Source organism: Rhodoferax sp. GW821-FHT07F03, from assembly GCF_059418745.1.
Window position 1 is genome coordinate 222640 of record NZ_JBWKQM010000009.1, and the last position, 54329, is coordinate 276968.

General features: G+C 63.6%; 56 protein-coding genes (2 of these 56 only partly in view). 23 read left to right on the forward strand and 33 right to left on the reverse strand.

Translation table 11 applies throughout. The features are described from left to right. Nucleotides 1-112, reverse strand: the start of a protein-coding gene (locus AC07R0_RS15675; RefSeq protein WP_495105538.1) for an MBL fold metallo-hydrolase. Its footprint begins 923 nt before the window's first position; 112 of the gene's 1035 nt are visible here — the first part of the coding sequence; the start codon lies at nucleotides 110-112; its stop codon lies beyond the left edge, outside the window. Nucleotides 113-217: 105 nt separating this feature from the next. Between AC07R0_RS15675 and AC07R0_RS15680 the strand changes: the two genes are divergently transcribed. Beyond that, a complete protein-coding gene (locus tag AC07R0_RS15680; RefSeq protein ID WP_495105539.1) occupies nucleotides 218-847 on the forward strand; it encodes a TetR/AcrR family transcriptional regulator in 630 nt (209 codons plus the stop codon). Between the two features lie 63 nt (nucleotides 848-910). On the opposite strand, the gene AC07R0_RS15685 is transcribed toward AC07R0_RS15680, so the two are convergent. Continuing rightward, nucleotides 911-1408 (reverse strand): hypothetical protein, encoded by a 498-nt coding sequence (locus AC07R0_RS15685; RefSeq protein ID WP_495105540.1) that lies wholly within the window; start codon nucleotides 1406-1408, stop codon nucleotides 911-913. 141 nt (nucleotides 1409-1549) lie between these two features. Then, nucleotides 1550-2473 carry a LysR family transcriptional regulator gene (locus AC07R0_RS15690; RefSeq protein WP_495105541.1) on the reverse strand — a complete coding sequence of 308 codons (924 nt, stop codon included), beginning with the start codon at nucleotides 2471-2473 and terminating at the stop codon, nucleotides 1550-1552. Between the two features lie 240 nt (nucleotides 2474-2713). Between AC07R0_RS15690 and AC07R0_RS15695 the strand changes: the two genes are divergently transcribed. Both AC07R0_RS15695 and AC07R0_RS15700 read left to right on the forward strand, forming a co-directional pair. Further along, nucleotides 2714-3922: an MFS transporter gene (locus AC07R0_RS15695; RefSeq protein ID WP_495105542.1), complete on the forward strand. Its 1209-nt coding sequence runs from the start codon at nucleotides 2714-2716 to the stop codon at nucleotides 3920-3922. Nucleotides 3923-4059: 137 nt separating this feature from the next. Further along, nucleotides 4060-4731, forward strand: a complete 672-nt coding sequence (locus AC07R0_RS15700; RefSeq protein ID WP_495105543.1) for a TetR/AcrR family transcriptional regulator — start codon at nucleotides 4060-4062, stop codon at nucleotides 4729-4731. Between the two features lie 14 nt (nucleotides 4732-4745). Here AC07R0_RS15700 and AC07R0_RS15705 read toward each other — a convergent pair whose 3' ends face one another. Further along, a complete protein-coding gene (locus AC07R0_RS15705; protein ID WP_495105544.1) occupies nucleotides 4746-5699 on the reverse strand; it encodes a DUF2145 domain-containing protein in 954 nt (317 codons plus the stop codon). Beyond that, a complete protein-coding gene (locus tag AC07R0_RS15710; RefSeq protein WP_495105545.1) occupies nucleotides 5696-6181 on the reverse strand; it encodes a hypothetical protein in 486 nt (161 codons plus the stop codon). Before AC07R0_RS15710 ends, AC07R0_RS15705 begins: the two co-directional genes overlap by 4 nt. 84 nt (nucleotides 6182-6265) lie before the next feature. On the opposite strand from AC07R0_RS15710, the gene AC07R0_RS15715 reads away from it, so the two are divergent. The 3 genes from AC07R0_RS15715 (at nucleotide 6266) to AC07R0_RS15725 (ending at nucleotide 8826) form a co-directional block, all read left to right on the forward strand. Continuing rightward, nucleotides 6266-6943: a DUF3313 domain-containing protein gene (locus tag AC07R0_RS15715; RefSeq protein ID WP_495105546.1), complete on the forward strand. Its 678-nt coding sequence runs from the start codon at nucleotides 6266-6268 to the stop codon at nucleotides 6941-6943. Between the two features lie 61 nt (nucleotides 6944-7004). Then, nucleotides 7005-7598 carry a helix-turn-helix domain-containing protein gene (locus tag AC07R0_RS15720; RefSeq protein WP_495105547.1) on the forward strand — a complete coding sequence of 198 codons (594 nt, stop codon included), beginning with the start codon at nucleotides 7005-7007 and terminating at the stop codon, nucleotides 7596-7598. A gap of 58 nt (nucleotides 7599-7656) precedes the next feature. Further along, nucleotides 7657-8826, forward strand: coding sequence for an MFS transporter (locus tag AC07R0_RS15725; protein ID WP_495105548.1), 1170 nt, complete (start codon nucleotides 7657-7659; stop codon nucleotides 8824-8826). Here the strand turns inward: AC07R0_RS15725 and AC07R0_RS15730 are convergent. Both AC07R0_RS15730 and AC07R0_RS15735 read right to left on the reverse strand, forming a co-directional pair. After that, nucleotides 8818-10761 carry a GGDEF domain-containing protein gene (locus AC07R0_RS15730; RefSeq protein ID WP_495105549.1) on the reverse strand — a complete coding sequence of 648 codons (1944 nt, stop codon included), beginning with the start codon at nucleotides 10759-10761 and terminating at the stop codon, nucleotides 8818-8820. The genes AC07R0_RS15725 and AC07R0_RS15730 overlap by 9 nt on opposite strands. 36 nt (nucleotides 10762-10797) lie before the next feature. Further along, entirely contained in the window at nucleotides 10798-12963 is a 2166-nt protein-coding gene (locus AC07R0_RS15735; protein WP_495105550.1) for an EAL domain-containing protein, read from the reverse strand. Nucleotides 12964-13184: 221 nt separating this feature from the next. Here AC07R0_RS15735 and radA point away from each other — a divergent pair, with 221 nt between their 5' ends. Next, entirely contained in the window at nucleotides 13185-14555 is a 1371-nt protein-coding gene (gene radA / locus AC07R0_RS15740) for a DNA repair protein RadA (RefSeq protein WP_495099773.1), read from the forward strand. Then, nucleotides 14555-15325, forward strand: a complete 771-nt coding sequence (locus AC07R0_RS15745) for a metallophosphoesterase family protein (protein ID WP_495105551.1) — start codon at nucleotides 14555-14557, stop codon at nucleotides 15323-15325. The genes radA and AC07R0_RS15745 overlap by 1 nt, the downstream gene beginning before the upstream one ends. Here AC07R0_RS15745 and AC07R0_RS15750 read toward each other — a convergent pair. Next, nucleotides 15322-16566 carry an MFS transporter gene (locus AC07R0_RS15750; RefSeq protein ID WP_495105552.1) on the reverse strand — a complete coding sequence of 415 codons (1245 nt, stop codon included), beginning with the start codon at nucleotides 16564-16566 and terminating at the stop codon, nucleotides 15322-15324. The two genes, AC07R0_RS15745 and AC07R0_RS15750, sit on opposite strands and share 4 nt — an antisense overlap. A 180-nt stretch (nucleotides 16567-16746) precedes the next feature. Between AC07R0_RS15750 and AC07R0_RS15755 the strand changes: the two genes are divergently transcribed. From AC07R0_RS15755 to AC07R0_RS15775, 5 genes are all read left to right on the forward strand, one after another. Next, entirely contained in the window at nucleotides 16747-17691 is a 945-nt protein-coding gene (locus AC07R0_RS15755) for a branched-chain amino acid transaminase (protein ID WP_495099776.1), read from the forward strand. Then, a complete protein-coding gene (locus AC07R0_RS15760; protein ID WP_116607525.1) occupies nucleotides 17688-17894 on the forward strand; it encodes a zinc-finger domain-containing protein in 207 nt (68 codons plus the stop codon). The genes AC07R0_RS15755 and AC07R0_RS15760 overlap by 4 nt, the downstream gene beginning before the upstream one ends. After that, entirely contained in the window at nucleotides 17884-18891 is a 1008-nt protein-coding gene (waaF, locus tag AC07R0_RS15765) for a lipopolysaccharide heptosyltransferase II (protein WP_495105553.1), read from the forward strand. The genes AC07R0_RS15760 and waaF overlap by 11 nt, the downstream gene beginning before the upstream one ends. Nucleotides 18892-19055: 164 nt before the next feature. Further along, nucleotides 19056-20087, forward strand: a complete 1032-nt coding sequence (locus tag AC07R0_RS15770) for a GGDEF domain-containing protein (protein WP_495105554.1) — start codon at nucleotides 19056-19058, stop codon at nucleotides 20085-20087. Between the two features lie 88 nt (nucleotides 20088-20175). Continuing rightward, nucleotides 20176-21675, forward strand: a complete 1500-nt coding sequence (locus tag AC07R0_RS15775) for a protein adenylyltransferase SelO (protein ID WP_495105555.1) — start codon at nucleotides 20176-20178, stop codon at nucleotides 21673-21675. Nucleotides 21676-21769: 94 nt separating this feature from the next. Here AC07R0_RS15775 and AC07R0_RS15780 read toward each other — a convergent pair whose 3' ends face one another. Together AC07R0_RS15780 and AC07R0_RS15785 are read right to left on the reverse strand one after the other, a co-directional pair. Then, a complete protein-coding gene (locus AC07R0_RS15780) occupies nucleotides 21770-22078 on the reverse strand; it encodes a BON domain-containing protein (protein ID WP_495105556.1) in 309 nt (102 codons plus the stop codon). Between the two features lie 276 nt (nucleotides 22079-22354). After that, a complete protein-coding gene (locus tag AC07R0_RS15785) occupies nucleotides 22355-22633 on the reverse strand; it encodes a hypothetical protein (protein ID WP_495105557.1) in 279 nt (92 codons plus the stop codon). Between the two features lie 156 nt (nucleotides 22634-22789). Between AC07R0_RS15785 and AC07R0_RS15790 the strand changes: the two genes are divergently transcribed. Next, nucleotides 22790-23332 (forward strand): NUDIX domain-containing protein, encoded by a 543-nt coding sequence (locus tag AC07R0_RS15790; protein ID WP_495105558.1) that lies wholly within the window; start codon nucleotides 22790-22792, stop codon nucleotides 23330-23332. Nucleotides 23333-23453: 121 nt separating this feature from the next. On the opposite strand, the gene AC07R0_RS15795 is transcribed toward AC07R0_RS15790, so the two are convergent. Next, nucleotides 23454-23891, reverse strand: a complete 438-nt coding sequence (locus AC07R0_RS15795) for an EamA family transporter (RefSeq protein ID WP_495105559.1) — start codon at nucleotides 23889-23891, stop codon at nucleotides 23454-23456. Between the two features lie 161 nt (nucleotides 23892-24052). Then, nucleotides 24053-24952 (reverse strand): LysR family transcriptional regulator, encoded by a 900-nt coding sequence (locus AC07R0_RS15800; RefSeq protein WP_495105560.1) that lies wholly within the window; start codon nucleotides 24950-24952, stop codon nucleotides 24053-24055. 128 nt (nucleotides 24953-25080) lie between these two features. Between AC07R0_RS15800 and AC07R0_RS15805 the strand changes: the two genes are divergently transcribed. Continuing rightward, entirely contained in the window at nucleotides 25081-25563 is a 483-nt protein-coding gene (locus AC07R0_RS15805; protein WP_495105561.1) for a nuclear transport factor 2 family protein, read from the forward strand. Between the two features lie 108 nt (nucleotides 25564-25671). Beyond that, nucleotides 25672-26079: an SRPBCC family protein gene (locus AC07R0_RS15810; protein WP_495105562.1), complete on the forward strand. Its 408-nt coding sequence runs from the start codon at nucleotides 25672-25674 to the stop codon at nucleotides 26077-26079. A gap of 10 nt (nucleotides 26080-26089) precedes the next feature. Here the strand turns inward: AC07R0_RS15810 and AC07R0_RS15815 are convergent, their stop codons facing one another. The 12 genes from AC07R0_RS15815 to AC07R0_RS15870 all read right to left on the reverse strand — a co-directional run bounded on the left by AC07R0_RS15815 (nucleotide 26090) and on the right by AC07R0_RS15870 (nucleotide 38706). Further along, the gene (locus tag AC07R0_RS15815) at nucleotides 26090-27667 is read right to left on the reverse strand and encodes an EAL domain-containing protein (RefSeq protein WP_495105563.1); all 1578 of its coding nucleotides are present in this window, start codon (nucleotides 27665-27667) and stop codon (nucleotides 26090-26092) included. Between the two features lie 234 nt (nucleotides 27668-27901). Next, complete coding sequence (locus tag AC07R0_RS15820) at nucleotides 27902-28375, reverse strand: VOC family protein (RefSeq protein ID WP_495099718.1); 474 nt, start codon at nucleotides 28373-28375, stop codon at nucleotides 27902-27904. A 157-nt stretch (nucleotides 28376-28532) separates the two neighbouring features. Continuing rightward, on the reverse strand, nucleotides 28533-29717 hold the full coding sequence (locus AC07R0_RS15825) for a GGDEF domain-containing protein (RefSeq protein ID WP_495105564.1): 1185 nt from the start codon (nucleotides 29715-29717) through the stop codon (nucleotides 28533-28535). A gap of 3 nt (nucleotides 29718-29720) precedes the next feature. After that, complete coding sequence (locus tag AC07R0_RS15830; protein WP_495105565.1) at nucleotides 29721-30881, reverse strand: GGDEF domain-containing protein; 1161 nt, start codon at nucleotides 30879-30881, stop codon at nucleotides 29721-29723. A gap of 295 nt (nucleotides 30882-31176) precedes the next feature. Beyond that, complete coding sequence (gene mgrA, locus AC07R0_RS15835) at nucleotides 31177-32226, reverse strand: L-glyceraldehyde 3-phosphate reductase (protein ID WP_495105566.1); 1050 nt, start codon at nucleotides 32224-32226, stop codon at nucleotides 31177-31179. Nucleotides 32227-32334: 108 nt separating this feature from the next. Next, complete coding sequence (locus AC07R0_RS15840) at nucleotides 32335-33039, reverse strand: site-2 protease family protein (protein WP_495105567.1); 705 nt, start codon at nucleotides 33037-33039, stop codon at nucleotides 32335-32337. Continuing rightward, nucleotides 33036-33350, reverse strand: coding sequence for a J domain-containing protein (locus AC07R0_RS15845; RefSeq protein WP_495105568.1), 315 nt, complete (start codon nucleotides 33348-33350; stop codon nucleotides 33036-33038). Before AC07R0_RS15845 ends, AC07R0_RS15840 begins: the two co-directional genes overlap by 4 nt. Continuing rightward, nucleotides 33347-34069 (reverse strand): hypothetical protein, encoded by a 723-nt coding sequence (locus AC07R0_RS15850; RefSeq protein WP_495105569.1) that lies wholly within the window; start codon nucleotides 34067-34069, stop codon nucleotides 33347-33349. Before AC07R0_RS15850 ends, AC07R0_RS15845 begins: the two co-directional genes overlap by 4 nt. A gap of 2 nt (nucleotides 34070-34071) precedes the next feature. Continuing rightward, complete coding sequence (locus AC07R0_RS15855) at nucleotides 34072-34863, reverse strand: DUF2167 domain-containing protein (RefSeq protein ID WP_495105570.1); 792 nt, start codon at nucleotides 34861-34863, stop codon at nucleotides 34072-34074. A 260-nt stretch (nucleotides 34864-35123) separates the two neighbouring features. Then, nucleotides 35124-36440, reverse strand: coding sequence for a sensor histidine kinase (locus tag AC07R0_RS15860; RefSeq protein WP_495105571.1), 1317 nt, complete (start codon nucleotides 36438-36440; stop codon nucleotides 35124-35126). Nucleotides 36441-36521: 81 nt separating this feature from the next. After that, nucleotides 36522-37238, reverse strand: coding sequence for a response regulator (locus AC07R0_RS15865; protein WP_495099709.1), 717 nt, complete (start codon nucleotides 37236-37238; stop codon nucleotides 36522-36524). Nucleotides 37239-37419: 181 nt separating this feature from the next. Next, nucleotides 37420-38706: an AmpG family muropeptide MFS transporter gene (locus AC07R0_RS15870; RefSeq protein WP_495105572.1), complete on the reverse strand. Its 1287-nt coding sequence runs from the start codon at nucleotides 38704-38706 to the stop codon at nucleotides 37420-37422. A 137-nt stretch (nucleotides 38707-38843) separates the two neighbouring features. Here AC07R0_RS15870 and AC07R0_RS15875 point away from each other — a divergent pair, with 137 nt between their 5' ends. Then, nucleotides 38844-39656, forward strand: coding sequence for a M48 family metallopeptidase (locus tag AC07R0_RS15875; RefSeq protein ID WP_495105573.1), 813 nt, complete (start codon nucleotides 38844-38846; stop codon nucleotides 39654-39656). 21 nt (nucleotides 39657-39677) lie between these two features. Beyond that, nucleotides 39678-39983: an NIPSNAP family protein gene (locus tag AC07R0_RS15880; protein ID WP_495099706.1), complete on the forward strand. Its 306-nt coding sequence runs from the start codon at nucleotides 39678-39680 to the stop codon at nucleotides 39981-39983. Between the two features lie 87 nt (nucleotides 39984-40070). Here AC07R0_RS15880 and AC07R0_RS15885 read toward each other — a convergent pair whose 3' ends face one another. The 6 genes from AC07R0_RS15885 to AC07R0_RS15910 all read right to left on the reverse strand — a co-directional run bounded on the left by AC07R0_RS15885 (nucleotide 40071) and on the right by AC07R0_RS15910 (nucleotide 47138). Then, nucleotides 40071-40868 carry an inositol monophosphatase family protein gene (locus AC07R0_RS15885; protein ID WP_495105574.1) on the reverse strand — a complete coding sequence of 266 codons (798 nt, stop codon included), beginning with the start codon at nucleotides 40866-40868 and terminating at the stop codon, nucleotides 40071-40073. Then, complete coding sequence (locus AC07R0_RS15890) at nucleotides 40865-41941, reverse strand: ABC transporter ATP-binding protein (RefSeq protein ID WP_495105575.1); 1077 nt, start codon at nucleotides 41939-41941, stop codon at nucleotides 40865-40867. Before AC07R0_RS15890 ends, AC07R0_RS15885 begins: the two co-directional genes overlap by 4 nt. Further along, nucleotides 41938-44106, reverse strand: coding sequence for an ABC transporter permease (locus AC07R0_RS15895; RefSeq protein WP_495105576.1), 2169 nt, complete (start codon nucleotides 44104-44106; stop codon nucleotides 41938-41940). The genes AC07R0_RS15890 and AC07R0_RS15895 overlap by 4 nt, the downstream gene beginning before the upstream one ends. Before the next feature lie 25 nt (nucleotides 44107-44131). Next, nucleotides 44132-45157, reverse strand: a complete 1026-nt coding sequence (locus AC07R0_RS15900) for an ABC transporter substrate-binding protein (protein ID WP_495105577.1) — start codon at nucleotides 45155-45157, stop codon at nucleotides 44132-44134. Nucleotides 45158-45273: 116 nt separating this feature from the next. Next, nucleotides 45274-46302 carry a LacI family DNA-binding transcriptional regulator gene (locus AC07R0_RS15905; RefSeq protein WP_495105578.1) on the reverse strand — a complete coding sequence of 343 codons (1029 nt, stop codon included), beginning with the start codon at nucleotides 46300-46302 and terminating at the stop codon, nucleotides 45274-45276. A gap of 14 nt (nucleotides 46303-46316) precedes the next feature. Next, nucleotides 46317-47138, reverse strand: a complete 822-nt coding sequence (locus AC07R0_RS15910) for an exodeoxyribonuclease III (protein ID WP_495105579.1) — start codon at nucleotides 47136-47138, stop codon at nucleotides 46317-46319. A gap of 11 nt (nucleotides 47139-47149) precedes the next feature. Here AC07R0_RS15910 and pyrE point away from each other — a divergent pair, with 11 nt between their 5' ends. After that, the gene (gene pyrE, locus AC07R0_RS15915) at nucleotides 47150-47842 is read left to right on the forward strand and encodes an orotate phosphoribosyltransferase (protein WP_495099697.1); all 693 of its coding nucleotides are present in this window, start codon (nucleotides 47150-47152) and stop codon (nucleotides 47840-47842) included. Between the two features lie 23 nt (nucleotides 47843-47865). Continuing rightward, nucleotides 47866-48462 carry a DUF4124 domain-containing protein gene (locus tag AC07R0_RS15920; RefSeq protein WP_495105580.1) on the forward strand — a complete coding sequence of 199 codons (597 nt, stop codon included), beginning with the start codon at nucleotides 47866-47868 and terminating at the stop codon, nucleotides 48460-48462. Between the two features lie 12 nt (nucleotides 48463-48474). Here the strand turns inward: AC07R0_RS15920 and gatB are convergent, their stop codons facing one another. Genes gatB through gatC form a run of 3 tightly spaced genes read right to left on the reverse strand, consistent with a single transcriptional unit; the run spans nucleotide 48475 to nucleotide 51712 of the window. Then, a complete protein-coding gene (gatB, locus tag AC07R0_RS15925; RefSeq protein WP_495105581.1) occupies nucleotides 48475-49932 on the reverse strand; it encodes an Asp-tRNA(Asn)/Glu-tRNA(Gln) amidotransferase subunit GatB in 1458 nt (485 codons plus the stop codon). Between the two features lies 1 nt (nucleotide 49933). Then, the gene (gatA, locus tag AC07R0_RS15930; protein ID WP_495105582.1) at nucleotides 49934-51406 is read right to left on the reverse strand and encodes an Asp-tRNA(Asn)/Glu-tRNA(Gln) amidotransferase subunit GatA; all 1473 of its coding nucleotides are present in this window, start codon (nucleotides 51404-51406) and stop codon (nucleotides 49934-49936) included. Between the two features lie 6 nt (nucleotides 51407-51412). Beyond that, nucleotides 51413-51712 carry an Asp-tRNA(Asn)/Glu-tRNA(Gln) amidotransferase subunit GatC gene (gene gatC / locus AC07R0_RS15935; RefSeq protein WP_495099693.1) on the reverse strand — a complete coding sequence of 100 codons (300 nt, stop codon included), beginning with the start codon at nucleotides 51710-51712 and terminating at the stop codon, nucleotides 51413-51415. Nucleotides 51713-51911: 199 nt separating this feature from the next. On the opposite strand from gatC, the gene AC07R0_RS15940 reads away from it, so the two are divergent. The 3 genes in view from AC07R0_RS15940 to mreD are tightly spaced (at most 35 nt apart) and all read left to right on the forward strand, a layout consistent with a single transcriptional unit that may run on beyond the window. Further along, complete coding sequence (locus AC07R0_RS15940) at nucleotides 51912-52955, forward strand: rod shape-determining protein (protein ID WP_295952839.1); 1044 nt, start codon at nucleotides 51912-51914, stop codon at nucleotides 52953-52955. A 35-nt stretch (nucleotides 52956-52990) separates the two neighbouring features. Next, nucleotides 52991-53905, forward strand: coding sequence for a rod shape-determining protein MreC (mreC, locus tag AC07R0_RS15945; RefSeq protein ID WP_495099692.1), 915 nt, complete (start codon nucleotides 52991-52993; stop codon nucleotides 53903-53905). Between the two features lie 25 nt (nucleotides 53906-53930). Next, a protein-coding gene (gene mreD / locus AC07R0_RS15950) for a rod shape-determining protein MreD (protein WP_495099691.1) crosses the window boundary here: on the forward strand, nucleotides 53931-54329 show its 5' portion. The gene runs 129 nt beyond the window's last position; the window shows 399 of its 528 coding nt (coding positions 1-399); it begins with the start codon at nucleotides 53931-53933; the stop codon falls past the right edge of the window.

A 54329-nucleotide genomic window follows, 5' to 3' on the forward strand; every position in this document is an offset into this window, starting at 1 on the left:
AGGTGCTGATGGCGTGGCGTGGCACCGGGTTGCGGAATTTACCGTCGCTGAATTGCGGCGATGCGGTGTAGGTGGCGGTAGGCAGGGCGGGGGAGCAGAGGGTGTAGGCCATGGTGGTCAAGCAGATAAGGGCAATTTACGGGAGTGAAGTAAAAAGTACACTGTACAGTGTAGTGCAATTGGCAAAAAAGTACACTACGCGGTGTAAAATTTAGCCATGCTGTCTGAACCGTCTTTACCCACCCTGCTCACGCACCGCAAGCGCGAGGCCATCCTGCAGGCCGCCATCAGCGAATTCCGCGCCCATGGCTTTGCCGGCACCAGCATGGACCGCGTGGCTGCGGTGGCCGAGGTGTCCAAGCGCACGGTCTACAACCATTTCCCCAGCAAGGACGAGCTGTTCGCCGCCATCCTTACGCAGCTGTGGCAGCGTGCCCAGGGCCTGTCGGCCGTGGCCTATGAGCCGCAGCAGCCCCTGCGCACGCAGTTGATGGGCTGCCTGGAGCAGAAGATGCGGCTGCTCAACGACAGCAGTTTTCTGGACCTGTCGCGCGTCGCCATCGCGGAAATGATGCAGTCGCCCCAGCGCGCCCAGGCCATGGTGGCCCGCCTGGCCGAGAAGGAAGAAGGCCTGGTCACCTGGATACGCGCCGCCCAGCTCGACCAGCGGCTGCGCGCCGGCGTAGACCCGCAGTACGCGGCCGACCAGCTGCAAGGCATGGTCAAGTCCTTCGCCTTCTGGCCGCAACTGGCCTTGGGCCAACCGCCGCTGGAGGCTGCGCAGCAGCAGCGCGTGCTGGCGGATTGCGTGGATATGTTTTTGGGGTTCTACGCGGCCCGGGCGTAGGCTGCGTTTTCTCGGATGAATTAAGGAATCAAGGGCCCTCTAAAGCCCGCGCGTCAGGCGTATTCACACAGCTTTGGCCTGAAGCGGCCGGTCGCGAGGGAGTTGCCGCTTCTCGTAAATGTCAATCAAAGAATACATGCGCTGTAACTCGTCATGGGCGCCTGGACGCCCTTCGAGTAAATCTACCTCGTGGCGTATGCGATAGAACTCGGCCTCAGTCCGAATTTTTCCGCGCTCAAGCACCTTTTGCAGGCGCTGCTGTTCGGTGGTTAAGAACTCGGGATAGGCCAGCAATGTTGCGTCGTGCCATGCTGTGGCAACCGTGGCCTGCCATTCTTGCGCAACACGTTGAATTGACTGCGGCGTTTCGCGCCATCCTTGTTCTAGGCCTGCCGCGACCTGTGACGGGGTCGGTTTCGGGGTCCCCTCACGCGACCCTGAAACGAACTCTCGCACACCCACGCACATACGAGACAGCGCCTTCGACTCGTCATCTGGAATAGTAGCGATTGCTTGGCCAAATTTCTCGTATGCGTTGCACAGCTTTTCGATTTTCGACATGATTTCGGTGTCCGTTTATCGCCTACCAGGTGCGCACGGATTCAGTGAACTGCATGGAACGACCTTTGGATGGACAAGGGGCCGAGGTTAGTGGGCTTCGGTGGCCGGCTGGTCCGCTCCATCCCCCATTTGCGGTAAATCCTAGGCCGCCTCAGCCACCCGGTCCAGCCCCTGCAGCAGATCGGCGCGCAGCACCTCGGCAAAGCGGCGCAGCTTGGCCGGGTAGAACTGGGCATACGGGTATAGCAGGTACATGGGCAGCGGGGCGGCATGCCATTCGGGCAGCAGGTGCAGCAGCCGGCCGGCGCGTACGTCGTCGGCCACCGCCCAGGCCGAGGCCACGCAGACGCCCAGGCCCATCAGCGCCGCGTTGCGCATGGCAAACAAACTATCTGTACTGATGCGCGGCTGCAGTGGCAGGCGCAGCTGCTCGCCGCCGCTGTGCTGCAGCGTGATGTCGTTGCGGTAGAAGGTGCGCAGGGCCAGCCAGGGCAGGGCGGCCAGCTGGGACGCGTGGCGAGGCAGTGGGCCATCGCCCAGCAGCGCGGGTGCGGCCACCACGATGCGCGGGATCTCGGCCATCTTCACCGCCACCACAGCCGGGTCTTCCACCGTGCCGACGTGGATCGCGCAGTCGATGCCGTCGGAGATGAAGTTGGGTGTGCCGTCGTGCAGCAGCCACTCCACCGCCACGCGCGGGTACTGGCGCAGGTACTGGGCCAGCGGCGCGATCAGCTGCTGTTGGCCAAACGCATGCGGCGCCATCACGCGCAGCGTGCCCTCGGGCAGGTCGTGGCTGCCGCGCAGGTCGGACTCGAAGGCCTCCCAGCGGCCCAGCAGTTCTTTGGCGCGGTCAAAGCAGCGTGCGCCGTCTTCGGTCAGTTGCATGGCGTGGGTGGAGCGCTGCAGCAGCTTGATGCCCAGTGAACGCTCCAGCGTCTGCAGCCGGCGGCTCACCGTGGGCTGGGTGGCTCCCATTTGCGCGGCGGCGGCAGACAGGCTGCCGGCCTCCACGATGCGCACAAAGGTTTGCATGAGCTCAATGCGGTCAGGAGCAGTCTTCATACGGCACTTCTGTAAATCCATTTTTCAGGCGAATTGCGTCGTTGCGCGGTTCTCGCCATCCTCATGCACGGAAGTGCATTCCGGTGGCTGCGATCCGGGCGCCTAGCACTTCATCCTGAAATTCTGAATTTTCAGAAGTGCCTATACGCCAAGCGTATAACAATTCTGCCCAGCACGGGCGTTCCCAGGCACGGTGCATTCCTGGACACTTGCGGCATCCGAAAAACAAGGGTTTTCACCATGTCCTCTACCGTTTTAACGCATAACCAACCGGCTGCCATGCCCGGCGCGCTGGTGCTGCTGTTGGCCGCCGGTGCCGGCCTGGCCGCCGCCGCGCTGTACTACAGCCAGCCCATGCTGGGCGTGCTGGCCGGCGAGTTCAACGCCAGCCCCGGTGCCATCGGCCTGGTGCCCACGTTGACCCAACTGGGCTATGCCCTGGGCCTGCTGCTGCTGGCGCCGCTGGGCGACCGCTTCGACCGCCGCCGCATCATCTTGGGCAAGGCGGCGGTACTGACCCTGGCCCTGCTGCTGGCCGCCGCCGCGCCCAACATCCAGGTGCTGCTGGTCGCCAGCCTGGTGATCGGCCTGTCGGCCACCCTGGCGCAGGACATCGTGCCCGCCGCCGCCACGCTGGCACCCGAGGCGCACCGGGGCAAAACCGTGGGCACGGTGATGACCGGGCTGCTGATGGGCATTTTGCTGTCGCGCGTGGTGTCCGGCTTTGTGGCCGAGCATGCGGGCTGGCGTGGCATGTTCGTGGTGGCGGCCACCAGCGTTGCGCTGCTGGGCGTGGCGGTGTGGCGCAGGTTGCCGCGCTTCAAGGCGACCACGCAGATGTCTTACCTGTCGCTGATGGCCAGCCTGTTCACCTTGTTGAAGCGTTACACACCGCTGCGCCGGGCCGCTCTGGCCCAGGGCCTGTTGAGTGTGGCCTTCAGCGCCTTCTGGTCCACGCTGGCGGTGATGCTGCATGCCGCGCCCTTCCATCTGGGCAGCGCTGCCGCCGGTGCTTTCGGTTTGGCTGGTGCCGCCGGTGCCGTGGCCGCACCCTTGGCCGGCCGGGTAGCCGATCGCAAGGGCCCCGAGGTGGTGACGCGTTTGGGTGCGGCCCTGGTGGTGGCGTCCTTCCTGGCCATGGCCGTTGGCGAAATCGGTGGCAATGGCCCGCTGTGGCTGATTGCCGTGGGGGCGGTGGTGTTCGACCTGGGCGTGCAAGCTAGCCTGATTGCCCACCAGACCATCGTCTACAGCCTGGAGCCCGCCGCCCGCAGCCGCCTGAATGCGGTGCTGATGAGCAGCATGTTCATCGGCATGGCCAGCGGCGCCTGGCTGGGCAGCCTGGCCCTGGGCCAGTACGGCTGGCAGGGTGTGTGCGGTTTGGCGGCCATGGCGGCTAGCGCGGCGTTGGTGGTCCGCCTGTGGCCAGGCATGAAAAAGGCGGTTTGAGCAGATATATTCTGCGCTGACAGCTCTTTATTTAATAGCAAAATGGCCCGTCTCTCGGGCCCATCATCTGGCAAATGTTACAGTGCTACTGATAGATCGGTCATTAGCAGGCCGCATCTGACCAGGAACCAGAACGGATGACCCAGAGACAAGCCCCCGATCTGCCGCCCACCGCCGCGGCAGACCTGCCCACCAAGGCCAAGCGTGTACGCCTGATGCCCGAGGTGCGCCGCCAGCAGATACTGGATGCGGCGTTGATCGAGTTCGGTGCGCTGGGCTTCACGGCGGCCAGCATTTCCAAGATTGCTGCACGCGCCGGCACGTCCAAGGCCAATCTGTACGTGCACTTTGCCAATAAGGACGAAATCTTCGAATCCCTGCTCAAGGTCCTGCTGGTGCCCACCAACAGTATCTGGAAGCCCATGCAGCCGGGCCAGGACATGCAGGCCTTGATAGACACCTATGTGGACGAGTTGTTCAGCGGGCTGACGCCGCAGTCCATGGCCATCATGCGCCTGCTGATTGCCGAGAGCCACCGCATTCCGGCCCTGGCCAACCGCTGGTACGAGCAGACTATCGTTCCTACCAAGGTCGAGCAGCAGCAGCATATTGACGCGTATGTGGCCGCAGGCCAGCTGCGCAAGACGCCGCTGAGCGACTACTTCGGCTTCGCCATGGCGCCGGTGCTGTATGCCGCCATCATGCAGATGGTGTTCGGCGGGCAGATTGCCGAGAGCGAGTCGCACAAGGCCAAGGAAACCCTGCGCAAGCTGCTGCACATGATGCTGCCGCCGGTGGCCGCCAGCTAGTCCTGCATGGGCCGCTATGGCCGTAGCGGCACGATGCGGTCGCCTGGCATGGCCACGCAGTCTGGCGCGGCGGCTGTCCAGCCGCGGTGCACCACGGCGTTCTGGCCGTCGTGGCAAATCTCCACGCGCTGGCTGTCTGGCAGGCGTTGGTGCACAAAGTTCTCCACCGATGCGGGCAGGCTGATCTGCAGCGCCAGCGCGTAGCGGTCGTCTGCCGGGTGGTCGTCCACATGCAGCAGGGGTATGAAGTTGGCTGCAAACATTTGCCAGTGTGTGACGCGTACCGGTTCCGGCGCGTAATGCGCCTCGGCCAGCCAACGCTGGGCGCGGCCGCGCAGCTTGTCGCCCTGGGGCAGATCGCCCCAAGCGGCGGCCAGCAGCTCCACCAGCCACTGGTTGCAGTTCTGGTAGCGCAGCCCGTAGGCATAGGCGCTGGCGCTGTAGTGGCTGGCCAGCAGGCTCAGCGCCCGGCCGTCGTCCAGCGCGGCCTGTTTGAGCTGGGCGGCGGCCGCCGGCGGTAGCGTCACCATCGAGATATAGCCGCGCGCCGGGTTGTCCGTGCCCACCACAAAGCCGGCCAGACCCTGGTCGTAGATACGGGGGCGGCTTTCGTCGCAGGCGTAGTAGAGCTGCCGCACTGTCCAGCTACCGCCCTGGCCCTTCCAGGCCACCGCGGCATGCGAATAGCGGATCTGGAATTGCGACAGGTCCAGCCCCGAGCGGCTGATCAGCACGGCGCCAGCATCGTCGCCCATGCCGCTGCCACCACTGCCCACACCCAGGTTAGACAGCGCATCGCGCACCACGGCGCTGAAGCGCAGCAGCCGGTCCTGCTCTGCGGCGGTGAGCGCGGCGGTGCGGTCGCAGAACCGCGATGCCGTGGAAGCGCCGGAGGCCGCCTGTGCAGCGGGCATCCACAGCCCTGCAGCGGCGGCCAGTGCAATGGCCGCCCAAGCGGATGGCGTCACAGCTGCGTCACGGGGCGCGCAGCCAGCTCGCCGTGCCAGTCGTCGGCCAGCACCAGGTAGAACGGCTCGTGCGCGTCGGCGCGGGCGAACGCAAAGCCATAGGCTGGGCGTTCCACGCGCACCACATCGCCGACCTGCAGCGCCTGCGCCTGGAAGATGGCCTCTGGCAGGTTCAGTGCCAGTGTCTGTTCCGATGTGTCGGTGCGCATCTTTATCCGCAGCAGGCCGTCGCCGTCTGGGGCCTGTGCCACCTCGGTGATGCGGTAGTCGCCAGCGGCGGTTTTCTCCTTGTGCGACGAGCTATCGCTGGAGCCGTCCAGCGAGTTCGAGATGCTGGCGCTAGAGGTGGATGCCGCGCTGGACGCGGAGGAGGTAAAGCTTTCCGCATAGACCGTGCCGGCCAGGCCCCAGCCCAGGCCTATACCCAGTGCCAGGATGGCGCCGGTCAGCGGGAGCGGGGCGGGCTGTTGATGGATTTTCATAGCATGTTCCTTGGTTAGTGAACGATTGGTCGTTAGTAATGTACCATTGATACCGATCGATCGTTCATTAACCAAGGAATCACTATGCAAGCACCACGCACTCTGGCTTCATCCCTGGCCACCCCGGCCCTTGTTCTGGTCGGCGTTCTGCTGACCACGGGCTGTGCCGTTACCCGGACGCCGGCCTACACCGGCCTGGCCTCTGCCCCGCAGATGCAGCCCAATGCGCAAGATGACGCCGAGCAAAGGCCGTATGTCTACCGCTCCGCCGTCAACTGGAATGACTACAAGGCGGTACTGGTAGAGCCGGTGTCGGTCTATGACGGCACCGACAACCAGTTCGGCGACCTGCCCCAGGCCGACAGGCGCGAACTTGCCCAGTACATGTCGACCGAGTTCAACAAGCAGCTGGCCAAGCGCTTCAGCCTCAGCCGCACGGCGGCGCCGGGCGCTTTGCGCTTGAAGCTGACGCTGACCGGCGCCACGACGAACACTCCCGTGGTGTCCACCTTCACCCGCTTTGATCTGTTTGGCCTGCCCTATAACGCCGTGCAGTCCGCACGCGGCAAAGAGGGCATCTTCATGGGCTCGGTCAGCTATTCCGTAGAAATTTACGACGCCATGAGCAACCGCCTGGTCCAGGCTTTTGTGGCCAAGCAGCACCCCAACGCCATGAATGTGGCCGCCACGGTAGGCGCCCTTAGCGCGGCCAAGACCGGCATCGAGATAGGCGCCGAGCAACTGCTGCGCGATTTGCAATAAAAAGGCCTCTGGCGCAGGTAGACCGTGCGCAGGCAGCTACTATTTCGATAGTATGTCGGGCATGACGGATTGCGCTTTCTCCCTTCTGGCCAGCCACGCAGACGCGGCTGGTCTGCCATCCTTCGGCCAACGGCTCAGGCGCCTGCGCCGCAGCAAGGCCCTGAAGCAGGACGCCGTGGCCCGGCTGGCCGGCGTGAACCAGGCCACGGTATCGCGCTGGGAGGCTGGCACGCTGCAGCCGTCCGCGCGGGCCATGCGGGCCGTGTTGCAGCTGCTGGCCAGCCTGCCCACGCAGGACGCCGCCTTGCAGCGCCTGGTGCAGCACTGCAGCCAGCCCGCGCATCTGGTTACCGATGTGGACCACCGGCTGCTGGCCGCGTCCTTGCCGCGCCAGCAGATCTGGGGCGTCTCAGCGCATAGCTTGCTGCACACCTCGCTGTGGCGCTTTGCCACCGATGACATCGCTGCCGCCGAGGCCAGCCTGGCCGCCAGCGGCTGGTGGGAGCAGGAGGCACCCGCGCCCGTCACCGTGCAGGTGCGCACGGCCCGTACCGAGGGCCTGCAGATACGCCCCAGCACCATGCTGTGGGAGCGGGTGTGGCTGGCCAACGGCGTGCCTGCGCGGCTGTGCACCACGCTGACTTGCCACGCATAACTTATGCGTTGACGCCCCGGGCGGGCGCCGCCAACATCGGGCGATGTTGAATCCCCCCATGCTTTCCACCCCCTGGCCCCGCGTCATCACCCTCTGGCTGTGTGGCGTGTTGGCGGCCATGCAGTTTTCCAAGGTCTCGTTTGCCTTCCAGGCCCTGCAGGCGGCCTACGGCGCCACGCCGGCGGCCATGGGCTGGATCTTGTCCACCGTGGGCATGGTCGGCCTGGTGTTTGGTGTCACCGTGGGCCTGCAGGCGCCGGCCCTGGGCTACCGGCGCCTGCTGCTGCTGGGCATGGGTCTGGGTGCGGCCCTGGCCGGCCTGCAATCCCTGGCGCCGCCGTTTGCCCTGCTGTGGTTGACGCGGCTGTTGGAAGGCGTGTCGCAGCTGGCGGTGGTGGTGGCCGCGCCCACGCTGATCATGCAGCACAGCGCGCCCCGGCACCGCGCCATTGCCATGGGGCTGTGGAGCACTTTTGTGGGCGTGGCGTTTGCGCTGACGGCGGCCGGCGGTGGCTGGGTGCTGGCGCAGTTCCAGCTCAGCGGGTTGCTGCTGACCCATGCCATCGGTATGGCCGTGATGTTTGTCGCCGTGCTGTGCATGCTGCCGCCGGACGGCCCGGCACAGCCCTGGCCACGCCTGGCCGACTTGCCGCAGCTGCACGCGCGCATTTACAGCCAGTGGGCTACGGCGTTGCCGGGCTGCTGTTTCTTTTTCTACACCGTTACTGCACTGGCTCTGTTGACTTTCATTCCGCAGCAGGCCGGGGCGGACCGGTCTTGGTTGGCCGTAGTGCTGCCCTTGGTGAGCATTGCCGGCACGTTTTCGGCGGGCTGGCTGGCGCAGTCGGTGCTGGCGCCGGCCTGGTTGGTGCGTGCCGCGTTTGCCGGTGTGGCCTTGGCCGGGTTGGCCCTGGGTGGCTGCCTGGGCATGGCCTGGCCCATCGCGCCGATGGCCCTGCTGCTGGTGTACGTGGTGGGCCTGGCGGGTGGGGCCTCGTTCGCGCTGATTCCGAGCCTGAGCCAGGTGCCAGCGGTGCAGGCCCGCGCCACCGGCGCTGTGGCCCAGATGGGCAACCTGGGCTCTACCCTGGGCCCGCCGGTGTTTGCCTACGCCATTGCCAATTTAGGCGGCGTGGGCCTGGTGTTGCCGGTGCTGGTGTTTGCGCTGCTGGGATTGTGTTTGGCCACAGTAGGTGTGCACCGCTACCAACGGTCGATTTCAATCTGAAGCCGGGGACGATGGTGGCGACATATCTGCCAGCACAGCCCTATTGCGACCCTGGGCTTTGGCTCGGTAGAGAGCCTGGTCGGCTTGCTTCAACAAGTCTTCTGGTGACAGCCCCTCCGCAGGGGCCATGACTGCCACGCCGATGCTCGCCGTAACGTAGCCGAAGGGCGATTCAGCATGTGGCAGCGCCATTTTCTCAAGCGCGTGGCATAGGGCTTGGGCATGCTGCAGTGCTTTGTCAGGATGGACTGTGGTGGCGATCAGCACAAACTCTTCCCCTCCGTAGCGGGCCACCATATCGCCCGCCCGCAGGGCGTGGGCTTCCAGTATTTGGGCAACGCTGCGCAGGCAATCGTCACCTGTCTGGTGTCCGTAGTGGTCGTTGTATTTTTTGAACCAGTCCACATCGATCATCGCCAGCGACAAAAGTGCCCCCGAACGCTGGGCTCGCCGCCATTCGCTGTCCAAAGCTTCATCGAAATGGCGGCGGTTGGCGATACCGGTCAGGCCATCGGTGGAACTCAGTGCGATCAACTTGCGATTGGCTTCCTCCAGCGCGGCGGTGCGGTCCTGCACCTTGATTTCCAGCTGTTCATGCGCGTCCTGGATGCGTTCTGCCATGCTTGCAAAGTCCCTGGCTAGTTCGCCGATCTCGTCGTTGAACTGGATCGGCAGGACGTCCCGGTCCAAGCGCTCTTTGGATACACCGACCCGTCGCGTTGCATGCATCAGGCGAGACAGTGGAATAGCTACCTGCTTTTGCAAAATGGAGCGAAGGACAAAAATTTCAACCAGCAGTGTGAGCAGTCCGAGGGCGATCACGATGACCAGGTTGTCAAGAATGGCCGCGCTCATCAGCGCCCTTGGATAGTGGACGGCGAGCACCCAGGGCGTTCCTGGGATGATGCCCATCGCAATGATGTCGTCATGCTCTTGCACGATCGTTGCCTTGCCAGGGAGCAACGATGGAATGGCGCTCAACAGCGGGTAGTCGTGGGCCATTTTGAGCGACTGGATGGACGCTTTGCCCTCGCTGCTTTTGACTTGCTCCATGACGCTGGGGTGGTAGAGCAGTGTGCCTTCGCGATCTGCCATCAGGATGGTGCTGTAGGCGCCCTGCATGACGGGCTTGGCAGTGCGTTTCATGAGTTCGTCCAACAGCACATCGACGCAGGCCAGGATGTGGTGCTTGCCGGAAGCATCGGCTACGTCGGGCGTGGCGATGGTGGTCATCCAGGCATTGTTGGAGGGGTCCCAGTAAATGCGGGTAAACAATGTGCTGTTGCTCGGTGAACCAAAGCCACGCTCGTAGAACTCAAAGGTTTCAAGCTTGAGAGCATCCGGGCCTGAGTAGGTAAACACCTTGGAGATGTCAGCGTCCTGGTAGATGGGAAAGCCTTTTTCAGGCACCACGCCGTAAAAATTGAACAGCCGGCCCTTGGTGCTGGAGCCGTATTTGTGAGACAGCATGTATGACAGCGTAAACCGTGCTTTGGTGTCGTCGTTGGGCGGTGTGTCGGGTGCATAGGTTGCCGACATGCCGGCGAAGCGGCGACCATCGGCAAGCGCTTGACCTTCGAACAGCATCGGACGCTGCGTATAGGAGCCGTCCTCATGGCGGTAGAAAATTTGGTCGAAGTCACGCGCCAAAGTGGCATTCATGCCCGGCCGGTCACGGATAAGCTTGAATTCATCCAGAAAATTTTGTTGCAAATTCTGGATTTCTTGAAACGGCAATGACTCTCTTTGCAATGTTTGCTCGGTGGACAAAAACAGCTGTCTGGTAACAGACTGCTCAATCGAGGACAGGTTGACAAAATAGGAAATCGCGCCAGCGCAGAGTGAGACCAGGCCGATACGCAATAAAGCCAGCCGGAGGGCACGCGAGGCGAGCGAGCCCCGACGGGATACGAAACCAGGGTCTTGTTGTGTCATCTATCGATTTCCTGTCTAAGCAGTTTGTGGGTCATTTCAAACTATGAGGGGCGGTGTTGCCGGCCGTGCGGCGTTGTTGCGATGGGTGCTGTGCGCCAGCAGGTATTCGACGCAGGCCGCGGCAGGCAGCGGCGGGCTGTACAGATAGCCTTGGAAAACGTTGCAACCCAATGTCTCCAACACATCGCGCTGTTCCATGGTTTCCACGAACTCTGCCACCACTTCGACCTGCCGCGAACGCCCCAGCGCGCCAATTGAGCGAATGATGTCGCAGCTTGTGGGATTGGTCAGCACATCGCGGGTCAGCGATCCATCGATCTTGATGGCATGGATGTGGAAGCGCCGCATGTGCAGTAGCGATGAATAGCCCATGCCGAAGTCGTCCATGGCGAGAGAAACGCCGGTGGAGACGATCTGAGCCAGGTTCTGGTCCACTACCTTGTGAACCGGGATGGATTGGCTCTCGGTGATCTCTAGCTCAATTTCGTTCGGGGCCAACCGGTACCGCTTTAGGCAGTGGGCGATCAACTCCGGTAGCTGGGGGTCGTTGAGCTGGAACGGCGAAACATTGATTGCCATCGTGATGTGCGACAGGCCGACCGTATTCCAATGCGCTTTTCGTGCGCAAGCCTCTTCCAGTACCCAGGCGCCGAGGCGCCGGATGAGTCCCCCGTCTTCGGCCAGCGTCACGGCTACATCGGCGCGGATCGGCCCATGGCGTCCATGTGTCCAGCGCAGCAATGCTTCCATGCTGACCGCCGCGCCGCTGCAATCATGCTTGGGCTGGAATGCCAGCGTAACGGCTGGAGTGCCCAGGTCGCGCGTCAGGGTAAGAAATAGGCCCCGGGCAATCAGACCCACCTGGTCGTTGCGTTGTACCGAGCGCAAATATTGCCTGCTTTGGGAAACGATGACTTGGGTGGCTGTGTCGAAAGTTTCCGCCTGGTCGCGCACCCTGCGTGCGTCGGCTTGGCGCACGAAGGGCAGATATATCAGCGTGCTCACCAGCAGGCCTACCGCCTGCAAAGCCGCGCCGCGCCAGGAGTCGGTGAGCAGGTAGCCCGACAGCAGCGGCGGTGTTGTCCAGGGTATGGCGATGTTGTGCATTTGCACGAGACCGGTGTGTACCGCCGTCAGCGCCAGTCCGGTCAGTGCCAGTGGTGCCAGCAAAAAAGGTCGCAGGAATATCGGGTTGAGCGCAATCGGCAGTCCAAAAATCAGCAGTTCGTTGATGTTGAAGAGTGACGGCAGCAGAGACACCAAGCCCAGCCGCTGGAACGGACTCTTACGTCGGGACACCAGCAGGGCCAGAATGAGGCCCAATGTGGCACCGGATCCGCCCAAATGTACGAATATGTCGATAAGTGGGCGCCAGGCTAGCGCTGGTGTGTATGCGGAACCTGCTACGCCGAAGAGTGCCTGCGCCTGCTGGTCCAATACTTTGCCGCCATGGATGCCAAAAAACCAAAGGAGCTGGTTGAATAGCACTGCGCCGCTGTTAAGCAGCCAATCCGCATCCATCCAGGCGTTGATCGCCGGAGGCAGTACGGCCAACCAGTGCATTCCCAGGGGCGGCAAGGCTGCTTGCACCTCAGCCGCCAGTACCACGGTGAGGCTGACGATCATCAATGGTGGCGTCATGCGCACGGCATAGTAGAAGGTTGGATCGCTGTCATAGGCAGGAGATATCCGGCGCAATGCAGGCAGGGCGGCCAGTAGGCGCAACAATTCGGGCGTCACCAGTCCGATCACGATGCCCAGTAGCATTGAGTCATGCCCCAGCACGGCAAGAGTCGGTGTGCTGCTGAGCATCACATACAGCATGAAGTTCATCAGCGTGGCAACGCCCGTCCAGGTTTGCGGCAGTGCTTCCTCCCCTTCGCGTACGGGCAGTCGGCGTGCCAGCTGCATGCTGAGCACCACCGCTAGCGCGAGACCGAAGACGCCGCTGGTGGCATTGACCACGCTTTGGGTAGCCGCCTGCCATCCCGGACCGAGGACCGGGTCTATCAGGCGATGTATGGCAGGGAAGGGGAGGTTGCCCAGCAGGGTTGCGGCAACCCCGAAAAATGTGAGTGGCAGCAGCACTACAAAACTGTCCCGTACCGCGACCGTCCAGAGCGTCAAGCGGGAGCGCAGCTTCCGCGGCAATGCGGATATTGCAGCCACCACGCTACCCAGCAGGGAAGCAGATGTCTGCATTGAGAGCAGGGATCGCCATGGTGGTGGTTGGAGGTGCATGACGTCTTGTATTCGCAACTTGCGTTACTGGCGGAAGTGTCTGACGCCAAACACAAATTGATACATGGTATGCCATGTGGTAACGATGTGGCGAGCTGCTGCGTCCTAACAAAACGGGTTGCGTGAAATTTGTCAAATCTGTGATACTGTGTTTTTGAACAGCCTTCGGCTATAGTCCCGGCATGGCCAAAGAAAAAACCATCTACACCTGCAACGAGTGCGGCGGCACCACGCCCAAATGGCTGGGCAAGTGCCCGCACTGCCAGGCCTGGAACACGCTGATCGAGTCCATCGCCGAGCCGGCTGGCGCCAGCAAGAACAACCGTTTCGCCGCCCTGGCCAAAACCGCCGAGGTGATGACCCTGGCCGACATCGACGCCACCGACTTCGCGCGCACGCCCACCGGCTTGGACGAGCTGGACCGCGTGCTGGGCGGTGGCATTGTCGAAGGCGGCGTGGTGCTTATCGGTGGCGACCCAGGCATCGGCAAATCCACCCTGCTGCTGCAGGCGCTGGACGCGCTGCAACGTGCTGGCCAAAAGACGCTGTACGTCACCGGCGAAGAGAGCGGAGCCCAGGTGGCGCTGCGCTCGCGCCGCCTGGGCATCGTCAACAGCCAGGTGCAGGTGCTGGCCGAGATCCAGCTGGAGAAAATATTGCACACCCTGCAGGCCCACAAGCCGGCGATTGCGGTGATCGACTCCATCCAGACTGTCTATTCCGACCAGCTCACCTCCGCCCCCGGTTCGGTAGCCCAGGTGCGCGAATGTGCGGCGCATCTGACGCGCGCCGCCAAGTCCAGCGGCGTGGCCATCGTGCTGGTCGGCCATGTGACCAAAGAGGGCGCTCTCGCCGGTCCGCGCGTGCTGGAGCACATGGTGGACACGGTGCTGTACTTCGAGGGCGACACGCACAGCAGCTTCCGCCTGGTGCGCGCCATCAAGAACCGCTTTGGTGCGGTCAACGAGATCGGCGTCTTCGCCATGACCGAGAGCGGCCTGAAGGGCGTGAGCAACCCCAGCGCCATCTTCCTCAGCCAGCATGCCGAGCCAGTGCCCGGCAGCTGTGTGATGGTGACGCTGGAAGGCACGCGCCCGCTGCTGGTTGAAATCCAGGCGCTGGTGGACAGCGGTGGCCCCAGCCCACGCCGTCTGAGCGTGGGCCTGGACAAAGATCGCCTGGCCATGCTGCTGGCCGTGCTGCACCGCCACGCCGGCGTGGCCTGCATGGACCAGGATGTGTTCGTCAACGCCGTGGGCGGCGTGCGCATCAACGAACCTGCCGCCGACCTGGCCGTGCTGCTGGCCATTACCTCCAGCCTGCGCGGCAAGGCGCTGCCCAAGGGCTTTATTGCTTTCGGCGAGATCGGCCTGGCCGGCGAGGTACGCCCCGCGCCGCGCGGCCAGGAGCGCCTGAAAGAAGCCGCCAAGCTGGGCTTCAGCGTGGCCATCGTGCCCAAGGCGAATGCGCCGAAGAAACCCATCGAGGGCCTGACCATCCACGCAGTGGAGCGGGTCGAGCAGGCAATGGAAGTGGTGCGGAGCCTGACCTGATGAAACTGGCCGTGCTCTCCGACATCCACGGCAATCTGCTGGCGTTACAGGCCGTGCTGGCCGATGTGGCGCGCCAGGGCGTCGACCAGACCGTGTATCTGGGCGACCTGCTCAGCGGCCCGCTGCAGCCGGCCGAGACCGCCGACCTGCTGATGGCGCAGAACCTACCCATCATCCGTGGCAACCACGAGCGCCAGGTGCTGGCGCTGCTGGATCAAGGTCTGCCGCTGGACCCATTGGATACCGACGGCTATACCGCCGCCCAGCTACGGCCCGAGCACATCCGCTGGCTGCGCACATTGCCGGCGAGCCTGGCGTTGACGCCGGATGTGCTGTTATGCCACGGCACACCCCACAGTGACCTGGACTACTGGCTGGAGACCACCGAGCCCGGTTTCGGCCAAGGCCATGCCACCGGCCTGCGTGCTGCCACGCAGCTGGAGGTGGCGGCCCGTTTGGGTGGTGTGCCGGCTTCGCTGGTACTGTGCGGCCACACGCATGTGCCGCGTGCGGTGCAGGTCGGCGATACGCTGGTCGTCAACCCTGGCAGCGTAGGTCTGCAGGCTTACGACGACGTGCACCCGCACCCGCATGTGGTGGAGGTCGGCACGCCGCATGCGCGTTATGCCGTGGTGCAGCGTTGTGCGGCGGGCTGGCAGGTGGATCTGCGCGCTGTGCCTTATGACCACGGGGCCCAGGCCGATCTGGCCGACAGCCGAGGCCGGCCCGACTGGGCTTATGCGTTGCGCACGGGCTGGGCCATGCGTTAGGCCGCTGCTACGGCTTTGCCAGCGTGGCGGGCCACCACCGCCCCCAGGAGCATCAGAGCGCTGGTCGCCAGGAACACCGCGCGCATGCCGATGTGTCCGCCCACCAGGCCGCCCAGCAGCGGCCCCGCTACCTGCCCGGCGTACTGTGAGGAGGTGGAATAACCCAGTACACCACCAGCCACCGCCGCTGGCACGCTGCGTCGGATCACGCTGGCAATGCAGGGCAGCAGGCCGGCCAGCGCCGCGCCCATCAGCAAGCGCAGCACAAGCAGCTGCCAGACATTCGTCACAAAGGCCTGCGGCAGCAGCAACGCGGCCGCCACCAGCAGGCAGCCCACGATGACGCGGTGGTAGCCCACGCGGTCGGCCAGTTTGCCCAGGCGGGGCGCGGTCAGGATGTTTCCCAGTGCGCCGGCTGACATCGCCAGGCCGGCATACCAGGTGACCGCGCCACCGGGGGGCAGCAGCTGCGCCACATATACGGTGATGATGGGTTCCACCGACATATGCGCCAGCGTCAGCAGCAGGCCGGTGAGCAGCATGGCGTAGACCGGGCGGCGATCCGGGATCTGCGCCCACAGGCCCTGGCGCGGCGGGGAAGCTGCTGTGCGCGGCGCGCGCACCGGGCGCTTTTCGTGGACCAGCAAGCAGGTCGCCAAAAAGGCAATGAAGATCACTCCGCCGGCCAGGAAGAAGGTGGCACGTATGCCGATCAGCGGCGGCAGGCTGCCGCCCACCAGGGGGCCCAGCAGATTGCCCGCCATGAAGCCGGAGGACAGCGTGCCCAGCGCCCAGCCGGTGCGTTCCTTGGGCGTCTGTGTGGCCACCAGCACCGTGGAGCCGGACGCGTAGCCGCCCACCAGTCCGGCCAGTAGGCGCAGGCCGACCAGTTGCCAGGCGGTATCGACCACGCCGATCAGCGCCATGGTGATGGCCATGCCCAGGCTGGCGCGTACCAGCATCAGCTTGCGGCCATAGCGGTCGGCCATGCGGCCCCATAACGGCGCCACCAGGCCGGCGCTGAGAAAGGTGGCGGCAAAGGCCAGGCCCGACCACTGGGCCAACGCCGCATGGCCTTGCACGCCCAGTTGCTCCAGGTACAGCGGCAGAAATGGCAGCAGCAAGGTCATCGCCACACCGGTGGTGAAAGAACCAAACAGGCAGACGTAGAGATTGCGCTGCCAGTGCGGAAAGTCCGCCTCGGCGGGCGCGGTGGCAAGGGATGCAGTGGGCTGGGGCATCCGGCAAATTCTAGGTAGCGCAGGCCTTATGTGGGCTGCCGAATGGGGATGGCCGACCCCGTGGTTTGCGGGGACGGCGAGGCAGGGTGGAAATTGCATGCAAGCCATGTTGTGCCTGCCGTATGCCTGCGCAGGCCCTAAAATCGCCTGCTTTCCCCCACGCATTTCTGAGGAACCGCTATGTCCCCGCTTCCCCCTTCAATGGCTGACCGCGACGGCAAAATCTGGATGGACGGCCAGATGGTCGAGTGGCGCGACGCCAAGATCCACGTGCTGACGCACACCTTGCACTATGGCTGTGGTGCTTTCGAAGGCGTGCGGGCCTACAACACGGTCAACGGCCCGGCGATCTTCCGGTTGCAGGAGCACACCGAGCGCCTTTTCAACAGCGCCAAGATCCTGCGCATGAAGATCCCGTTCACCCAGGAACAGGTGAACGAAGCGCAATGCGCGGTGATCCGTGAGAACAAGCTGGAATCTGGCTACCTGCGTCCGTTGACCTGGATCGGTGACAAGAAGCTGGGCGTTAGCCCCAAGGGCAACACCATCCACCTGATGGTTGCCGCCTGGCCCTGGGGCGCCTACCTGGGTGAAGAAGGCATGAAGCGCGGTATCCGCGTGAAGATCAGCAGCTACACTCGCCACCACGTCAACATCACCATGACGCAGGCCAAGGCGGTGAGCAACTACACCAACTCCATCCTGGCCAATATGGAAGCCACCGACGATGGCTACGACGAAGCCATGCTGCTGGACGCCAACGGTTTTGTCAGTGAAGGCGCGGGCGAAAACCTGTTCGTGGTCAAGGGCGGCGTGGTCTACACCCCCGACCTGTCGGCTGGTGCGCTGAACGGCATCACCCGCAACACCGTGTTCCACATCTGCAAGGACTTGGGCCTGGAAGTGGTGCAAAAGCGCATCACCCGCGACGAGGTCTACATCGCTGACGAGGCCTTCTTCACCGGCACCGCCGCCGAAGTCACGCCCATCCGCGAACTCGACCGCATTGAACTAGGCAGCGGCAGCCGTGGCCCGATCACCGAAAAAATCCAGACGGCCTTCTTTGACATCGTCAACGGCCGCAACCCCAAATACGCCCACTGGCTGACGAAGGTTTCCGCATGAGCAACGCCAATATTGAACTCCTGGCCAAGGACCTGAACGCCCAAGGCGGCGTGTTCTGCCCCAGCCCCAAGGCCGACATGAAGCTGTGGAACAGCCACCCTAAGGTCTATCTGGACGTGGCCCACACCGGCTCGGCCAAGTGCCCGTACTGCGGCACGGTCTATGCGCTGAAAGCCGGCGAACACTTCGGCGGTGGCCACTAACTCCCTGGTCATCGCGCCCCAATGGATTGGGGACGCGGTGATGACCGAGCCGCTGATGCGCCGCCTGCATGCGCGCGGCGAGCGGCTCACGGTGGGGGCTTTGCCCTGGGTGGCGCCGGTGTACCGCGCCATGCCGCAGGTGGCCGAGGTCATCGACTTTCCCTTTCAGCATGGCGGCTTGCAGTGGCAGGCGCGCCGCGCAATGGCGGCGCAACTCAAGGGCCGTTTCGATACCGCCTATGTGCTGCCGAATTCGCTGAAGAGCGCGTTGCTGCCGTTTCTCGCGCGCATTCCGCGCCGCATCGGCTATGTAGGTGAGTCTCGCCTGGTGCTGCTGAACCAGCGCCTACCAAATCCGCCCAAGGGCGAGCGCCCGCCCATGGTGACTTACTACTCGGCCCTGAGCGGCGAAACCGGGCTGGAGCAGGATCGCCCGCATCTGCAGCTGGATGCCCAGCCGGTGGCCCAGGCCCTGGTCGCGCTGGGCTTGCAGATCGGTGGCTACGTGGTGTTTGCGCCGGGCGCCGAGTTTGGTCCTGCCAAGCGCTGGCCGGCTGCGCACTTTGCGGCCCTGGCCCAGCAGCTGGACGTGCCGGTGGTGCTGTTGGGCTCGGGCAAGGAGCATGCGTTGTGCGAGGAAATCGCCGGTCCGGTGAACGCCGTACGCCCCGGCTGGGCCATGAACTTTGCAGGAAAAACCACACTGGCGCAGGCGCTGTCTGCGATAGCTGCTAGCAAAAGTGTAGTGAGCAACGATTCCGGCCTGATGCATGTGGCGGCGGCTTTTGGCGTGCCCCAGGTGGCGGTGTTCGGCTCCAGCAGTCCGCTGCACACCCCGCCGCTGAACGACCATGCCCACGTGCTGTGGCTGAAGCAGGATGCGACCTACCAGCCACCGCTGGATTGCGCGCCGTGCTTCCAACGGAATTGCCCCTTGGGACACACACGCTGTCTGGTAGACGTGGGGCCGGAACGGGTATTGCATGCGCTAGCATGAGAAACTGCCGCGGGCAGTGTATACACATCGCGTGGTGGCAGTTTTAAAAGAAGCTGTTACAGTCCACCGCCACAGCGGCTAGGTACCGCACATCGGAACCAGAGCCTGCAGCCGCTCCAGGTTCTTGGATAAACAACAGAGAAGTGTTTGCCCCATTGATCGCGATGACACCCAAGAATCTCACACCCGTTCTGCAGCACCTGGTAGACATCACCGGCCACCGTGACCACTCCCGGCTGGAGCTGTCCGTGGTTTCGGCGCTGCGCCAGCTGATGGGCATACGCCGCATCCGCAAGCTTGAATTTCTTACGCAGGACGATGTGACCTATGTGCGGCCGCATCTGCTGCTGGAGCACGACCAGGTGTTTGCGATAGAAGAAAACAGCAGCGATGAAAATTTCGACCTGCTCAGTGACTACCCCGAGCTGGCCAAGTGCATAGACCAGCAGACCGACCGCGTACAGCGCCTTGAGGCCGATGGTTCCGATATCCTGTGGCTGCCAGTGCGGCTGGACAACAAGATCGTCTCCTGCATCGAGATCACCAACGACACGGCCTACAGCGCGCAGGCCATCGACATGATCCACGGCATCATCGAGGTCTACCGCAACTACCAGAGCCTGCTGGACTACAGCGAGCGTGATGCGCTCACCGGCCTGTTCAACCGCAAGACCTTTGACGAGCAGTTCTCACGCTATGCCCGCAATACCGCCGTTGGGCCGGTTGGCGAGCGGCGTACCCACGGCGACACCCAGTGGCTGGCCGTGGTGGACATTGACCACTTCAAGCTGGTCAACGACCGCTTTGGCCACGTGTACGGCGACGAGGTGCTGATTCTGGTGGCCAACCTGTTGCGCTCCTCGTTCCGTAGCAACGACCGCATCTTCCGTTTTGGTGGCGAGGAATTCGTAGTGCTGTTGCGCTCGGCCGACCTGGAGCACGCGCGTGGCATCTTTGAGCGCTTCCGCCAGAACATTGAAGAATACGATTTCCCCCAGGTGGGTCGCGTTACCGTCAGCGTGGGCTTTACCGGCACCAGCCAGGGTGCACCGGTGGAAATCCTTGGCCACGCCGACCAGGCCCTGTATTACGCCAAGCAGCACGGCCGCAACCAGGTCTGCTTCTATGAAGAGCTGATGTCCGGTGGTCGTCTACAGGTTGCTGATATAGCGCATAACGACGTCGAATTGTTCTAAACAGTCAGCTCGTTTTACACGCGGCTGCTTTAGCCTAAAGTAGGGGTATACAGGGTTCTCCCTGCCCCGCTACCCCGAAAGCCGCGCCATGCCCCTTGAGACCGACGTCTCCTTCCGCTTTGATAACAGCTATGCCCGCGAACTGAGCGGCTTCTACGCACCCTGGCAACCGGCCCAGGTACCCCAGCCTGCCATGGTCAAACTCAACCACGCCCTGGCGGCCGAGCTGGGTCTGGATGCCGAGGCCCTGGACTCCCCCGAAGGTGCGGCCATCTTTGCCGGCAACCGTGTGCCCGACGGTGCTCAGCCCCTGGCCCAGGCCTATGCGGGTCACCAGTTTGGTGGGTTTTCTCCCCAATTAGGCGATGGCCGGGCATTGCTGCTGGGCGAGGTGATCGACATGCACGGTCGGCGCCGCGACATCGCCCTCAAGGGCTCGGGCCGCACACCGTTTTCACGCGGCGGCGACGGCAAGGCCGCGCTGGGCCCGGTGCTGCGCGAATACCTGATGGGCGAGGCCATGCATGCACTGGCCATTCCCACTACGCGCGCGCTGGCGGCCGTCACCACCGGCGAAAAAGTGCGCCGCGATGGCGCCCCCCCCGGCGCCGTGCTGGCCCGCGTGGCGGCCAGCCATATCCGCGTCGGCACTTTCCAGTTTTTCGCCGCGCAGGGTGAAGCGCTGCAGCTAAAAAAGCTGGCCGACTACGTCATCGCCCGGCACGACCCGGTCGTCGCCAGCTCCGCCAACCCCTACCTGGCGCTATTCCAGGCTGTATGCGAACGCCAGGCGCAGTTGGTGGCGCAGTGGATGCTGGTCGGCTTCGTCCATGGTGTGATGAATACCGACAACATGGCCTTGTCTGGTGAAACCATTGACTACGGCCCCTGTGCCTTCATGGACCAGTACGACCCAGCTACGGTGTTCAGCTCCATCGACCACCAGGGCCGCTACGCCTACGGCAACCAGCCTGCCATCGCCCGCTGGAACCTGGCCCGCCTGGCGGAAACCCTGCTGCCCCTGGTGCACGCCGATGGTGACCAGGCCGTGGCCCTGGTGACTGAGGTGCTGGACCTGTTCCCCGACCGCTACCAGCAGCATTGGCTGGACGGCATGCGCCGCAAGCTGGGCCTGGCCAGCGCGCAAGAAGACGACTTGGTGCTGGCCCAGGGCTTTCTGGCTACGCTGCAAGACCAGGCGGTGGACTACACCCAGGCCTTCCGTGCGCTGGCCGGCCTGGTGGATGCGCCCGGCAGCCCGGCGGCCCAGGCGCTGCGGGCCCGATTCAGCGACACCAGCGCCCTGGATACCTGGCTTTCCCGTTGGCACGCCCGCCAGGGCCAGGACCCCATGCCGGCCGTACAGCGTGCCCAGGCCATGCGCCAGGTCAACCCGGCCTATATCCCGCGCAACCACCGGGTTGAAGAAGCCCTGGCCGCTGCCGTGGAGCGCGGCGACTATGCCCCGTTCGAACGCCTGCTCGCCGTGCTGTCGCGCCCCTTTGATGTGCAGGCCGATTTTGCTGCCTACGCCGAGCCTGCCCCGGCCGCCATGCAGCAGGGCTACCGCACCTTTTGCGGCACCTGAACGCCAACGGCACCTGCTATCTTTGCAATAGCAGGTGCCGTTGGATCCATAAGCGCTGGGCGGCATATAGCCGCTGGGAGCTGCGGGTGGGAGATTACTCGTCGTTATCGGTCGAGAACGTGCGCACCGCGCTGTAGGCGTTGGCCACGCCCGGCACCTTGCTGGCGACGAAGCGGGCCTTGGCTTCTTCCACCGGGCCTTGGGTCCAGCCGTGCAGGGTGACGGAGCCGTTTTGTGCGGTCACCGTCAGGTCCTTGGCGTCGCTGCCCAGGCTGCTGCTCAGAGCGGATTGGACCGAGCTGGCCAGGTCAGCGTCATTGGCCGCAGCATGTGCGGGCAAGAAGGCACCAGCGGCCAGGGCGAACAGAGCGGAAGCGGCGATGCGGTTGAAAGAGCGTGTCATGGTGAATCCTTTGGGGTGGTGCACCAAGATCGGTGCGATGGGTTGATCTTCCCAAGCCGCCGCCAATGGCGTGTTGCGGGGCACGCACGCTAGATTTCAACTGCAATCCAGGGTGAAGCCCTAGGCATGCCGAAAACTATGTATTTGATAGCTGCATGCGTAGGTACAGGCTGCGCTGCAGGCCGATTTCTTCATATTTCAAATCAGAGATAAAAAAAGCCCGCCGTAGCGTTACGGCGGGCTTCCTCTTCCTTCTTCCTTGTCACGCAGAGGGGCTTATGCGTGGTGCAGGATCTTGTGCTTGGTGGCAGGGTGGTGGGCTGTCTTGCTCAGCTTGCCGTCGGCCTTCACCGGGGCATGGGCCACCTTGTGGATGGGGTGCTTCACCACTTTCTTGGCTGCGACCTTGTGCACGGGCTTGGCGGGTGCAGCGGTGGTCTTCACCACTGGCGCGGTGGCGGGGGCTACCGCAGGTGTGGCGGCGGGGGCCTGGGCAAAGCTGGCGGCGCTGGCGGCAGCGAGGGCGAAGGCGGCGATCAGGGTCTTGGCTTGCATAGTGGCTCCTGGAAAGTAGTGCTTGGGTCTATCGGTTTTCACTGTTATGGAGTGTTGAATTCCATGTGTCTACAACGCCTGCGGCTGGCGCTCTGGCCGACGTCAGTGCCTGCAAAGTTTTGTAATCCTGCGCGTCAGCTAGCCCACAATGGCGGCATGACGCAACCCGAAATCTGCACCACCGCCAGCCAGATCGTTTACCGCAACCGCTGGATGGCAGTGCGCGAGGACAGCATCGTGCGCGCCGACGGCAGCACCGGTATCTATGGCGTGGTCGAGAAGCCGGACTTCGCCGTCATCGCCGCGCTGCGTGACGGCCAGCTCTACCTGGTCGAGCAGTACCGCTACCCGGTGCGCCAGCGTTTTTGGGAGCTGCCCCAGGGCTCGTGGGAAGGCCAGACCATAGACCCGCTGAGCCTGGCGCGTGCCGAGCTGCGCGAAGAAACCGGCCTGGTGGCTGGCCAGATGCAGCACGCCGGCCGTCTGTTCCTGGGCTACGGCTATTCCACCCAGGCTTACGACCTGTTCCTGGCCACCGACTGCGAGCAGCACGCGACGGAGCTGGACGCAGAAGAGCAGGGCCTGGTGGCGCGGCCCTTCGACATCGCCACCGTGCAAGCCATGGTGTGCGACGGCAGCATCCAGGACGCCACCACCGTCGCTGCCTTTGGCCTGCTGCGTTTGAAGGGATTGCTCTGAATTTTGTAGCTGCCGGCGCAAGAGTTATCTGCGCTGGCGTGCTAAAAAGCTTGTAGCCTGGGGTGGCGGAAAAATCGGCGCTCCATAGCGGCCGCACTTTCTGCCCGGCCGCCGGCCCGGCTCAGCGCTTGATGGCCAGCACCAGCACGCCGCTGGCCACCAGGCCGATGCCCGCCCATTCGCGCAGCGAGGGGCGCTCGCCCAGGAATGCAAAGGCAAACACCGCCACCAGTACCAGGCTGAACTTGTCCACCGGCGCCACCTGCGAGGCCTGGCCCATCTGCAACGCCCGGAAGTAGCAGACCCACGACGCCCCCGTGGCCAGGGCCGACAGGCCCAGGAACAGCAGGGTGCGTGGCGACAGGTTGCGCGGGTCCATCCACTTGCCGGTGGCGCCTACAAACACCGCCAGCAGGCAGACGATGATGGCCGTGCGCACCAGCGTGGCGAAGTCCGAGTCCACGCCCTGTATGCCCACCTTGGCGAAGATCGCCGTCAGCGCCGCAAAGTAGGCCGACAGCGCGGCCCAGAAGAACCAGCCGTGGGAGGAGTCAAGCATGGGGTGGCCTTTCGCAAACGGGGTGGTGCCGATTCTGCATCTGCGCCGCCCGGGTATGCGTGATTGCTATGTAAAGAATAGCTGCTTGCGCAGGTATTACGTGCGCCAGAAGGCTATTTGGCTTGCATCTTTGGGGCCGCATGGAACGGACAACTTGGCGGTTATTCCAGCGCCCCCACGCCCCGCAGCCGCTCCACCGCCATGTCCAGAAACGCCCGCACCCGCTGCGCTGCGTAGCGCCCCTCGCGGTGCAGCAGGTGTACCGGCAGGGCTGGGGGCTCGTAGTCGGCCAGCAGGATTTGCAGGCGCCCGGTGCGCACATGCTCGGCCACCTGATAGGAGAGCAGGCGGGTGATGCCAAAGCCGCTGACGGCGGCGGCCATGGCGCTGTCGTTGGTGGTGGTGAGCATGCGGGGCTGCAGCTTCACCAAGCGTGGTGCGCCCTGGTGCCAGAAGCGCCACTCGGTGGTGGGGCCGCTGCCGTGGATAGTGGTAACGGTGTGGCTGGCCAGATCATCCGGTGTGCTGGGCGTGCCATGCTGGGCCAGGTAGGCGGGCGATGCGCAGAGAACGCGGCGCAGCTGCGAAACGCGCACGGCTTGCATGCTGGAGTCGGGCAGGGCGCCGATGCGCACGGCCACGTCCACACCCTCGTCCAGCAGGTTCACCACCCGGTCCAGAAACAGGCAGTGGGCCTGCACCTCGGGGTAGCGTTGCAGGTAGTCGGTGACCAGGGGCGTGACGTGCAGCGCGCCGAACATCAGCGGTGCCGTGACGACGAGGCGGCCACGCGGTGCGCTGTGCATGCCAGCCACCGAGGCGTCGGCGTCGGCCAGCTCGGCCAGGATGCGGCGGCAGTCCTCGGCGTGGCGGGCGCCGGCCTCGGTGAGCCGTACCACGCGGGTGGTGCGGGTGAGCAGGCGCACGCCCAGGTGGCTTTCCAGGTCCTTGATGGCGCGGGGTACGGCCGGGGGCGACAGCTGCAGCTGGCGGGCGGCACCCGCAAAGCCCTGAGCGTCGGCCACGGTCACAAAGATCTGCATGGCCTGGAGTCTGTCCATATTCTTCCTGTTTATGGAATGGTGTATTGGAAATAGAGGTGATTCTATTTTTCACCTGGTATCAATACAGTGCATCCATGCGCTGCGTTACGCGCAGACACTGTCTACACACCTGGAAGGAAAACACCATGAGCCTGGCCCCCGAAGCTCCTCGCCCACCCCTGCCGCCGTTCAACGCCGACACCGCCGCGCAAAAGGTGCGCCTGGCCGAAGACGCCTGGAACAGCCGTGACCCGGCCCGCGTGGCGCTGGCCTATACGCCGGACAGCCGCTGGCGCAACCGCGCGGAGTTTCCGCAGGGCCGGGCCGAGATTGAAGTGTTTTTGCAGCGCAAATGGGTGCGCGAGCTGGACTACCGGCTGATCAAGGAGCTGTGGGCTTTTGATGGCAACCGCATCGCCGTGCGCTTTGCATATGAGTGGCATGACGCGGCGGGCCAGTGGTTCCGCTCCTATGGCAACGAGAACTGGCTGTTTGATGCGCACGGCTTCATGGCCGAGCGCCACGCCAGTATCAACGACCTGGCGATCACCGAGGCCGAGCGTAAGTTCCACTGGCCCAGCGGGCGCCGGCCCGACGACCACCCGGGCCTGAGCGCACTGGGTTTATAACCCGGCGTTGACCTCAGGTGGGTGCGCCAGCAGAATGGCCGCCGCAGACACTGCCGCTGGGCGGGTCTGTGGCACTATTGTTTTTCGCCAACCCACCGAAATTGCATTATGAAAATCAGTGTTGAAACCACGGTTGCAGCCCCCATCGAGAAAGTGTGGCGTGCCTACACGACGCCAGCGGACATCGTGCAGTGGAATGCTGCGTCACCGGACTGGCACACCACCACAGCCCACGTGGATTTGCGCGAGGGTGGCGCCTTCTCGTCGCGCATGGAGGCCAAGGACGGCAGCATGGGTTTTGATTTTGCGGGCACTTACACCAAGATCGTTAAGCATGCGCTGATCGAATATGCGTTTGGCGACCGCACGGCCCAGGTCACGTTTACCGAGGGCGCGGGCGGCGTACAGGTGCGCGTGACTTTCGACGCCGAATCTACCTACTCCGTCGAGCAGCAAGAGCAGGGCTGGCAGGCCATTCTGGGCAACTTCGCACGCCACGTGGAAGCCCTGGCCTGAACTTGCACCATCAGCTGGCCGTGCGGTTTTCCGCGGCCAGGTAGTCAAGAAAGGCCTGCAGCGGCATGGGCTTGGCGAAGTAGTAGCCCTGGCCGTACTGCACGCCCAGCGCGCTGAGCTGGGCCGCCTGGGCGGCGTTTTCAATGCCCTCGGCGACGACCTTGCTGTCCACCGCCTTGGCGATGGCGACGATCTCGGGGATCAGGCTGGAGCGCAGGCTGGCGTCTTCCATCTCGAACACAAAGGACTTGTCGATCTTCAGGAAGTCGGGTGCCACGCGCTTGACCATGCCCAGGTTGGAATAGCCGGTGCCGAAGTCGTCGATGGCGATCAGGTAGCCGTCGGCCTTGAGGCGCTGCAGCTCGGGCACGATCTCGGGCGAGAAGTTGTATTCGGTCACCTCCAGCTCGACCCGCAGGTCCTTGCGGCCGGTGGTATGCATGACGGCTTGCAGATGTGCATGGACCCGGTCGCGTTGCAGATTGTTGGGGAAGAAGTTCAGCGCGATCTTGAAGTCGGTTTGCGCGGGCAGGGCTGCACCCAGTTCGCGCAGGGCACAGGCGCTGATGGCGGTGTCAAACGCCCAGCCCAGGTTTTGCCGTACCAGCGCGGGTATGAATTGGTCGGGGTAGACCAGCTTTTTGCGGTCCTGCAGCCGGGCCAGTACCTCGCAGCCTATGGTGCGTCCGCTGGCCAGGTCGCGGATGGGTTGATAGTGGCAGACCACGTTGTCGGGCCGGCACAGGTGGCGGATGCGGTAGTCCATGGACTGGTAGTGCCGGCAGCGCCGGGTCACCACATCGGCGACCAGAAGGCCCAGCAGCCCACACAGGCCCAGAGCGCCCAGCAGCAGGGCCCAGTAGTCGGCCAATAGCTCGCGCAGCTGCAGCACCGACTGTGCCGAGAGCTGGACAAAGTTGGGCAGGGTGTTGCTGACCAGCAGCACAGCCCTGTGGGTGTCGAGCTGCAGGTGCGGCGTGTTGGGGCCGACTTGGGGGCTGGTCAGGTTGGCGTGTTCGCCACGGAATACCTGGGTGCGTTCGGCGCCGCGGCCGGCCCACAGCGTGTCGCTGTGCTGCAGTTTGGCATCGCGGGTGGCGTTGTCGTCCAGTGCGACCTGGAAGGGGCCGCGCTCCACCAGGGTGACGAATACGGTTTCGTCGGCCAGCGGCAAGGGGGCGTTCAGGTAGTAGTGGCCGGCCTCGCCCTGCAGACCACCGGTATTGGGTGCCAGCGGCGGGTAGATGTCGCCCAGGCTGGTGCTGCAGACCAATTGGCGCTGGCTGTCGAGGATGCCGATGTCACCCACCACCCGGTGTTTGAACAGCAGGCTGCGTAGTTTGGTGCGGTTGTCAGCGGTGCAGTCTGCGGGGTAGATGCTGTTGAGCTCCTGCAGCAGTGCAGTGACTTCTACGCGCCGGTTCTCCATGGCGCGGAATAGCGTGGCATGGCCGCGGTCGATCTCACGCACGCGCAGCCCGATGCCTGCCAGCACGATCGCCAGGCCCATGGCCAACGCCAGGACGCAGCCGCTCAGGCTGCCAACCAACCGGGGGCGGCGCCCAAGCGTACGCCTTAAGACAGGCATGGCTGCGTATTCCATCGTCCCGGCATGGTGGGCTCCCCTTACGGCTATTGGTCGCGCTGGCCGGGTGCCGCCCCGGCGCAGAGCTGATGCATTATCAACACATTTATTCCGCTCCCAGGCGGTGCGCGCCTGTGCGGAATATGCCGCCGGATTTTAGGAGTGGACATGCCGATGGCGCAGGTGGATTCTGCGTAGGCAGCTATCAAAAAATGAGTATGAATGGGTGCGGGGGTCTCAGACGCTATGGTAGGCCTGCTCCAGCGCGGCGATGTCCAGCTTGACCATTTGCAGCATGGCGGCAACTGCGCGCTGGGCGGCGGCGGTGTCGTCGCCCTGCATCATGGCAGTCAGGGTTTTGGGCACGATCTGCCAGGACACGCCGAACTTGTCGGTCAACCAGCCGCATTGCTGGGCGTGGCCGCCGACCATCAGCTGGCTCCACAGATGGTCCAGCTGGGCCTGGGTGTCGCAGGGCACGACCATGGAGATCGCCGGGGAGAAGTTGAAATACGGGCCGCCGTTCAGGGCCACAAACTCCTGGCCATCCAGCACAAACTCCACCGTCATGACCGAGCCTATGGGCCGGTGCGTACTTTCCACGTAGTGCGTGGTGCTGACGATGCGTGCGTTGGGAAAGACGGATACATAAAACTCCGCCGCCTCTTCGGCGGCTCCGTCAAACCACAGGCAAGGCCCGATTTTCTGCATGGAAATTACCTCCAGTCGCGGGTATGCAGGGTGCGAAATACTCCCTCAACCTCAGGACTGTAGCGCCCTGGCGGACCGCAAGTGGCTGTTTTATTGCTACCGTTTGTATAGCCGGTAACGGTGTGGTGCAGTACCTGCCAGGCAGAGCCACAGGCTTCTAGGGGCTGACTCCATGCGCCAATGCGGGCACCGTTTGGCCATGGAGGTGCACGCGGTTGCGCCCAGCGGCTTTGGCCGCGTACAGTGCCTGGTCGGCCTGGTGCAGCACGGCTTGCCAGTGCGGGTCCTGGGCCGAGGCCAGGGCCACGCCCATGCTGGCCGAGATGGGCACGCGCTGGCCCTGGCTTTCACAGACCAGGGTGGCTATACCGCGGCGCAAGCGGTCACACACCTGCAGGGCTGCATCCACCGACACCTCGGGCAGGTAGAGCACGAATTCTTCTCCGCCGTAGCGTGCAAAAGCGTCGTGTTCGCGCAGCATGCTCTGGATGTACTGCGCGCAGCTGACCAGCACTTCGTCACCCGTCGCATGGCCGTAGCGGTCGTTGATTTGCTTGAAATGGTCCAGGTCCATCAGCACCAAGGCGGCGCCTGCTGCCGGCTGTTTGGGCAACTGGGCCAAGAACCAGCGCCGGTTGCCCACTCCGGTGAGTGGGTCTGTCTGGGCCATGCGTTGCAGGTGTAGCTGCGAGCGCTCGTTCACCAGGGTGACCGTCAACAAGGCGATGCCGAAGTTGCACAGGATCTCCATGAAGAAAGTGTCCGCAACATTGCCCAGAAGGTCAGATCCGCGGAAGATGCTGAGCACCCGTATCAGGTAAAAAAGCGCTCCCAGCAGCATGCATATGGCCAGGGGCTTACGCGACGGCAAGGGTTCCAGCCGCCCGTTACGCAAGATGCCGTACCCGGTCAGTGTCAGGCCCAGAATGGCGCCAGCATAGTAGGTAAGGCCGCGTAACTTGGCTTCGTAAGGGAAGCCGGTGGCAAGCCCCAGCAGAGCCACGCCCAGGGGCAGCAACAGGACCAGGCGGGTCTGTTTCCAGCGCCAGCGTCCTGCCAGTTCGGCGTAGCTGGCCCATAGCAGGCTGTAGCCCAACATGGTGCACAGCAGGCTGATATGCGGCCGCACCATGGTTGGCAAATCTATTCGGCCTGGATGTGTGATGGCGGATGTGAAGGTATACCCCCCCGCCAAGAAAACAAAGGCCAGGGCCAGCAGGCCGATGCCCTGTGTGCCCGAGGATTGCCTGCGCAGTTGCACGAACACCAGCGCCCCCAGCATGAAGGAAGTCTGGTGCAGGAATAGCACCGTGGGCAGGTGGATCTCTAAACTGGCAGCCATTTTTTATGTAGCCATGGGCATGAACTGTCCATGCAGGCGCACGCAATTGCGGCCTGCGGCTTTGGCGGCATACAGGGCCTGGTCGGCCCGGTGCAGGACCGCGTGCCAATGGGTATCTTGCGCGTTGGTAATGGCGATACCGAAGCTGGCCGAGACAGGCACGGGCTGCCCTTTGTTTTCGCATGCCAGTGCCGCCAGGCCCAGGCGCAGGCCTTCGGCGATGGCCTGCGCTTCAGCGGTGTTTGTCCGGGGCAGGTAGAGCACAAACTCCTCTCCTCCGTAGCGCGCGAACACCGCCTCTGGGGGCAACATGCTCTGGATGCGATGGGCGCATGCCACCAGCACAGCGTCGCCGGTAGCGTGGCCAAACTGGTCATTGATGCGCTTGAAGTGGTCCAGGTCGATCAGCAGCATGGCGGCCCCTGACACAGGGTGTGCTGGGAGCCGGCCCAGGAAGCTGCGCCGGTTGCCTGCGCCGGTCAGTGGGTCGGTCTGGGCCATCTTCTTCAATCGCACCTGGGTGCGGTCGTTGACCAACGAGATGGTCAGCAGGCACATGGCAAAGCCGCAGACAATTTCAACAAAGAAGGCATCCGCCACGTTGAGCAGAATTTCGGTTTCCTGGTGCAGGTTGACGATGTTCAGCATGTAGACCAAGGCGCTTGCCACCAAGCTGCTGGCAAGTAGCGGCCTGTTCGGCAAGGGATCGATGCGGTTTTGCCGCAGCATGCTGTAGGCGGAAGACAGCAGCGCAACTATTGCGTAGCTATGGTAAGTGCTGGCACGCAACAGATTGTTCTGTGGAAATCCGGTGAGCCCGCCTAACAGCGCGATAGCCACCGGCAGAAGCAGCATCCACCGTTCTTGCTGCCAGTTTCCAGTACCTGCCAGTGTGTTGAAGCCACCCCACATCAGCGTGTATCCCAGTGTGCCAAATAACAAGCTCAGGTGCGGCCATACGGCCATGGCCACTGGAAGATGGTCCGTCATGCCCGCAATGGTTGCACCCGCAGCCAGCAACAAAAAGCTGGCGGCCAGCAGGCCCAAGCTCACGCGCTTGCTCTCGTGCGATTGCTTGCGTACATGCATGAACACCAGTCCACCTATGAACAGGGAGGTGGTGTTGAGCAATAAAACCGTACGTAACTCGATCTCGAACGCCATGTCCTTGTGTTCGCCAAATGCGGATGGGGCGATATTGCGGGCGGCAGGACGTACGCGCTACACATCCGGGACAGCGTCTCCTGGCTATGATTTTAAGAGCCAATTGTGATGACTGGATGTGCTGCAACACAGCATTTGGGCTGTGCATGGGGCCTGCCCAATGAGCCCTGGATTGCTGGATGACAGTTTCGCGACAAAGCCCGCCGTGCCACGGCTTGGCGGCTGCAATGCAGCATGAAGCTGCATTTGCGAAACACGGTCTATTTGGACCCTTAAATAGACCGTGAACAGTTTCTCAAGACAGGCGTTGGTCCGTAGAGGGTTTTTTCCACAGATTGATGCCGCCGTCCACTGCATGCTGGTCGATCGCGGTGAGTTCTTCGGTGCTGAAGTGCGCGTTCTTCAGCGCACCGGCCAGTTCCACGATCTGCTCTGGGCGGCTGGCGCCGATCAGGGCCGAGGTGACGCGCGGGTCGCGCAGCACCCAGGCGGTGGCCATCTGCGCCAGGCTTTGGCCACGGGCCAGGGCCATCTCGTTCAGTGCGCGCACATGGGCCAGGTTCTGCGGGCTCAGGTGATCTTGCTTGAACGAGCTGCCGCCGGGGCGGTTGATGCGTGCGTCGGCGGGCACGCCGTTCAGGTACTTGTTGGTCAGCAGGCCCTGGGCCAGCGCGCTGAAGGCGATGCAGCCTATGCCCTGGTCACCCAGGGTGTCCAGCAGCTCTTCTTCGATCCAGCGGTTCAGCATGCTGTAGGACGGCTGGTGGATCAGGCAGGGCACGCCCATCTGCTTGAGGATGGCAGAGGCCTCGCGGGTCTTGCCGGCCGAGTAGCTGGACAGGCCCACATACAGTGCCTTGCCCTGCTGTACGGCCGTGGCCAGCGCGCCCATGGTTTCTTCCAGCGGGGTGTCGGGGTCGAAGCGGTGCGAATAAAAGATGTCCACATAGTCCAGGCCCATGCGCTGCAGGCTTTGGTCCAGGCTGGCTAGCACGTACTTGCGGCCACCGCCGCCCTGGCCGTAGGGGCCGGGCCACATGTCGTAGCCGGCCTTGCTGGAGATCACCAGCTCGTCGCGGTAAGGCCTGAAGTCGCGGCGCATGTGCTCGCCGAAATTGGTCTCGGCGCTGCCGTAGGGTGGGCCGTAGTTGTTGGCCAGGTCGAAGTGGGTGATGCCCAGGTCAAACGCTGTACGTAGCATGGCGCGCTGGGTTACCAGTGGCGTGGTGTCGCCAAAGTTGTGCCATAGGCCCAGGGTGATGGCAGGTAGCTGCAGGCCGCTGCGCCCAGAACGGCGGTACGGCATTTTGTCGTCGTAGCGGTCGGTTGCGGCGTGGTAGGTCATGTTCTGTCTCCAAGGCTGTTGTAAGCGGAGCAGGCATTCTAGGAAGGATCGCCACCATTTGTGCGGCAGCCGCACTATGCCCTGGCGGGGGACTCGGCTCCGGGGGGCTCAAGTTCGCAACTGGCCGAGTCTTTCGTGGGCGTCCATGGCCAGCAGGGCCAGCACGGCGACCAGCAGCAGGTAGTGCAGGCCGTATTGCAGCTTGACCTGCGGTGAGGCAATTTCCTGGGTTGTCGGGGCTTTGCCCTTCAAGGCTGACCATACTTTGGGTAGCGCCAGGATGGCTATGACGACAAGGAGAGGGCTGGGCCTCCACCAGAACACCGCGCACAGCAGGGGCATGCCCAGCAGCCACAGTTTGTTCGAGATGACAGAGACGATGCGTCCTCCATCCAGCGGAGTCAGGGGAATCAGGTTGAACAAGTTCAGCACGAAGCCCGCGTAGGCAATCGCCATCCACAATGCCTGGCCGTTCTCGCGGGCATAGAGATAGCATAGAAAGGCGCCGGCGGTGCCCAGCATGGGTCCAGCTAGGCCGACATAGGCCTCAGTTTCCGGGTCGAGCTGGGTGGTTTTGAGCGAGATCCAGGCGCCGACAAATGGAATGAAGACCGGCATGCCCACTTCCAGGCCACGCTTTTTCGCGGCGATGTAATGGCCCATCTCGTGCAGGAACAGCAGGCCGATGAAGCCCAGGGCATAGGGCCAGCCATAGTGCATGCTGTAGACGAAAACCGACACCAGCATGCTGCCGCTGGACACCAGCAATTTGCCCAGCTTACCCGCGAATAGCAAGGCCAGCAGGAACTTCATGCGCTAGCCCCGAGCTGCTGTAGTGCCGCCTGGTAGGCCGCGCCGATTTGTTTGCTTTTACGCTCCGCCAGGGCCTGTAATTCGCTGCCCAGGGAGGCCACCTTGTCGGGGTGGTATTCACCCATCAGCCGGCGGTAGGCGTTGCGGATGTCTTCCAGGCTGGCGTCGGGTGACAGTTCCAGTACCTGGTGCCAGGGCGGGTCCAGGGAGGCGGGCGCCACGTGGCTGGGCGCTTTGGCGGTAAACAGCGAGACCACCCAGTAGCCCAGTACCAGGCCACCGATGACGATGATGATTTCTGTGGTACTCAAGGAGCGTCCTCTGCAGGAGCAAATCGTAGGCGCGCATTCAGCAGAGCGGGCATTTCGGAGCTGGCTTCGTCTTCGCAGGCGATCTGCTCGTCTAGTCGCAGCAGGCATTGCGCCTTCACTTGCGTCAGGGTCGTCGGGTCTAGCAGGCGCAGGCAGGCGGCTTCGAAGTCTTCCACCACCGGCTGGGTGGCGCATAGCTTGCGCACCAGGTTCAATGCGAACGGCGGGCAGCTCAGGCATTCGAATGCCAGCGTGCCAAATGGTCCGTTTTGCAGGCCCAGCGTGTGCCGTCGACGCCACAGCAGCAGCAGCGCAGTGGCATTGCTCAGGTACATCAGGGCTAGCGCCGGCACCACGGCCCACAGCCCGGCGCGGGTGAACAGCCCCAGCGGTAGGCCTACGAAAAGACAGGCGGCCGACAGCCAGATCCATGGAGTGAATACCCGCAGCGCCGGTAAAGTGTCCAGCACCCGTGGTGTGGCGCGGACTTGTGTCGTACCGGCAAAGCGCCAGCGCAGCACGAACAACTGCCGGTGCGGCGTGAGTGGGTTGGGCAGGTAAGGTTCGCGGCCGCGTATCTTCCAGCGCTGCGAGCCAAAGGCGGCCAGCCAGCCGGCACGCCTGTGTACCAGCACGGCCTGGTTTCCCGACAACAGTCGTGCCGAGTCGTAGAGGTAGAGAGCCAATGCCAGCAGCATCAGCGCCGAAGCGGCATCCACGCCTATTTGCGCTTGAACAGCTTGCCTATGCTGCCCAGGAACACTGCGGCCGCAGCAGCCACCAGCTTCCAGGAGGCCGCCAGAACGCCTACCAGCACCTTCCAGAAGCCGGTCTTGGTGGCCACTGCGGCTGCGCCGCCGGCGACGAGGGCCGCCAAGCCGAATTGGGCAATGCGGTCACCGGACTTGAATTCAGAGTACTTTTCGCCGGCTTTGAACTCGAAGCCTGTCAGCACGGACTTGAATTCCTTGACATCTGCGTCCAGTGTTTCGGGGCTGGATACCAGCACCGCGCTTTCGTAGCCTGTGCGGCCCAGCAAGCGTACGGTGTAGTTGATGATGGGCCGGTCGTGGCTGGCAGAGCGTAGCCGCAGCGCCCACTCCAGGTGCTTGGTGGTGGGGTCGTAGTGCGGGGGAATGTACCAACCGTCGGTATACAGATCAGGCATGCCACGTTTGCGGCGCTCTTCGTTGCTGGGGCCGTCGTGGCTCTTGAGCTGCTTGAGCAGTTCGTCAGCATCGATCTTCTCGTCGTCTTTCACGTAGCCGGCCGGGTCGAATGAGAATGCGGCCCACCAAGAATTGCCCATCAGGATGTTTTCGGCCGAGGGCAGATTGCCCGTCAGCTCCAGAAACTTGGAGCCATTGGTGGTATCCAGGAATTGCGAGTCTTTGGGTATCTTCAGTTCGGCCTTGTCTTCCAACGCGGCGGTAACCGGGCCGTTTTGCCAGGCCAGGGCCTTGAGGGCGGCGTTCGGGTCTTCAGAGGTGGCAGCTTGCGTCAAGGTACCCAAGGTCAGAATAGCTATCGCTAGAGCGGCGTGCCTGAATCTCAACATATTTCCCCAATCATGCTGTATGGGCCTCGAGTGGCTGCATTGCATTTGTCCACTCGGAGCACTTGTGTCTATTTGTAAATGACGCAGCAGATTATTGACCGGCGGATCTGAAGGAACGAAGGGAATGGAGCAGGTGCTCATTCTTTTGAATGAAAACACAGCCTAGCGCGCCCAGCATTTAGGAGGTGCTAAGTTAGTGGTGGCAAATGGCGTCTTCAGGCCGTGGGGCGGGGTAGTTCTATGACAAAGCAGGCGCCACCGCCTTCGCGGCCTTCGCAGCGGACGCTGCCACCGTGGCGTTCGGCGATGGACTTGACCAGGGCCAGGCCCAGGCCTACACCGCCATCGCGTTCGCTGGCGCCGGGCAGGCGGTAGAAGGGCTCAAAGATGCGTTCGCGCAGCTCGGCCGGTACGCCGGGGCCGCGGTCGAACACGCGCAGCACCGCGTTGCCGCCGTGCCGCTGCAGGGTGACGTCCACCTCGCCACTGGTGTAGCGGCGGGCGTTTTCCAGCAGATTGCGTACGGCGCGGCGCAGCAGCTTGGCCACGCCCTGTACCTCGTAGCTTTGGTCGGGCTCGCCTTCCACGCCGACCTCGAACGAGGCATCGGTGCGGGCGCATTCTTCGGCCACCAGGCCGGTCAGGTCCACCTCTTCCACCGTGCCTAGGTCGGCTTCCTTGGCGTCTAGCCGGCTGGCCAGCAGGATTTCGTCCACCAGCTGGTCCAGCTCGGCGATGTTGCGGCTGATCTCATTTTTGAAAGCCGGGGAGGGCGAGGAGCCCATCAGCTCGATGCCCATGCGGATGCGCGTCAACGGCGAGCGCAGTTCGTGCGAGGCATTGGCCAGCAGCGACTTTTGCGACTGCAGCAGGGTTTTGTGCGATGCCACCAGGGTTTCGATGCGTTCGGCGGCGGTGTTGAAGCGCTGCGCCAGCAGGCCGGCCTCGTCGCGGCCATGGATGGGCACGCGTACCGACAGGTCACCGGTGCCCCATTGCTCCACGCTGCGTTGCAGCGATTCCAGCCGCCGTGTCAGGCGTCGGATGATGGGGTACATGGCCAGTGCCATGGCAATGCCGACCATGCCCAGCGTCCAGAAGAAGCCGAACGGCGGCCGCAGCCACCAGGTGCGCGCCGGGCGCGGCAGGTGGATCAGCACCCGCTGGCCGTCGTGCATGCGGACCACGAATTCGGGGCCGCGGTTGTCCATGGTTTCGGGCGAAGGTGGGGGCAACTCTGTCAGGTCTTCACCGTCGTCCGGTAAGGCCGGGGTTGCCGGGGCGCTGGCGGGCGGGACGATCTGCAGGCCGTCGGGCGAGACGCGCAGTTGGCGGGTCGTGCCCTTGCCGATGATTTCGCCGGCCCGGTTGCGTATCACCAGGTCGTGCAGCGGCGGGTCGGCTGCCATGCGCCAGGCCAGGCCGACCAGCAGCATCAGCACGGCCAGGGCCAGCAGCACAGCCAGCCAGATGCGCACATACAGGCGCTGCAGCAGTGAGGGCAGGGAGGGTTGCATCGGGACGTAGTCCATCTCAGTTCTATCCGGTCGGCTGTGGAGCCGCAAAATGTACCGCGCTTCTGTGCGGCACCGCAGAGAGAACCGGACGGCGGGCTAGTCTTGCTGTTTGGCGAAGACGTAGCCGGCGCCGCGTACTGTGACGATGCGGCGCGGGTTCTTGGAGTCGGTCTCGATGGCGGCGCGGATGCGGCCCATGTGCACGTCGATGGAGCGGTCAAAGGCCTCGAGTTCGCGACCGCGCACGGCTTCCATGATCTGGTCGCGCGTCAGCACGCGGCCGGCACGTTCGGCCAGCGCTACCAGCAAGTCGAATTGGTAAGAGGTCAGGTCGGCCGGCTGGCCGTTGACGGTAACGGAGCGCGCGTCGCGGTCGATCTCCAGCGAGCCGAAGCGCAGCACTTTGTTGGCGGTGTTGGCAGTGTCGCCCTGGCGGCGCAGGATGGCGCGGATGCGCGCCAGCAGTTCGCGTGGCTCGAAGGGCTTGGGCAGGTAGTCGTCGGCACCCAGTTCCAGGCCGATGATGCGGTCCAGCGGGTCGCCCTTGGCGGTCAGCATCAGCACTGGCACCTGGGCGATGTCTCCCGTGCTGTTGCGGATGCGTTTGCATACTTCCAGGCCGTCCAGGTCGGGCAGCATCAGGTCCAGGATCACCAGATCGGGACGGGTCGGGCCGCTTTGGCCCTGCAACTGCGCCAGACCGCCCATGGCCGTAGGCTGGTGCGACACGTTGAAGCCGGACTGGCCCAGGAACTCGCCGACCATGCTGGCCAGGCGGGTGTCGTCTTCGATCATTAGCAGGTTTGCGCTCATGGGGTATCCGTTAAGTGGTCTGGCCGTTGGGAAAGCATTTGTAAAGCACGATGGTGCGCCTTTGCCGCCAATATGGGTTGTAGCCACCGTAAAGATAGGTAAATACTTTACATCCAAATTGCTATCAAATAAATAGCTTCCGGCGCTTGCTCCTTCTGCGCTAGAGACGGTTTTTGCCGTATCAGCCTTTGTTCCGCTGCATACGCCACAGCAGCAGCAATAGCAGCATGGGCGGGATGGCGGTCAGGCCAGTGGCCACGAAGGCCGTGGCGTAGGCGCCCAGCAGGCCATAGGTGGGCGTGAGCGTTTCGACGGCAATTCCGGAGAATCCTTTCAGGAACTTGCCCAGCAACGCGTAGGTCGAGGACAGCATGGCGTACTGCGTGGCGGTGTAGCCCAGGCTGGTCAGGCTGGACATATAGGTCACCAGGGCGACGCCGGCAAAGGCCTGTGCAAATGCATCCAGCGCCATCACCGCGGCAAAAACCTCGGTGCTGGCATGGAAGCTGAGCAAGGCGAATGCCGCCGTGCCGAAGCCTTCGAGCACCAGCCCGGCGACCAGGGTGGGCAACAAGCCCAGCCGGATGGCGCTGATGCCGGCCGCCGCGATGCCCAGGAAGGTGGTGACCAGGCCAAAGGAGCCGCGCACCCAGGCTACCGTGTCTTTGGCGAGGCCGAGGTCATGGTAGAACGGGTTGTACATCGGCCCCATCACAAAGTCGGGCAGGCGGTACAGCGCCACCATCAACAGCATGACCAGTCCGGCGACCTTGTGCTTGGCGAAGAAATCGACGAACGGTCCGACGATGGCATCAGCCAGGCCGCGCAAGGTCCACAGCGAGGGCCTCTGCTGCAGCACCACATCGGCACGCGCCGGCTCGGAGGCGTACAGGGTTGCCACCATGCATAGCGCCATCAGCACCGCCATGCCCACATACGACATGCTCCATCCGACACGGGCCGCGGCGGCGATGATCAAGGCATCGGTGATGAGCAGGGCCACGCGGTAGCCTACCTGCGCCGCCGAGGTCATCAGGCCCACTTCGTCCGCGTCAGCGGCCGACTCGATACGCCAGGCGTCGATGGCGATGTCTTGCGTGGCCGAGGCAAAGGCCGTCAACAAGGCAAATGCGCCGATCGCGGCCAGCCCGCCCGCCGTACCCACCATGGCCATGCCCAGCAACCCGATGGTGACCAGAATCTGGCACAGCAACATCCAGCCGCGGCGCCGGCCCAGGCGGCCCAGTAGCGGCACGTCAATGCGGTCCACCAGCGGCGACCAATACACCTTGAACGCATAGGCGAATCCAACCCAGGAAATGAAGCCTATGGCCACCAGGCTGGTGCCGTCGTCCCGCAGCCAATAGCCAAAAGTATTCGCGGTCAGCAAAAAGGGCAGGCCCGAGGCAAAGCCCAGCGCCAGCATCACCGCCACCTTGGGCTGCCTGAGTTCTCTCAGCACCTCCATCGCTGAACGTTTGCGGCGCGGGGCGGAAGCAGGCTCTGGCTGAGGGGAGATCGGGGTACTGGCAGAAGAGGGGGACGTCATCCGGGAATAATACTTGCTGCGTTATAGATGGCTTGCAATATGGAAAGTAACTACAAATGCAGTTGAAAGTAGGTTGGATGTCGTTTTGCTTGGGTCTGGCCTTGGTGCAGACACCCTCGGTGTGGGCGCGCGACGGCGTGGACGTGGGGGGCAACTCGGCCTTCTCCAAGCTGGTGTCGGCCGACCAGGTGGAGGAAACCGCCAAGCTGCAATACCAGCAGACTTTGCAGCAGGCGCAGCAAAAGCAGGCGCTGGCACCTGCCGATCACCCGCAATTGGTGCGTTTGCGCCGCATTGCGCAGCGCATCATTCCGTATACCGCCGACTGGAACCCGCGCGCCAAGGACTGGAAGTGGCAGGTCAACCTGATCGGCAGCAGCCAGATCAACGCCTGGTGCATGCCCGGCGGCAAGATCGCCTTCTACACCGGCATTCTGGACAAGCTGCAGCTCAACGACGACGAAGTCGCCGCCGTGATGGGCCATGAAATCGCTCACGCCCTGCGCGAGCATGCGCGTGAACGCATGGGTAAGTCCGCCGCCACCAATCTGGGCGCGAATCTGCTCAGCCAGCTGCTGGGTGCCGGCACTCTGGGCCAGCAGGTGATAGGCGGTGGCGCCCAGTTGCTGAACCTGCAGTTCAGCCGGTCCGATGAAACCGAGGCGGACCTGGTGGGCCTGGAGCTGGCAGCCCGTGCCGGCTTTGACCCGCGCGCCGGCATCAGCCTGTGGAAGAAAATGAGCGCCCAGAATACGGGGGCTCCGCCGCAATGGCTGAGCACCCATCCGGCCAGCAGTACGCGCATCGCCCAGATCGAGAAGAATCTGCCCAAGGTGCTGCCGCTGTACGAGCAGGCCAGGAAAAGTTAAGGTTTTTGAAAGTCCTATGCGATGGTGACCTGCTACCTGCGTTACGTGATCGATCCCTACAAGCTCGCCGAATTCGAGCATTACGGCAAGCTGTGGATTCCGCTGGTGGAAAAATTTGGCGGCCAGCACCACGGTTACTTTCTTCCTTCCGAGGGGGCGAACAATATCGCGCTGGCGATGTTCACGTTCCCATCACTGGCCGAGTACGAGGTGTACCGCGCCGCGTCCCTGCAGGACCCGGAATGCCAGGCCGCCTTCCGCTATGCCGGAGAGACGCGCTGCATCCTCAGCTACGAGCGCAGCTTCTTCCGGCCCATGTTTTCCTGAGTTCTTAAAATTTAAATAAAAAGAGCTGCTGGCGCAGGTACTACCTGCGCCAGCAGCTCTTTTTATGATAGCAAGACCGGCGCGGCGCTAGCTTGCTGTGGTCGGGTCTATCAGTGCCAGCAGCGGCGCATAAATGTGCGTACCAGCGGCGATGATGGGGTTGCCCTTGTGCAGCCCGTTATGAGCCAGGAAGTCATTCACCTGGCCGCCGGCCTCGCGCACCAGCACGATGGCGGCCAGGCAGTCCCAGGAGTTGATGTGCGGCTCGTAGTAGCCAATCAGCCGGCCGGCCGCCACGTAAGACAGCATCAGCGCGCCCGAGCCGTTGCGGATGAACATGCCGCCCGCCTCCAGCACCCGGCCCAGAAACGGCACAAAGGCGCTGACCGGCACGCGGTGTGAGAAGCCCACGCCCAGCACGCCTTCGGTGATGCTGTGGGCCTGGTGCGCATGGATGGGCTGCTGGTTGACGAAAGCACCCTGGCCGTCGCAGGCGTGGAACATCTCATTGCTGTTCGGGTCGAACACCACGCCAATCACCGGCTTGCCTTGGTGCGTGACGGCGATAGACAGGCACCAAGAATGCATGCCGTTGACGAAGCAGGCCGTGCCGTCGATCGGGTCTATGACCCACAGATAGGCCGCGTCCTCGCGGTCCAGCCCGCCTTCTTCGCCCAGAAAGCCGTCGTCGGCAAACTGCGCCAGCACTTGGGCGCGGATATACAGCTCGGTGTCCTTGTCGGCGGCGCTGACCATGTCCTGCAAGCCCTTGGACTCGATCACCAACTGGTCGCGCTTGCGGAACCATTCCAGGGCCTGCATGCCGGCCTGGCGGGCAATGCTCTGGGCCAGCGCGTAGCGCGCGGCGATGGCAGCGGTGCTCATGCTTGGCCTCCTACGATGCAAACTCCGTGCTGGGCGAAGCGGATACCGACCGACGCGCCCACGGCCAGCGGCTGGTGCATATCGGTCTGGCGCACAAACAATTCGCCCAGCGGCGACTCCACGGCGTACTGCATCTCCGTCCCCAGGAAGGCCGCGTGGCGGACCTGGCCGATCAGGGCGTCGCTGCCGGTAGCGGCCGTGAGCTGCACAGCGTCCGGTCGCACGGCGATGCGTATGTCGCCGCGGTAGGCGCGTGGGTTGGCCAGCGGCACGGCCAGGCCGCCCAGCAGGCAGTCGGCCTTGCCGTCCGCCAGGGCGCCGCGCACGCTGCCACTCACACGGTTGGCGTCGCAGATGAAGTCGGCCACGAACTCGTCGGCCGGGGTGTCGAACAGTTCGCGCGGCGTGCCCTGCTGGGCAATGCGCTGGTTGTTCATCACGATGATCTGGTCGGACACGGCCAGGGCTTCTTCCTGGTCGTGGGTGACGTAGACGGCGGTCAGCTGCAGGCGCTGCTGGATCTCGCGGATTTCCTCGCGTACGCGGCGGCGCAGCTTGGTGTCCAGGTTCGATAGCGGTTCGTCCAGCAGCAGCACCTGGGGTTTCAACACCAGGGCGCGGGCCACGGCCACACGTTGCTGCTGGCCACCCGAGAGTTCGCTGGGCAGGCGCGGGCCGAAGTCGTTCAGACCGACCAGGCGCAGGCCTTCCATGGCCTGCTCACGCGCGTCGGCCTTGCGGGCACCGCCTACCTCCAGGCCGTAGGCCACGTTCTCCAGCACCGTCATGTGCGGAAACAGCGCGTACGACTGGAACACCATGCTGACGTTGCGCTCGATGGCCGACTGCTGGGTTACGTCCTGGCCGGCGATGAAGATGCGCCCTTGGCTTACATGTTCCAGCCCGGCTATCAGCCGCAGCGTGGAGGTCTTGCCGCAGCCGCTGGGGCCGAGCAGGGTGACCAGCGTGCCCTGCGGAATGCTGAAGGACACATCGTTGACGGCGACGACCTTGCCGTATTGTTTGGTGACGCGCTCGAAGACCAGCGCGCCCTGCGTTGCGGCAGTGCTCATGATTCCACCTTTAAAGAAAATACCGGGGCAGGGGCGGCGCCCTCTACCCGTTCCACTCTGCGCAGTCGGCGTTTGCCGACCAGACTCTGTGCTGCCAACACGATCACCAGCATCACCACGATCAGCGCGCTGGAATAGGCGATGGCAATGCCGTACTGCCCGTTCTCCACCAGGCCGACGATGTAGGCCGTGGCCATGTTGTACTTGGCGCTGACCAGGAACACCACCGCACTGATCGAGGTGATGGAGCGCACAAAGCTGTACACCAGGGCTGCGCTCAGCGCCGGCCGCATCAGTGGCAGGATGACGCGGCGTGCGGTAGTGAAACTGTTGGCGCCCAGCATGGTGGAGGCCTCATCCAGGCTGCGATCCAGCTGGCTCATGGCCGCCATGCCGCCACGCAGGCCTACCGGCATGTTGCGGAACACAAAGCACAGCACCAGGATGGCGGCGGTGCCGGTCAACTCGATCGGCGGCACGTTGAAGGCCAGGATGTAGCTGATGCCGATGACGGTGCCAGGGATGGCAAAGCTCAGCATGGTGGCAAATTCGAATGCACCCTTGCCGGCAAACTTTTGCCGCACCAGCAGCCAGGCGGCGACCAGGCCGAGGGCGGCGGTCAGCGGCGCCGAGATGCCGGCAATCATCAGGCTGGTGAACAACGAGTCCCAGGCCGTGCCTATCCAGCGCAGGCCGTGGCCGTCGGTCTCGATGCCGAAGGCGCTGGCGTAGTGGCGCAGCGTGAAGCTGTTGTCGCGGCCCCATTGGTTGACGAAGCCGCCGGCCAGGATCATGCCGTACAGCACCAGGGTGAAGCTGGTCCACAGCGTGGCGATGACCGCCAGCACGGCCGACAGGCGCCGGTCCAGTCCGGCGTGTTGGCCGTTGTCGGCCTTGCCGGTCACTGTGGTGTAGGACTTGTTGCCCAGCCAGTGGCGCTGGGCCAGGAAGGCGCTGACGGCGAACACCAGCAGTATCAGGCCCAGCCCGGCGGCGCGGCCGCCATCGTTCTGCGCGCCGACGATGGCGAAGTAGATCTCGGTGGACAGCACGCCAAAGTTGCCGCCCAGCACCATGGGGTTGCCGAAGTCGGCCATGCTCTCGATGAAGGCCACCAGAAAGGCATTCGCCAGACCCGGGCGCATCAGCGGCAGCGAGACGCGCCAGAAGGTGGTCCAGCGCGAGCCGCCCAGGGTTTGCGAGGCTTCTTCCACCGAGGGGCTGACGCCCTCCACCACGCCGATCAGCACCATGAAGGCGATGGGCGTGAACGACAGTAGCTGCGCCAGCCACACGCCGTAAAAGCCATAGAGGCCGCGCCCTGCGGGAACCTGGAATACGGAAGCTACCCAGGCCGATACCACACCGCTGCGGCCGAACAAGAGGATCAGCGCCAGGCCAATGACGAAGGGCGGCGTGATGATGGGCAGCACCGTGAGCGCACGCAGGATGCGTTTGAAGCGGAAGCCGGTGCGTGTGACCACCAGCGCAAAGGTCAGGCCCAGCAGGGTCGAGCCGGCGGCAGTGCAGAGCGCCAGGAAGACTGTGTTCCAGGCCACGCCGCAACCACGGGCACTGGCCACGCAGGCCAGCGACCAGATGCGTCCATCGGCCACGCGGGCCCAGGCGGCGTGCAGGCTGTAGCCGGTCTCTTGTTCAAACGCGCCGGCCAGCACGCGCAGCACCGGGAACATCACGAACAAGCCCACCAGGGCCGCCAGCATGGCGATGACACCGCAGACGAATACATCGCCGCGACAAGCGCCCATCCAGGCGGCGCCGGTGCTGAGCACAAACAGGGCGCTGGTGGTTAACAGCAATGCTCCCCAGCCCAGGCCGGGCAGACCGGCGGCGCTTGGCCCCCAGCCTAGATAGGCCAGCCACAGCAGGGCTGCGGTGGCCAGCCCGCACAGTCCCGCGCCCTTGGCACGGCGCTGTAAGGGCAGCAGGCAGACCAGGGCCACCAGTGCCGGCCATAGCACCAGGGGTAGCAGGCCGTAGCGCTGCAGGCCTAGCACCTGCCACAAGGCGCCGGCGGTCTGCACATCGCCGGGCCAGCCGGCCTGCAGCCATTCGCCGCCAAACAGGCCGGCTTCTTGTACATGCCAGGGCACTAGCACGCTTGCCACCAAAGCCAGCCAGAGCCAGCCGCGTAAAGACTTCATCACAAACTTTCTTTCAGGGGGCGGATCAGCGCGACAGCGAGAAGATCTCGTCGTCCCAGCGTTTCAGTAGACGCTTGCGGACTTCGTCGCTGCCGTATTTGGCGAAGTCGTAGTTGATGGTCTTGACGGTTTCCAGGCGCGGCGCCTTGGCGGGGATGGTGGCGGCCTTGTTGGACGGCACCTGGTAGGAGCCGGCTTTGACGGCCAGGGACTGCACATCGGCGCGCAGCGCGAACTCATAGAAGCGCTTGGCAGTGGCCATGTTTTTTGCGCCCTTGACCAGGCTCATGGAGCCGATCTCGTAGCCTGTGCCTTCGCAGGGCGACACCACTTCCACCGGGAAGCCGGCGATGGTTTCCTTCAGCAGGTCGTGCTGGAAGGTGATGCCTATGCCGGTCTCGCCACGGGCCAGCGCCTTGGCTGGTGCCGAGCCGCTCTTGGTGTACTGGCCCACGTTGTCGTTCATTTTCTTCATGAACGCGAAGGCTTCGTTCTCGCCCTGCAGCTGGGCCAGCGTGGCGATAGTGGCGTAGGCGGTACCGGAGGAGTTGGGGTTGGCGATCTGGATCTCGCCCTTCAGGGCTGGGTTCAGTAAGTCCTTCCAGCATTTGGGCGGAGCGATGTTCTTCTGCTTCAGCACCTCGGGGTTGTAGCCAATGCCCAGCAGGCCGGCATAGATGCCCACCGTGCGGTAGCCGGAGATTTCGGCCTGCTTCTGTGCCCAGGGCTGCAGCTTGTCGAGCAGGGGTGATTTATAGACCTCGGTGAAGCCGGCGGCTGCGGCCTGGAGATGCGGATCGCCGGTGCCGGCCCACCAGATGTCGGTCTTGGGGTTGCTGGCTTCGGCGCGGATCTGGGCAAAGATTTCGCCTGCGCTTTTGCGCACCATGGATACCTCGACCTGGGTTTCCTTTTCAAACGCGTTGCGCATCAGCTCACACCAGTCGTTGTCGGCTGCGCACAGCACGTTGAGGCGGTCTGCAGCCTGGCTGGCCAGGGGCAGTAGCAGCAGTGCGGCGAGCGCCAGTTTGGGGGATGTATTGCGTTTCATGCTCGTGTCTCCAAGGTCGATGGCAGAGGGGTGCAAACGCGTTGCACACGTGTGCAATGTAGATCACGCACGAAAACCATGCACTAGGGTCTTCCCTGGGACGTCTGTTGTCAGTGCTAGATGCGGGTGCTGCTGCGGCCCATGAGCATGACCGGCACTTGCAGCGTGCGACCGGGCATGTCGGGCTCGGCCATGCGTTCGGCCAGACAGGTAACTGCGCTTTGGGCCAGCGCATCCACGTCCTGGCGCAGGGTGGTCAGCGCGTAGGCGGATAGGCTGGCCATGGGGATGTCGTCAAAGCCTATGACCTGGAAATCCTCAGGTACCCGCAGCCCCATATGCTGGCGTGCGCCGTCCACCAGGCCGCAGGCCAGCACGTCGTTGGCGCAGAAGATGCCGTCTGGCCGGGTGGACGTGTCGGATAGCAGCGTCTGCACGGCATCGAAGCCGCCGGCATAGCTGGCCGCGGGAGCGTCCACGCAGCGCAGGCTGAGCTCGCCGCGCTGCGCGGCAGGCGCCAGGGTCTGCACGAATCCCTCGCCACGGATGCGGGCGCTGTAGGTGGCGGTAACGGAGCTGAGGAAGACCAGCTTGCGTGCACCCTGCGCGACCAGGGCGCGGGCTGCCATGGCACCGCCGGCAAAGTGGTCGCTGTTGACTACGTCCACACCTTCCAGATCGGGCGAGCGGTTGATCATGGCCACGGGCACGCGCAGCCGCAGGTATTCCTGGGCTAGCTCTATGGGCGGTGTGCCCGAGGTCAGGATGACCCCGGCAATCCGGTACTGCAGCAGGTGCCGCAGCGATTTGGCCAGCTGCTCTGGCTCGCTGGCGTCCATCAGCAGCGGGGCCAAGGAGCGCAGTGCCAGGTGGTGGGTGATGGGCCCGAGCAGGCTCTGCAAAAAAGGGTCGCTAAAGCCCTTGACCACCACGCCGACGAGATTGCTCTGGCGTTGGATCATGCTGCGCGCCAGCATGTTCACCTGGTAGCCCAGAGCCTCGGCGGCGCGTTGCACCTTTTCCCGGGTTTCGGGCGAGACGCTGGCGCCTTCTGTGAAGGTGCGCGATACCGCCGAGCGCGACACCCCGGCCTTGCGCGCCACGTCGGCGGCGGTGATCCAGGACGAATGGTTGTCGGTGGCCATGGGGCGATGCCGGTTTACAGCGCGAAGTCGTAGTCGATGGTGATAGGCGCGTGGTCGGAGAACTTCACATCCTTGTAGATGTGCTCGCTGCGTGCCAGGGCGGCGATGGCTGGCGTGGCCAGGTGGTAGTCCAGCCGCCACCCCACGTTGTTGGCATAGGCCTGGCCGCGGTTGCTCCACCAGGTGTAGGCGGTGTCGGTGGCGGTGGGCTGCAGTTGCCGGTACACGTCCACCAGGCCCAGGCCTTCGGCGGCCAACGGGTCCAGGTCGGCACGGGCCAGCAGGTGGGTCATCCAGGCGCGCTCTTCGGGCAGGAAGCCGCTGTTTTTCTGGTTGCCGCGCCAGTTTTTCAGGTCTATGGCCTGGTGGGCGATGTTGACGTCCCCACAAAGGATGAAATCGCGGCTTTGCTTTAAGGCGGTCAGGTAGGGGCGCATTTCGGCCAGAAAGCGGAACTTGGCCTGCTGCCGCTCGTCACCCGAAGAGCCGCTGGGAAAGTAGCAGCTGATGATGGAGAACTTGCGCTTGGGCGTGTCAAAGCGCAGTTCCACATAGCGGCCTTCGGCATCAAATTCCGGTGAACCATAGCCCGTCACGACTTCGCTGGGGGTATGTTTGCTGTACACACCCACGCCGGAGTAGCCCTTTTTTTCGGCGAAGTGAAAGTAGCCTTGCAGGCCGGCCATTTGTTCGAATTTGCCCTGCACATCGGCCGCTTGGGCCTTTACTTCTTGGACACAAATACAATCCGGCGCAGTGGCGGCAATCCAGGCTTCTACGCCTTTGGTGGCAGCCGAGCGGATACCGTTTAAATTCAGGCTGGTTAATTTGAACAAGGAATTCCCCCATGGTGGAAAGTAAAGCGCCGGGCAGTTTGGCGCAGGATTTTGTGCAGTTCGCGGTCGATGCGGGGGTGCTGCGCTTTGGTGAATTCAAAACCAAAGCCGGCCGCTTAAGCCCCTACTTCTTCAACGCTGGCTTGTTCGACGACGGCGCCCGCATGCAGCGTCTGGCCGAATTCTATGCACAGGCCTTGCTGCACAGCGGCATCGAGTTTGACATGATTTTCGGCCCGGCCTACAAAGGCATTCCGCTGGCTGCCACTGTGGCGGTGGAGCTGGCCCGGCATGGCCGTAACCTGCCGTTTGCCTACAACCGCAAGGAAGCCAAGGACCATGGCGAAGGCGGCACCCTGGTAGGCGCGCCGCTCAAGGGCCGGGTGCTGATCGTGGACGACGTGATGTCGGCCGGCACAGCCGCCCGCGAGTCGATAGCCTTGATCCAGGCGGCCGGCGCCACGCCCCATGCGGTGGTGATTGCGCTGGACCGCCAGGAAATGGCGACCGAGGCTGGGCGTGATGTACCGCACAGCGCGGTGCAGTATGTGCGTGACCAATTAGGCATGCAGGTGTGCGCTATTGCGAAGCTGGCCGACTTGCTGCAATATTTGGAAACAAATGGCACAGACGAATTACGGGCTCACTACCCGAAGGTGCTGGCATATAGGCAGCGCTACGGCGTAGACAAAGGAACCGTGTGATAGCTTGGGTGAGGTGTTTGGGGATGTTTGCTCTGTGTGCTGGCCTGCACCTTGGTGCGGGCGCGCAAGGCATCTTCACCTGTATAGACGGACGGGGCAAGCGTCTCACCTCTGACCGGCCGATTCCCGAATGTATGGACCGCGAGCAAAAAGAGCTCAACTCCAGCGGCACGGTGAAACGCAGTGTTGCCCCCGTGCTCACCCCGCAAGAAGAAGCCGCCCAGGCCGCCCTGGAGAAAAAGGACACGGAAGACAAGGCCCGTGCCAACGAAGAGCGCCGGCGCAACCGCGCGCTGCTGGCCCGCTACAAGAACCAGGCCGCGCACGACGCCAGCCGCAGCGAAGCACTGACCCAGGTGGACGAGGTGATCCGCGCGGCCAACACCCGTTTGGCCGATCTGGCGCAGCAGCGCAAGTCCCTGGACGCAGAGATGGAGTTTTACGCCAAGGACCCCAGTAAAGCACCGTTTGCCCTGCGCCGCCGCATGACAGACAACGACGAGAGCGTGCTGGCCCAACAGCGCTTCATCGCCAACCAGCAGCAGGAGAAGCAGCGCGTAAACGACCGTTTCGACGAAGAGCTGGCCCGGCTCAAGCCCCTGTGGAGCGGGGCCCGCTGAGCCGCCGGGTTATCAGGCCAGCTTGGCCTTCAGCAGTTCGTTGATCTGCCCTGGGTTGGCCTTGCCCTGGCTGGCCTTCATGATCTGACCCACCAGCGCGTTCAAAGCTTTGCTGTTGCCGGCTTTGAACTCGGCCACGTTCTTGGCATTGGCCGCAATCACCGTATCCACGATGGCTTCTAGCGCGCCGGTGTCGTTCATCTGGCGCAGCCCCTTGGCCTCGATGATCGCATCCACCTGGGCGTCGGCATCGGTCCACAGCGCATCGAACACCTGCTTGGCTGCATTATTGGAGATGGTGCTGTCGGCAATGCGTACCAGCAATTGCGCCAGTTTTGCCGCGGAAACGGGGGCTTGGGCAATGTCCAGGTCTTGCCCGTTCAGGCGCCGTGCCAGCTCGCCCATGATCCAGTTGGCGGCCAGCTTGGGCTGGGCGCCAGCGGCAATGGCGGCTTCGAAATAGCCGGCAATCTCCTTGCTTTGCGTCAAGGCATTGGCGTCGTATTCCGACAGGTTGAAATCGGCCACAAGGCGGGCCGCCATGACACGGGGCAGCTCGGCCATTTCAGAGCGCACGCGCTCCACCCACTCGGGTGCCACCACCAGCGGCGGCAGATCCGGGTCGGGGAAGTAGCGGTAGTCGGCGGCGTCTTCCTTGGTCCGCATGGCACGGGTTTCGCCGGTGTCAGGGTTGAACAGCACCGTGGCCTGCTGGATCTCCAGCCCGTCTTCGATCTGCTCGATCTGCCAGCGCACCTCAAAGTCGATGGCCTGTTGCATGAACTTGAAGCTGTTCAGGTTTTTGATCTCGCGGCGTGTACCCAAGGGGCCGCCGGGCTTGCGCACCGACACGTTGGCGTCGCAGCGGAACGAGCCCTCTTGCATGTTGCCGTCGCAGATGCCGATCCAGGTGACGATCTTGTGCAGCTCCTTGGCATAGGCTACAGCCTCGGCGCTGGAGCGCATGTCCGGCTCGGTAACGATCTCCAGCAGCGGCGTGCCAGCGCGGTTCAAGTCGATACCGGTTTGGCCAATGAAGTCTTCGTGCAGCGATTTGCCCGCATCTTCTTCTAAATGCGCGCGCACCAGCCGCACGGACTTCTTCTCGTCGCCCAGGAAGAACTCCACGCTGCCGCCTTGCACCACCGGAATCTCGAACTGGCTGATCTGGTAGCCCTTGGGCAGATCCGGGTAAAAGTAGTTTTTGCGCGCAAACACACTGCGCGGCGCGATGTGCGAGCCCAGCGCCAGGCCGAGCTGGATGGCGCGTTCGACCGCACCCTTGTTCATCACCGGCAGCGTACCGGGCAAGGCCAGATCGACCGCGCAGGCCTGGGTATTGGGTTCGGCACCGAAGGCCGTGGAGGCACGGCTGAAGATTTTGCTCTGTGTGGAGAGCTGGGCATGGGTTTCAAAGCCGATGACGACTTCATAGCCCTGCACCAGCAGGGAAGGGGTTGCTTTGCTCATATCAGAAGCCCGCGGGTTGGCGTGTGTGGAAGTCGGTAGCCTGCTGGAAGCGGTGGGCCACGTTCAGCAGCTTGGCTTCTTGCAGGTAGTTGCCGATCAGCTGCAGGCCGACAGGCATGCCGGCCTCGCCAAAGCCGGCGGGAATGCTCATGCCGGGCAGGCCGGCCAGCGACGAGGGCAGGGTGAAGATGTCGGCCAGGTAGCTGGCGACCGGGTCGGCGGACTTGTCGCCCAGCTTCCAGGCCACGGTGGGCGCCACCGGGCCGGCGATCACGTCGCACTGCTGGAAGGCTTGCTGGAAGTCGTCGGCAATCATGCGGCGGATTTTTTGGGCCTGCAGGTAGTAGGCGTCGTAGTAGCCGTGGCTCAGCACATAGGTGCCGATCATGATGCGGCGCTTCACCTCGTCGCCAAAACCTTGGGCGCGGGTCTTTTTGTACATATCGACCAGGTCGACGTATTTGTCGGCACGGTGGCCGAATTTCACGCCGTCGAAGCGGCTCAGGTTACTGGAGGCCTCGGCCGGCGCAATGATGTAGTAGACCGGGATGGCCATTTCCGTGCGCGGCAGTGTGATGGGCACCAGCTTGGCGCCTAGTTTGGTGTATTCCTGCAGCGCGGCATCCACGGCGGCACGTACGTCAGGCGCCAGACCCTCGCCGAAGAATTCCGCCGGTACGCCGATACGCAAGCCTTCGATGGAGTCGTTTAGCTGGCGGCTGTAGTTCTCGGCGGGCAGGTCCAGCGAGGTGGAGTCGCGGTCCAGGTCCGGGCCACAGAGTGTGCTCAGCAGCAGCGCGCAGTCTTCGGCGCTGCGCGCCATCGGGCCGGCCTGGTCCAGGCTGGAGGCAAACGCCACCATGCCATAGCGCGACGCGCGGCCATAGGTCGGCTTGATGCCGGTAATGCCGCAGAACGAGGCCGGCTGGCGGATGGAGCCGCCGGTATCGGTGCCGGTGGCTGCCGGCACCAGGCGCGCGGCCACGGCGACCGCGCTGCCGCCCGAAGAGCCGCCGGGGATGCGGCTGGTGTCCCAGGGGTTCTGCACGGGCTGGAAGGCAGAGTTCTCATTGGCCGAGCCCATGGCGAACTCATCGCAGTTCAGTTTTCCCAGGGTAACCACGCCCTGCTGCGCCAACTGATTGACAACTGTGCTATCAAAAGGTGAGCGATAGCCGGCAAGCATCTTGGAGCCGGCGGTGGTCGGGAAGTCTTTGGTGGCGAAGATGTCCTTGTGCGCCATCGGTACGCCTTCTAGCGTACCGGCCGTGCCATTGGCCAGACGCGCATCGGCGGCCTGGGCCTGGCGTAGGCTGACGGCTTCGTCCATGGCCAGGTAGGCGCCCAGCGGCGCGTGGGTTTGCGCGCGGGCCAGGAAATGCTGGGTAGTTTCGACGGCGGAGACCTTGCGTGCGCGCAGCTGTTGGGCCAGTTCGACCAGCGACAGGTCGTGGAGTTGGGAGGGGAGGCTCATGGCGCTTTATTCAATGACTTTAGGGACGAGAAACAGGCCGCGTTCCACGGCAGGGGCGGTTTGCTGGTTGGCTTCGCGCTGGTTGGGCTCGCTGACCACGTCGTCGCGCAGGCGCAGCGTGATGTCCTGGATGGCGGCCACCGGGTGCGCCAGCGGTTCAATCCCGGTGGTGTCCACCGCGCGCATTTTTTCCACAATGCCAAAAAAACCATTGAGTTGCGAGAGCAGGCGCTCGCTCTCGGCGGGTTGGAGTTCTAGCCGTGCCAGATTGGCAATGCGGTCGAGTTCTGGAAGCGTCAGGGCCATGTGTAAGACAGGTGAGAAAACGAAAGTAAAGTGCCGTTTACGCGGCGTACGCGGGCGTTCTGCACAGGGGATGCGGTATTATCCCGCCTTTGGTGTATCCGCTGCGAAATCGCCGGTATTTGCACCGAAAACCCCTATTTGACCCGTTATACAGGGCGATGGCAGGCCGATGCGCAGGCCATGCCTGAGAGGATTTTGCATGTTTGGGACTTTTCGTCGGTATTTTTCGACCGACCTGGCCATTGACCTTGGCACCGCCAACACCCTGATTTACGTACGCGGCAAGGGCATTGTGCTCGACGAACCGTCCGTAGTCGCCATCCGCCATGAAGGCGGACCCCAGGGTAAAAAAACCATCCAAGCCGTAGGCAAGGAAGCCAAGGCCATGCTGGGCAAAGTGCCCGGCAACATCGAGGCCATCCGCCCGATGAAAGATGGCGTGATCGCCGACTTCACCGTCACCGAGCAGATGCTCAAGCAGTTCATCAAGATGGTGCACCCGCGTGGCGTATTCCGCCCCAGCCCGCGCATCATTATTTGCGTGCCTTGCGGCTCTACCCAGGTCGAGCGCCGCGCCATCCGTGAATCGGCTTTGGGCGCCGGCGCCTCCGAGGTGTACCTGATCGAAGAACCCATGGCAGCGGCCATCGGCGCCGGCTTGCCGGTGTCGGAAGCCAGCGGCTCCATGGTGGTGGACATCGGCGGCGGTACCACCGAAGTCGGTGTGATCTCGCTGGGCGGCATGGTCTACAAGGGCAGCGTGCGTGTCGGCGGCGACCGTTTCGACGATGCCATCATCAACTACATCCGCCGCAACTACGGCATGCTGATCGGCGAGCCCACCGCCGAAGCCATCAAGAAGAACATCGGTTCGGCCTTCCCCGGCTCCGAAGTCAAAGAGATGGAAGTCAAGGGCCGCAACCTGTCCGAAGGCGTGCCGCGCAGCTTCACCATTTCCAGCAACGAAATTCTGGAAGCGCTGACCGACCCACTGAACAACATCGTGGCCTCCGTCAAGAACGCGCTGGAACAAACTCCGCCTGAACTCGGTGCCGACATTGCCGACCGCGGCATGATGCTGACCGGCGGTGGCGCCCTGCTGCGCGACCTGGACCGCCTGCTGGCCGAAGAAACCGGCCTGCCGGTGCTGGTGGCCGAAGAGCCACTGACCTGCGTGGTACGCGGCTGCGGTATCGCCCTGGAGCGGATGGAGCGTTTGGGCTCTATCTTCACCAGCGAATAAGCCGGTTTTAGCGACTTCCAATCAGAGGTACAGCGATGCCACTTGGTACGCTGGACAGAAACCCCCCGCCGTTCTTCAAACAGGGCCCTTCGGCCCTGAGCAAGCTGATTTTCTTTAGCGCCCTGGCCCTGTTTCTGATGGTGGCCGATGCGCGTTTTACCCTGATGCGGCCCTTGCGCGCCGCTTTGGCCACCGTGCTGTACCCCGTGCAGTGGGTGGTGATGGAGCCGTTGCGCTTGGTACGCGGTGGGGGCGCCTATATGGAGTCCCTGTCCAGCCTGCAGGCCCAGGCCGACCAGGCCCAGCGCCAGCTGGCAGCCCAGTCGCAACGCGCCGGTCAGGTGGAAATGCTGGCGCTGGAGAACCAGCGCCTGCGCCAGCTGCTGGAGCTGCGTGCCCAGATATCCACGCCACAACAGACGGCCGAGGTGTTGTACGACGCGGCCGATCCCTATACCCGCAAGGTCATCATCGACAAGGGCACGACCCAGGGCGTGGTGGCCGGCTCGCCCGTGCTCGACGGACTGGGCGTGCTGGGCCAGGTGACACGGGCCCACCCCATGGTCAGCGAGGTCACTTTGCTGATCGACCGCGACCAGGCGATTCCCGTTCTGAATACCCGCACCGGCGCCCGCAGCGTGGCTTATGGCGACCCCACCAGCGCCTCGGGCAGCCAGCTGGAGCTGCGCTTCATGGCCGGCAATTCGGACGTGCAGGTGGGTGATGTGCTGACCACCAGCGGGGTGGACGGCGTCTATCCGCTGGGTCTGCAGGTGGCCAAGATTGCCCGTATCGAGCGGCGCGCCGACTCGGCCTTTGCGCGTATTTACTGCAGCCCGGTGGCCCAGGTATCGGGCGCTCGCCATGTGATGGTGCTGCAACCCGTGGGTCTGCCCGATCTGCCCGTACCAGCTCCTGCAGCTGCTCCCAAAAAAGGAGCAAAGAAGTGAGCACTTATATGCGCAGGGGCTGCTTATGATCATGCGTCCTGGCCAGCAGCTGCTGTTGCCTGCAAATCCGGTTTTCATTGCTTTCAGCCTGGTGCTGGCGCTGTTCTTCAATATGGCGGTGAACATGGCCTGGGGCCGTGTGCCCTGGGTGCCGGACCTGCTGGCCGTGTTGCTGGTGTTCTGGAGCGTGCATCAGCCTCTGCGCGTGGGGATTGGTACGGCCTTCTTTTTCGGGCTGTGCATGGACGTGCACCAGACCGGCCTGTTGGGTCAGCATGCGCTGTCCTACACCGTGCTCAGCTTTCTGGCGATTGCCATGCACCGCCGGCTGCTGTGGTTTACGGTGCCGTCCCAGGCCATGCAGGTGCTGCCATTGTTCGTGGCGGCCCATGTGATCGATCTGGTGCTGCGCATGCTGGGCGGC

What these genes read in the sequence shown, in the direction of transcription:
- AC07R0_RS15680 (WP_495105539.1), top strand. Translation starts at nt 218, where the DNA reads ATGCTGTCTGAACCGTCTTTACCCACCCTGCTCACGCACCGCAAGCGC.
- AC07R0_RS15685 (WP_495105540.1), bottom strand. Translation starts at nt 1,408, where the DNA reads ATGTCGAAAATCGAAAAGCTGTGCAACGCATACGAGAAATTTGGCCAA.
- AC07R0_RS15690 (WP_495105541.1), bottom strand. Translation starts at nt 2,473, where the DNA reads ATGAAGACTGCTCCTGACCGCATTGAGCTCATGCAAACCTTTGTGCGC.
- AC07R0_RS15695 (WP_495105542.1), top strand. Translation starts at nt 2,714, where the DNA reads ATGTCCTCTACCGTTTTAACGCATAACCAACCGGCTGCCATGCCCGGC.
- AC07R0_RS15700 (WP_495105543.1), top strand. Translation starts at nt 4,060, where the DNA reads ATGACCCAGAGACAAGCCCCCGATCTGCCGCCCACCGCCGCGGCAGAC.
- AC07R0_RS15710 (WP_495105545.1), bottom strand. Translation starts at nt 6,181, where the DNA reads ATGAAAATCCATCAACAGCCCGCCCCGCTCCCGCTGACCGGCGCCATC.
- AC07R0_RS15715 (WP_495105546.1), top strand. Translation starts at nt 6,266, where the DNA reads ATGCAAGCACCACGCACTCTGGCTTCATCCCTGGCCACCCCGGCCCTT.
- AC07R0_RS15720 (WP_495105547.1), top strand. Translation starts at nt 7,005, where the DNA reads ATGACGGATTGCGCTTTCTCCCTTCTGGCCAGCCACGCAGACGCGGCT.
- AC07R0_RS15725 (WP_495105548.1), top strand. Translation starts at nt 7,657, where the DNA reads ATGCTTTCCACCCCCTGGCCCCGCGTCATCACCCTCTGGCTGTGTGGC.
- AC07R0_RS15730 (WP_495105549.1), bottom strand. Translation starts at nt 10,761, where the DNA reads ATGACACAACAAGACCCTGGTTTCGTATCCCGTCGGGGCTCGCTCGCC.
- AC07R0_RS15735 (WP_495105550.1), bottom strand. Translation starts at nt 12,963, where the DNA reads ATGCAGACATCTGCTTCCCTGCTGGGTAGCGTGGTGGCTGCAATATCC.
- radA (WP_495099773.1), top strand. Translation starts at nt 13,185, where the DNA reads ATGGCCAAAGAAAAAACCATCTACACCTGCAACGAGTGCGGCGGCACC.
- AC07R0_RS15745 (WP_495105551.1), top strand. Translation starts at nt 14,555, where the DNA reads ATGAAACTGGCCGTGCTCTCCGACATCCACGGCAATCTGCTGGCGTTA.
- AC07R0_RS15750 (WP_495105552.1), bottom strand. Translation starts at nt 16,566, where the DNA reads ATGCCCCAGCCCACTGCATCCCTTGCCACCGCGCCCGCCGAGGCGGAC.
- AC07R0_RS15755 (WP_495099776.1), top strand. Translation starts at nt 16,747, where the DNA reads ATGTCCCCGCTTCCCCCTTCAATGGCTGACCGCGACGGCAAAATCTGG.
- AC07R0_RS15760 (WP_116607525.1), top strand. Translation starts at nt 17,688, where the DNA reads ATGAGCAACGCCAATATTGAACTCCTGGCCAAGGACCTGAACGCCCAA.
- AC07R0_RS15770 (WP_495105554.1), top strand. Translation starts at nt 19,056, where the DNA reads ATGACACCCAAGAATCTCACACCCGTTCTGCAGCACCTGGTAGACATC.
- AC07R0_RS15775 (WP_495105555.1), top strand. Translation starts at nt 20,176, where the DNA reads ATGCCCCTTGAGACCGACGTCTCCTTCCGCTTTGATAACAGCTATGCC.
- AC07R0_RS15780 (WP_495105556.1), bottom strand. Translation starts at nt 22,078, where the DNA reads ATGACACGCTCTTTCAACCGCATCGCCGCTTCCGCTCTGTTCGCCCTG.
- AC07R0_RS15785 (WP_495105557.1), bottom strand. Translation starts at nt 22,633, where the DNA reads ATGCAAGCCAAGACCCTGATCGCCGCCTTCGCCCTCGCTGCCGCCAGC.
- AC07R0_RS15790 (WP_495105558.1), top strand. Translation starts at nt 22,790, where the DNA reads ATGACGCAACCCGAAATCTGCACCACCGCCAGCCAGATCGTTTACCGC.
- AC07R0_RS15795 (WP_495105559.1), bottom strand. Translation starts at nt 23,891, where the DNA reads ATGCTTGACTCCTCCCACGGCTGGTTCTTCTGGGCCGCGCTGTCGGCC.
- AC07R0_RS15800 (WP_495105560.1), bottom strand. Translation starts at nt 24,952, where the DNA reads ATGGACAGACTCCAGGCCATGCAGATCTTTGTGACCGTGGCCGACGCT.
- AC07R0_RS15805 (WP_495105561.1), top strand. Translation starts at nt 25,081, where the DNA reads ATGAGCCTGGCCCCCGAAGCTCCTCGCCCACCCCTGCCGCCGTTCAAC.
- AC07R0_RS15810 (WP_495105562.1), top strand. Translation starts at nt 25,672, where the DNA reads ATGAAAATCAGTGTTGAAACCACGGTTGCAGCCCCCATCGAGAAAGTG.
- AC07R0_RS15815 (WP_495105563.1), bottom strand. Translation starts at nt 27,667, where the DNA reads ATGCCTGTCTTAAGGCGTACGCTTGGGCGCCGCCCCCGGTTGGTTGGC.
- AC07R0_RS15820 (WP_495099718.1), bottom strand. Translation starts at nt 28,375, where the DNA reads ATGCAGAAAATCGGGCCTTGCCTGTGGTTTGACGGAGCCGCCGAAGAG.
- AC07R0_RS15825 (WP_495105564.1), bottom strand. Translation starts at nt 29,717, where the DNA reads ATGGCTGCCAGTTTAGAGATCCACCTGCCCACGGTGCTATTCCTGCAC.
- AC07R0_RS15830 (WP_495105565.1), bottom strand. Translation starts at nt 30,881, where the DNA reads ATGGCGTTCGAGATCGAGTTACGTACGGTTTTATTGCTCAACACCACC.
- mgrA (WP_495105566.1), bottom strand. Translation starts at nt 32,226, where the DNA reads ATGACCTACCACGCCGCAACCGACCGCTACGACGACAAAATGCCGTAC.
- AC07R0_RS15840 (WP_495105567.1), bottom strand. Translation starts at nt 33,039, where the DNA reads ATGAAGTTCCTGCTGGCCTTGCTATTCGCGGGTAAGCTGGGCAAATTG.
- AC07R0_RS15860 (WP_495105571.1), bottom strand. Translation starts at nt 36,440, where the DNA reads ATGGACTACGTCCCGATGCAACCCTCCCTGCCCTCACTGCTGCAGCGC.
- AC07R0_RS15865 (WP_495099709.1), bottom strand. Translation starts at nt 37,238, where the DNA reads ATGAGCGCAAACCTGCTAATGATCGAAGACGACACCCGCCTGGCCAGC.
- AC07R0_RS15870 (WP_495105572.1), bottom strand. Translation starts at nt 38,706, where the DNA reads ATGGAGGTGCTGAGAGAACTCAGGCAGCCCAAGGTGGCGGTGATGCTG.
- AC07R0_RS15875 (WP_495105573.1), top strand. Translation starts at nt 38,844, where the DNA reads ATGCAGTTGAAAGTAGGTTGGATGTCGTTTTGCTTGGGTCTGGCCTTG.
- AC07R0_RS15880 (WP_495099706.1), top strand. Translation starts at nt 39,678, where the DNA reads ATGGTGACCTGCTACCTGCGTTACGTGATCGATCCCTACAAGCTCGCC.
- AC07R0_RS15885 (WP_495105574.1), bottom strand. Translation starts at nt 40,868, where the DNA reads ATGAGCACCGCTGCCATCGCCGCGCGCTACGCGCTGGCCCAGAGCATT.
- AC07R0_RS15890 (WP_495105575.1), bottom strand. Translation starts at nt 41,941, where the DNA reads ATGAGCACTGCCGCAACGCAGGGCGCGCTGGTCTTCGAGCGCGTCACC.
- AC07R0_RS15895 (WP_495105576.1), bottom strand. Translation starts at nt 44,106, where the DNA reads ATGAAGTCTTTACGCGGCTGGCTCTGGCTGGCTTTGGTGGCAAGCGTG.
- AC07R0_RS15900 (WP_495105577.1), bottom strand. Translation starts at nt 45,157, where the DNA reads ATGAAACGCAATACATCCCCCAAACTGGCGCTCGCCGCACTGCTGCTA.
- AC07R0_RS15905 (WP_495105578.1), bottom strand. Translation starts at nt 46,302, where the DNA reads ATGGCCACCGACAACCATTCGTCCTGGATCACCGCCGCCGACGTGGCG.
- pyrE (WP_495099697.1), top strand. Translation starts at nt 47,150, where the DNA reads ATGGTGGAAAGTAAAGCGCCGGGCAGTTTGGCGCAGGATTTTGTGCAG.
- AC07R0_RS15920 (WP_495105580.1), top strand. Translation starts at nt 47,866, where the DNA reads ATGTTTGCTCTGTGTGCTGGCCTGCACCTTGGTGCGGGCGCGCAAGGC.
- gatB (WP_495105581.1), bottom strand. Translation starts at nt 49,932, where the DNA reads ATGAGCAAAGCAACCCCTTCCCTGCTGGTGCAGGGCTATGAAGTCGTC.
- gatA (WP_495105582.1), bottom strand. Translation starts at nt 51,406, where the DNA reads ATGAGCCTCCCCTCCCAACTCCACGACCTGTCGCTGGTCGAACTGGCC.
- gatC (WP_495099693.1), bottom strand. Translation starts at nt 51,712, where the DNA reads ATGGCCCTGACGCTTCCAGAACTCGACCGCATTGCCAATCTGGCACGG.
- AC07R0_RS15940 (WP_295952839.1), top strand. Translation starts at nt 51,912, where the DNA reads ATGTTTGGGACTTTTCGTCGGTATTTTTCGACCGACCTGGCCATTGAC.
- mreC (WP_495099692.1), top strand. Translation starts at nt 52,991, where the DNA reads ATGCCACTTGGTACGCTGGACAGAAACCCCCCGCCGTTCTTCAAACAG.